We start from the raw sequence: 56,884 nt of genomic DNA on the forward strand, positions 1-56,884 counted from the left end.
TGTCTTTGCGGGCGATCCCGGCGCCATGTGCGCCAGAAGTTCGCGCAGGGTCGGGAGCGCCGCCGGCTCAGGACCGGGGAGCGCCGCGGCGTCGGCGACGACGTCCTCCAGGGTGCGCAGCAGCACCGGCAGGCTGGCCCGCTCGGTCTCGCGCTCCCGGTCGGCGTCAAGGCGTTCGCGCTCGAGGCGCGTGTCGCTGTCGGGGCGCTCGTCCTCGGAGGGATCGGCGCGGTCGTCCAGGTCATCGCGCTCGGCCAGCGCCTCGCCCGCCGCCATCGCCGGCGCGCGCGACAGGCGCAGTTCCAGCGCGATGGCCACCCGCACGGAGAAGAAGCAGCGATCGAACAGCCGGAAATATTCCAGCATGCCCGCAGTATCCTCCGCCCGCTCGGCCTTCTGGCCAAAGGCGAGGCCCAGCCGGTAGGCGCACTCGCTCAATTCCGAGAGCCTAGCGCAACGGGGATCGACGGCGGTCATGAGAACAAAAGTAGAACATCTGGGTGGGAGTGTCAAGGCGAGGCGCGGGATTCGATGATGCGCGTCCGCCTACGTGATGCGCCACTAGCCGGGGTCAGACGCAACGATCGGCAGCGCGCCATAGGCGGGATCCAGTCCGGGCACTCCAACATCGAGCAACCCAGCGGGGACGAAGGCTTTCCATATCCGCCCATCGTCGATCAAGATGTTCTCGGGGTGCCCCAGTTGGATGTAGCGGATAGACTCGCTTCGGGCCACGATACGCTCTGCGAGCGACGTGGTGGCCATGACAGTCTCGTTCCGATGGCCGGCGATGTCGGCGAGAATCCGCTCATACCAGTCGACCGCACCGGTATTGATGTGCAGGTTCGCCCGCGATTGGAGGCTCATCCGGGGTGAATCGAGCGCCTTTAGGGGCCCGACTAGGACGTCCAGCAACTCTGACGCCAAGTACATTCGCTGCATACCAGTGACGACCTCCGTCCAGTTGATGACCCTGGAATTGGCGGCTAGAGCAGCAGGAATAAAGTCCGACAATCGCAGCAAAAAGCGCGCAATGAACATCGCCGCGCTTCGGCCACCAACCGGCAAAAGGGTCGCCAGTACGGTCTGCGACCCAAGGGCGAGGAAACCGTTCCCGGCCGTGGCATGGCTAGCCGCATCGATGCCATGGGTATCGCAGGCGCTCAAAAGCACGATTGGCGGCGGGCGCACTTCGCCGCGAAGGGTCCACACATCGAGAGGTTGGTCCGCGATCATCAACGTCCCAACACCTTTGCCGTCATCAAGGGCGCCGTGACCGTCGAACACGAGGACGCTCCCCGTGAAGCTGTTCAAGGCTTCCTTGAAGGCCTCGACGGTCTGAACGGACACGAACCGGACACGCAGCGTCCCGCGCGCGCCCTCGGTGCCGGCGTCGATCGCCAGCCTCATGAGGCCTTCCAAGGGATCGCCCGGTTTGAAGGCTGAGATGACGAGGACATCCTCCAATGCCTTCGGGTCGATGGTGACCGGCTCATTGCGCGCCAGTTCTCCGACCATCAGGTTCCCGGGCGTCGCATTGATCCGCGAACATTGATGACGAAGCAGGAGCGGCAGGCCGCGGATCGGTAGCCATTCGATCGGGGCGTCGGCGACGATCTTGACCGGTCCCGTCACCTCCTCCTCAAGAAAAGCCATACGTTCCGGACCGACCGCCTCGGCCAGCGCGCCCTGGATGTCGGCGAACAATCGGCGGGCCTTGCGCTGGAACTCCGATTTCTCGGACCGAACGCTGCGCGCATAGCTGGACAGCATCGGGAAGATGCGATTGACGGCGGGCCGCATTCGCATGACCGCGGACGTTGTCTGCGACGCCGCAAGACCCACGGCGTTCATGAATACGTACAGCTCGCCCTGGCGAACCGTAAGCACAGTCTGAGCGGCCCTGGATTCTCGAAACGCTTCCAAGGAAAGCCCCGTTGAAAGAAACCCCGATTGCGTCTGCAGCATCCGCAGAACCTCGGTCGTGGCCCGGTCTGGCGCGTTGCGGCGGTCCCATCGGTGATAGGCGCCGCGGTACAGCGCGGGTTCCACGAGCCATATTTCGGGATGAATCAAAGTCAGGCGATGGAAGGGACGAATGCCGGCCCGTTCGCGCACATCGAAGACCGCTTTGACGATTTCCAGGATCTTCTCGTCATAGTCGGACTCCTTCAGGCCCATGAACCGCTCGCCATCCTCGAAGCTCCGATTGGCCCTCAGGAGCGTCAGCTGGTTCGGTGCCAGGATGTTGTGCCCTAGCATTTTGAGCCCTGACGGTTCCGGCATCCGCGGCGCCCAGGCTGCAAGACATCGTTGAGCAAGCTCAAGCCGGCGGCCGTCAAGCTCGTCGGGGTGGTCGGCGACGATCGATCGGAGATGCTCCCCCAGGGCCTCGAATGAAAAATGCTCTGCCGACATCGCGCCATCGACGGTCGCTGTGGTGACGTGAAGCGGCTTGATGGGCTGGGTGGCCTTCCAGGCCTCGATGCGGGCTGCGGCGTCCGGGTCGGCAGAGAACACGACCACGAAATACCCCATGTCTCGCACGCCGATCTGTTCGAGCGAGCCGACATGGAGCGGCGTCCATGACAACTGCCGGCCGCCCCCCATCCGTTGGGAGATCAGAGGGTCAAGGGGCGCCGTCGGTTCAGTAGTGTCGGCGGGAAGCGTCGCTAACAAGGACATGAAGGGGCCGAGGTTCTCCCATCCTGGAGAGAATCCCTGGAAGGGGGAGGTGTCCGCGAGCGAGCTTTCGGGAAGGATCAAAAAGTACCCGATCTTCAGCGGATCTTCCGTCAGCATCCCCAGGCCTCCAAGGCAAAGCTCGCCAGGGTCATCCGACGGTCCACTTCCCGCCGGTCGCAGCGGAACCGCGCTACTTCGCCCCGAACACGGCCATCACGTCGGCCCGGAACGCCGCCTGGCTGGCGGGGCGGCTGTAGAACATGTGGCCGCCCGGATAGACGGCCAACTTCACCCGGCCGGCGTCGCCGGGAATCGCCATCTGGTCGATGACCAGGCGGGAGACGAAATAGGGGCACGACAGGTCGTCCCAGCCGTGGACGATCAGCACCTTCATCTTGGGGTCGGCGGCGATGGCCTGGCGCAGGTCCGGGCTGGCCTCGGTGGCCTCGACGCCCTTTTCCCAGTCGTTGCCGACCTCGTAGCTCAGCGCATTGAAGCGGCCCTCGACCTTCCAGCCGACCACGCGGGTGTCGAAGTCGACCATGGCGCTGGTGGTGGGCGCGATGATGGCGTCGAGGATGGGGTCGTTGCGGCGGCCGTCCGGCGCCCAGGGGAACGGGTCCTCCTGGGTGACATTGCTGTCGTAGACGGACGCGATCCTGCCCTGGTCGCGATAGAGCTCGCGCAGGAAGGCGCCAATCTCGATCCGCCCGCCGGAACGCTTGACGAAGGCCGGGTTGAGGCCGGTGTAGGCGGTGACCTTGGCGACGATGCGGTCGACCGCGGCCGGGTCGCGGCGGCCCCGGAGCAGATCGGCGGCGAATTCGCCGCGGGCGTAGTCCTCGACCTCCTTCATCTGGGCCGGCGAGAGCGTCTTGCCCTGGCGCTCGTAGTTGGCGGCGGCCATGGAGGGCAGCGTGGTGATCCACGGCATCGGCGAGAACTCCGGCGCCTGGTCCATGGGCGGTTCGAGATAGGGGCTGACGGCCACCATGCCGTTGATGCCGACGCCGAGCCTGGTCTGCAGGAAATAGGTGATGCGCGGCACGCGGTAGCCGCCGTAGCTCTCGCCGGTGATGTATTTGGGCGAGGCCATGCGGCCGTTCTTCAGGAGCCAGTCGTAGACGATGCGGCTCAGGTACTCGATGTCCGGCTTGATCGAATAGAACCGCTTCTTGCTCTCGTCCTTGTCGACGAGGCTGCGGGAGAAGCCGGTGCCGACCGGGTCGATGAACACCATGTCGGTGAAGTCGAGCCAGGTTCCGGGATTGTCCACCAGGGCCGCGGAGTCGGAGGGCGCGTCGCCCTGGGCGCCGAACTGCACGCGCTTGGGCCCGATGGCGCCGAGGTTCAGGTAGACGCTGGCCGCGCCCGGCCCGCCGTTGAAAGCGAAGGTCACCGGGCGGTTGGGATCCCTGGGGCCGTCGAGGGTGTAGGCGGTGAACACCACCTCGGCGACCTTCTTGCCCTTCTCGTCGCGGACCGGCAGCGAGCCGACGGTGGCGGTATAGTTCAGCGTCTTGCCGGCGACGTGGGTCACCTGCTTGACGCTGGCGTCGGCGGGGAACGGCGGCAGGTCGATGTCCGACTTCTTGTCGGCGTCCTTCTTGTCGCCGCCCTTGGCGGCATCGGCCTTTGGCGGATCGTCCGCCGCCGAAGCCTGAGCGGCCGGCAAGCCGAACGACAGCACCACGGCGGCCGCGGCCGCCACTATAAGTTTACGCATGCAGGAATCTCCCGACCTATGCGGGCACAATGGCGAGGATCGCGCCGGTTTCAAATGAATCCGGAGACTTAACTTAAGCGACGTCGTTGCGTGACCGCCGAAACCCGAACAAGGTCGCCCCGGCTAGACGCCGCCGCCTCCGACGACGAAGCATCGACAGGCATCAGATGAGTACGCGTGATGAGGGCCCGCAGGGCGTCGGTCAGGACGTCTCGGTCCGGATCTATCTCCCCGACCCAGGGCTGCAGAGCTACGTCACCTTCTACTATTTCGTCGAGGCCTTCGCCCCGCTCACCGACTTCCTCTATCCGGAGTGGGGCAATGTGCGGCTGCGCATCCGGGGCGAGTGGACGGTGCTCAACGACCCGCGCGACGGGACCGCGCCGCACGAATATGCGCTCTATGGCCCCACCGACCGGCGCGGCATCGTGGTCACCAAGGGCGGCAAGACCGTGGGTTTCGGTCTCACGCCGCTCGGCTGGGACCGGCTGATCGGCACGGACGCCGGGGCGATGGCCAACCGGGTGGCCGACATCGAGGACGAACTGGGCGTCCCGCCGCAGGTCCTGCAGGCGGCCTTCGCCGCCGACGGCGACGACGACGCGCCCGGCGTCGCGCGGCTCGACAAGGTGCTGCTCGACCTTTTGGCGCGCAGGCCGCCCGCGCATCCGCTGGTGCTCGCCGCCGACCGGGTGCTGCGCCGCCGCCCGCCGGACGTGGCGCGGTTCGCCGCCGAGGTCGGCGTGCCGCCGCGCACCCTGCACCGCCTCTGCCTGCGGGCCTTCGGCTTCGCGCCCAAGCGGCTGCTGCGCCGCCAGCGGTTCCTGGAGACGCTGGGCCTGATCCGGGTCAGCGCCGACACCCCGTTCAGCGCCCTGCTCGGCGAGCAGTACTACGACCAGGCGCACTTCAACCGCGACTTCCGCGACTTCATGGGCATGACCGCGCGCCAGTACGCCCAGACGCCGCGGGCCCTGATGCACGCCGCGGCGGTCGCCCAGGCGCAGGTGGGCATCACGCTCTCCTTCAGCCTGCCGGAGCCGCCGCCGGCCTGAGTTGAAGCCCGGCCGCAGCGGAGCCCCGGGGCGGCGATTTGGCCGCAGGCGGTTGGCCATTCCTTACAATTCGCCTTCGCCGATCGCGGTGATGCTGCGCGCACCTTCTGGCTTTTGACGTGGGGGGTCACGTCGCTGGGGCTTCAGGGCCTCGGCGGTTTGGGGGGATGGGCGGCTTGCCGCGGCGCAGACGCGCGCGGCGGGCGGTCACCAGCGCCTGACGGTCCGCGCCAACACGCGGACGGTCAGTGGGGAGGCGGGTCCGGCGGTCCAGGCGGGCCCGTCTCCTCAACCGGCGCGGGACTTCAGGTGGCCGGCCTCCAGCCGCTCTTCGCCAGGAAGGCCTTGGCGTCGCGGATGCCGAAGATCTCGCGCAGCGCCCGGCGCTTGTCGGCGGCGCGATCGTAGTAGGTCTTCACGATCCGGTAGCCGACCCAATAGCCAAGGTCGCTTGGGTGGGCGGCGTCGCCGGGGCCGTTGTAGAGCCAGTCCTTCAAGTCGGTCTTGTCCTCGTCGCGGACGAAGGCGGCGTCGATCTGCGGCTCGCGCCCCCTGGCCCAGCCGCGTTCCTGGCTCTGGCCGATGTCGCCTGAGATCAGCTCGGCGTTGAACTCCGCCGCGCCCTCGATCAGCGAGGCGAACAGGACGGTCATGCCAGGGTCGCCCGGACCCAGCGTCTGAACCTCGGCCGGCTGCTGGATGTGGCCGTACTCGTGGGCGATGTTGTGGACGAAGCGGTCCTCCAGGTTGGGGTTCATGAAGGTCGCCGAGCACATCGCCTCCAGCCCGATCAGCACGCCTGAGGCGTCGGTGATGCCGACCGGGCGGCCGCGGCCTACGACCAGGGTGACCGGCGGGAATTTCGCCTCGGGATAGGCCCGCGCGAGCTTGCTGAAGGCTGTGATCAGGCGGCGCTTCACCCGCGGCAGGACGGCCATGCAGGCGCGCGCCTGCTCGTAGACCTCGGGCGTCTTGGCGATGGTGTCGGCAATCCTCGCGCCGGTGACGTTCCGCGCCTTGGCGAACTCGTGCAGGCCGGCCGTGCCGGGCGCCAGGTAGTCGCGGTCGAGCTGCTCGGCGCTGGGGTGGCCGCCGGCCGCGTCATAGATGCGGTAGAAGCGCGTGACGTCCTCGGCGAGGATCTGCGGCCCCGCGGCCAGTGCGGGGCGGCCCGCGCCCATGGTCAGCAGGATCACGGCGGCGAACCCGGCGATCTTCATGGAAAGCCTCCTAGGCGGTGGCGAAATAGAGATGCCGGTGCTTATGGCAGCCGGGATTGAAGCGCGCCCCGCAGGCCGGGCACCGGCTGTCGCAGGCGAGGTATTCGCGCACGCTCAACTCCCAACCGCAGGCTCCGCAGAGCACCGCGGCCTCATCCCACTGGGCTTCGGGCCAGACCTCGGCCGGATGGTCGGCCAGCTCGTCGTGGCACTCGCGGCAGGCGTAGTAGGTCCCGCAGCAGGCCATCTTGATGGCGATGATGTCGAGGTCGCTATGCCAGTGGGCGCAGCGGGTCCGCGGGTCCAGCGCCTGGCCATGGACGGCGGGGCGCAGGCGAGAGGTCGTGTCGGTCATGGCGCTCGCGGTTATTGCGCAGGGGGCTTGGGCAGGTCGTTGAGGGCCGCGTCGTTCGGCAGGGCCGGGAACGGCGCGTGCGGCTCGGCCTGGTACCAATAGGCCACCGACGACAGGTCGTCATGCAGCGGCAGATAGGTCCCGTCGCCGATGAACCTGCTCGGCGTCACACCCTTCCAGCCGAGGTTCTGGATCGTGACCTTGAGGTCGCGGCGGAAGCGGATCGGATCGAGGATGTGCCAACGGTACTCGCCATAGCGGCGGTCGCCGGGCTTCAGGTAGTCGGCGTCGATCGGCTGGTCCTGCACCGACAGGAAGCCGGAATAGGCCGCCGAATAGGATGTCTCCACGCGGCCGCCCTGGGCGGTCTTGCGCTGGTAGGAGTAGGAGCCCAGGAAGTAGTCCTCCTCGCCGGTGCCGGCGATGGTCGGGAACGCCTTGTCGCCGTCGATATAGAACTTGGCCTCGCCCTCGCCCCACCAGCCGGGGCTGAACGCCTCGTGTCGCAGGTAGGTGCCGACGTACTGGCCCTGCCCTTTCACCCCGTCGAGCAGGGTGTAGTCGCCGGTCGCGGGGTCGGCCTTGCCCATCCGGAACTGGGCGTGGAAGTAGCCGGCCTTGGCCGGAACGGCGGTCTCCGAATAGTCGATGGCGTAGTAGATGGTGAGCGACCGCGTGGCGCTGCGGTTCTCGAGCGTCAGGCGCGCGGCCTTGCGGAACGGCATCTGCCAGAAGCTGTTGAAGCCGCTCCCGGGATTGACCGCCACCGTCGCCGAATTGACCACCGGCTCGAAGCCGCGGCCCCAGCCGGCGGCGAAGAAATCGCCCGCCGGGACCTCGACGGACGGGGTCGCCTCCCCGTCCCAATAGATGCGCAGGATCACCGAGCGGTAGTCCGCCGCACCGCCGAGCGTCATCCAGATGTGGTTGATCACGCCCGGCCCCTTGGCGTCGCCGAGCGTGATGGTCTTGCCGGGCGGCACGACGATGTAGGGATTGACCTTCCAACCGCGCCCCAGGTCCTTGGCGGCGTATTTGGCGCTGCCGTCCTTCAGTTCGGTGCGGCCGCCCATGCCGGGCTGGCCGGTCAGGTTCTCCGGCCCGATCTCGCGCGACTTGGCGTCGGAGAGCAGGAAGAGACTCGTCAGGGCGCCCGCCGGCGCGGTCGGCTGGGCGGTCGCCGGCGCGACCAGCGCTGCGCAGACCAATAGGCCGGCAAATGCTCGGCAAAGACGCCCGACAAGCCGCCGCACCATCGTTCCGCCCCGCTGTTCTCCGGCGCCTTGAGCCGAAGCGGCGAATGCTAGACGACGCGGCTGTTTACGCCAGCGAGGCGCGCGGCCGCCTGTCGAAAATTTAATGCGCGCGCCCGCCGCGCCTGTGGGAGACTCCGGCCGGGATTTCCCGAGACCGGAGATAGAGTTCGATGCGCGCCAATAGCCTTCGCCCCGCGGTGCTGGCCGGCGCCGCCTTGGCCGCAGCCATGATCGCGTTTGGCGGGCCCCGCGCGCAGGCCGCCGATCCGGAGACGATCCACTGGCAGGTGGACGCGGACCGCGGCTACAGCCCCGACGTGGTGCAGTTCACCCTCACCGGCGGCTCCGCCGGCGGGGGCAAGATGATCTCCAGCCCCGCCTCCCTGAACGTGCTCGAAGGCCTGACCGCCGATCAACTGGCCAGCAGCCAAAGGCGCCCGGTGAGCTTCCGGGTCGCCCGCGACGCCGGCCAGTTCCAGTGCGAGGGCTTCGCCGAGGCGCGCCATGCGTCCGGCGAATGCCGCTTCCAGGGCAGCCAGTCGTTCGCCCAGGTGCTGGCCGCGCGCGGCGTGGGGCGGGCCGACACGGCCGAACTCTATCGCCTGACCGTGCACAACGTCGGGGCGAACTACCTCGATGAGCTGCGCAGCCTGCGCTATCCGACGCCGACGGTGGACGAGCTGGCCCGCGCCGGCGAGCACGGCGTCGGCCTGAAATATATGCGCGACATGGCGGCCGCGGGCTTTCCGCCGGACCGGGTGGATCACCTGATCCTGGCGCATGACCACGGCGTCGAGCCGCACTACGTGGCGACGCTGGTCGCGGCGGGCTACCGGCCGCCCTCGACCGAGGACCTGATCCAGCTGCGCGACCACGGCGTTGCGGCCGACTTCATGAAGGGCCTGCGCCAGGCGGGCCTGCAGGGCGTCAGCACGGCGCAGGTCGTCGAGATGCACGACCACGGCGTTTCGACCGCCTGGCTCGCCGGGCTGCGGAAGGCCGGCTACGACAAGCTGTCGGTCAGCGACCTCGTGTTCCTCAGCGAGCGGGGCGTGTCCACCGAGTACATGGCAGGCCTTGGGACCCTCGGCTATCACCGGCTGTCCGTGGCGCAGGTCGCGCAGTTGCGCGACCACGGCGTCTCCCCCGACTGGCTCTCAGGCGTGCGCAGGGCCGGCTACGGCGACCTCTCCATCGACCAGCTCGTCGGCCTGCGTGACCGCGGCGTGAGCGTGGAGTTCCTCGAGGGAGTCCGCCAGGCGGGCTATCGGACGCTCTCTCCCGAGGAGATCCTGCTGCTGCGCGATCACGGGGTCAGCCCGGACTTCGTGCACGAGGTTGTGGCGCTGGGCTATGGCGCCATGTCACCGGCCGACATCGCCCGCATACATGACCGCGGCCTGTCGGCCAACGCCCTGCGCAAGGCCTCCGCCCTCGGCCACAAGCTCACGGTGGACGAGCTCATCCGGCTGCGGGACGCCGGGACGATCTGAAACCCAGGCCTGGGTTAGGCCACCGCGCCGAGACGCGCCAGCGCGGCTTCCAGCTTGGCCTTGGCGGCCTCCGCGTCGGCCAGGCGCTCCCGGTTTTCCTCGACCACCTCCTCCGGCGCGCGGGCGACGAAGTCGGCGTTGGCGAGCTTCTTGGCGGTGCGGTCGATGTCGGCGGCGAGGTTGGCCACCTCCTTGGAGAGCCGCGCGCGTTCGGCGGCCACGTCGATGAATTCCGCCACCGGCAGGGCCAACGTCGCGCCTTCCACGACGTAGGGAATGGCGCCCGCCGGCGCGGCGTCGACCACCTTCACCTCGGCGACCCGCAGCATCTGCATGATCAGCGGGGCGGCGTCCTGCAGGACCTTGCGCTGCGCCTCGGTCGCGCCGACCACCAGCAGCGGCGGGCGGGCCGAGTTGGGCACGTTCAGTTCGGCGCGGACCGAACGGCCCTCGGCGATGGTCTCGACGATCAGGCCGACCTCCGCGTCGGCGCCGGGGTCGATCAGGCTGTCGGGCAGGTCCGGCCACTTCGCCACCATCAGGAAGCCCGAATGATCCCGCAGGGCGCCGAGCCCTTGGGTCTGGCCCCATAGCTCCTCGGTGAGGAACGGCATGACCGGGTGCAGCAGCTTGAGGATCACGTCGAGCACCCAGGCGGCGGTGGCGCGGGTCTCGTCGCGGGCGGCCTCGTCGGCGACCGTCTCCTCCGGCTTGCCGAGCACCGGCTTGGAGAGCTCGACGTACCAGTCGCAGTATTGGCGCCACACGAAGCGATAGAGCGCGTCGGCGGCGGCGTCGAAGCCGCAGGTATCGAGCGCCGCGGTCACCGCCTTGGCGGTCCGCGTGGTCTCCCCGACGATCCAGCGGTTCAGCGGCAGTTTCACCTTCGCCGGGTCGAAGCCCTCGGCCCGCGCCGCACCGTTCATCTGGGTGAAGCGGGTCGCGTTCCACAGCTTGGTGCCGAAGTTGCGGTAGCCCTCGATCCGCTCGCGGGAGAGCTTGATGTCCCTCGCCTGCCCCGACATGGCGGTGAGCGTGAAGCGGAGCGCGTCCGCCCCATAGTCGTCGACCAGCTCCAGGGGGTCCATGACGTTCCCCTTGGACTTGCTCATCTTCTTGCCCTCGGCGTCGCGCACCAGGGCGTTGATGAAGATGCGCTTGAACGGGACCTCGTCCATGAAGTGCAGGCCCTGCATCATCATCCGGGCGACCCAGAAGAAGATGATGTCGAAGCCGGTGATCAGCGTGTGGGTCGGGTAGAACCGCGCCAGGTCGTTCGTCTTTTCCGGCCAGCCCAGCGTCGAGAACGGCCACAGCGCGGACGAGAACCAGGTGTCGAGCACGTCCTCGTCCTGGCGCAGCGGCTCGTCCCGGCCGTAGTGCTCCAAGGCCTGGGCTTTCGCCTCGGCTTCCGTCTCGGCGACGAAGATCTTGCCGCCCGGTCCGAACCAGGCCGGGATGCGGTGGCCCCACCAGAGCTGGCGCGAGATGCACCAGGGCTGGATGTTCCGCATCCACTCGAAATAGGTCTTCTCCCAGGCCTTGGGCACGAAGACGGTGTCGCCCTCTTCGATCGCCTTGATGGCGGGCTTGGCCAGAACCTCGGCGTTCACGTACCACTGGTCGGTCAGATAGGGCTCGACGACGACGCCCGAGCGGTCGCCGTGCGGCACCATATGGCGGGTCTTTTCGATCCCGCGCAGCAGGCCCAGTTCCTCGAACGCCTCCACCACCTTCTTGCGGGCGGCGAAACGGTCCAGGCCGCGGTATTCCGGCGGCGCGTTGTCGTTCACCTTCGCGAAGTCGTCGAAGATGTTGATCATCGGCAGGTTGTTGCGCTTGCCGACCATGAAGTCGTTGAAGTCGTGGGCCGGCGTGATCTTCACCGCGCCGCTGCCCTTCTCCGGGTCGGCGTAGTCGTCGGCGATGATCGGCACCGGGCGGCCCACGATCGGCAGGCGCACGGCGCGGCCGATCATCCCCTGGTAGCGCTCGTCGGTGGGATGCACCGCGACGGCCACGTCGCCGAGCATGGTCTCAGGGCGCGTGGTGGCGACCACGATCTCACTGGAGCCGTCCTCCAGCGGATAGGCGAAGTGCCAGTAGTGGCCGTCGACCTCGCGCTGCTCGACCTCCAGGTCGCTGATCGCGGTCTGGAAGTGCGGGTCCCAGTTCACCAGCCGCTTGTCGCGGTAGATGAGCTTTTCCTTGTAAAGGGTCACAAAGACCTTACGAACCGCCGCCGACAGGCCCTCGTCGAGGGTGAACCGTTCGCGCGACCAGTCGCAGCTCGCGCCCAGGCGCTTCAGCTGGTTGGTGATGGTCCCGCCGGACTTGGCCTTCCACTCCCAGATCTTCTCGACGAAGGCCTCGCGGCCGAGGTCGCGCCGTCCCTGGTTGCCGGCCTCGGCCAGCTGGCGCTCCACCACCATCTGGGTGGCGATGCCGGCATGGTCGGTGCCGGGGAGCCACAGCGCGGCCTTGCCCCGCATGCGCTCGAAGCGGATCAGCACGTCCTGCAGGGTGTTGTTGAGCGCATGCCCGATGTGCAGCGAGCCGGTGACGTTGGGCGGCGGGATGACGATGGAGAACGGCTCGGCGGCCGGGTCGTCGACAGGCGAAAAACCGCCCGACGCCTCCCAGGCGGCATAGAGGCGCGGCTCGACGGATTTCGGATCGAAGGTCTTTTCAAGCATCTCGGAATTCTGGCTGGGCAGGATCAACTACACGTCCGCGAAAGCGGAGAGGAAGAATTTTGAACCACGGAAAACACGGAAAGAGCACGGAAAGAGATTGGGTCCGCGATGACGGGGGTGATCTGATTGCGCGCAAAGCGCGCGACTGGGACGGGGTCGAGCGCCTCAGGTGGCCCGCCTTCCGTGCTCTTTCCGTGTTTTCCGTGGTTCCATCTTGCGGCGGAACGAAAAACACCCGGGTCCCCGCCTGCGCGGGGATGAGCGGAGTTAAGGGGCTAGCGTACTCGGCCGCGGGCGATGCGTTCGACTTCGGCCTCGACGGCCTGCTGGACGATGCCCGGCAGGTTGTCGTCCAGCCACTGCTGCAGCAGCGGGCGCAGCAGTTCGCGCACCACGTCCTCCAGGGTGCGGTCGCCCCTGGGCATGGTGATCGCCGCCGAGAGCGCGCCGAACGACGAGGCGGCGGCCGAGGCTACGCGCTCGCTGACCAGGTTCTCGATCGGCGCGGGCGCGGCGGCGGGCTCCGCGGCGGGCGCGGTGAACACGTCGAGATCGCCGTGGGTCTCCACCTTCTCGGTCAACTCGAGGGCTTCCTCTTCAACGGGCTCGGGTTCGGGCGCCGGTTCGACGGCGACGGGTTCCGGCTCGGCGGCCGCAATGGGTTCAGGTTCCGGCTCGGGGATCGGTTCCGGCGCGGCTTGCGCCACCGGCTCGGCCTCGGCCGGCGCGGCCTCCGCCTCTTCGCCGGCAGGCGCGTCGTCCTCGGAAATGATGCGGCGGATGGAGGCGAGAATTTCCTCCATCGTCGGTTCTTGGGACGTCTGTTCGGACATGGGGGCCGTCGATCAAGAGAAATGAATCCGTCAGCGCCCAGCCTAGACCATTTTCAGCCGAAGGGGAGCCGCTTCAAATCAGCCTACCTCCTCTAGGCTGGATCGACCCTCAGCGCCGATGCCAAATCAAAGGTCTCCTTCCTCCTCGACGGAGGAGGGAAGCGCCATGACGGCTACGCCGTGGAATATCGATTGGGCCTCAGGCCTACTTCTTGGGCGAGGCGGGCGGCGGCGTCACTGTGGGCCCCGGCTGCAGGCCAGGCCCGATAGCCTTTTCCTGCGGCAGGTTCGTGGTCGACGGGATCGGCGGAACCGACAGGGCGCGGTCGACGATGGCCACCGGCTCTTCCCACGGCACATAGCCCAGCGCGAAGCGCAGCTTCCGGAAGTTGCGCTTGGGATCGTACTGGGTGACCGCCGGGATCAGGTCCTTGCCCTCCAGGCGGCCCATGACCTGCAGGACGCTGGCCGCGGCCAGATATTCGTCGTGCTTGGCCTGGGTGGCCGACAGCTGGTTGTTGCTGAGCTCCTGCTCGGCGTTCAGCGTGTCGATGGTGGTGCGCAGGCCCAGCTTCTGTTCCTCGTGCGTGCCTTCGGCGGCCACCTTGGCGGCGCGGACCGACTCCTCGGTGGAATCGATGTTGGCGCGGGCCGCGATCAGCTGGTTCCAGGCCTGGGTGATGTTCTGCAGCACCGTGCGCCGCTGAATCTCGACGGTGATCCGGTCGGTGTTGTTGCGCTCGATCTGCTGGCGGATGCGCGAGCTGGTCAGGCCGCCGGTGAAGATCGGCACGGTGACGTCGGCGGACCCCAGGAAGTCGCGGCTGTAGAGGCCCTGATGGAACGGCGCGGCGGGGCCGGTGAAGCCGTACTGGGCGCGCAGGCCGACGGTGGGCATGCGCTCGGCGCGGGCGGCGGCCACGCGGGCGCGGCTCGCCTGCTCGGTATATTGCTGGGCGCGCAGCTGCGGATTGAACTGCTCGGCGACGGTGAACGCCTCGTCCGCCGTCGTGGGCAGCATGAAGGCCAGCGACGGCTCCGGCGCGAGCTCGCCAGGGTTCTGGCCGACGGCCAGCGCATAGTTGGCCCGGCTGATGGCCAGTTGGGCGATCGTGCTCTGCAACAGGGCCTGGGCGGCGGCCACGCGCGATTCGGACTGGGCGACATCGGTGCGGGTGATCTCGCCCACATCGTAGCGCGCCTTGGACTCCTCAAGCTGCTTCTTGAGCACGTCGACGTTCTGCTGGCGGATCTGCACGCTTTCCTGGTCGCGGCGCACGTCCACATAGGCCTGGATGACCTGAATCATGACCTGCGATTCGACCCGGCGCAGGCTTTCGCGGCCCGACAGGATGTCGGCTTCCGCCGCCGAGACCTGCGAAGCGGTGCGGCCGCCGTTCCAGATCGGCTGCGAGAGGCTCAGGCCAATGAACGCCGAGTTGCTCTCGCTGATGCCGCGGCCGACGGCGTCGGGGATGCCGTCGCCATTGGTGTCGATCAGGCCGCCGCCGGCGGCGTGCGGGGTGCGGGTCTGCAGATAGGTCGCCGAGCCCTGGAAGCTGAGCGTCGGACGGAATCCCGCGCGCGCCTGCACATAGGTCTCGTCCAGCGCCCGCTGCACGGAGCGCTGGGCCAGCAGGTTGGGGTTCGAATCATAGGCGAGCGCGATGGCGTCCGCGAGCGTCTCGGCGCACGCCGGCGCCGCCACGACGCCGGCCAGTCCGGCCGTGCAGATCGCGGCGAGCAATCGTCCGCGAAGGGTCTTCGACATTCCTTATCCCCGACTATGGCGAGAGAGATTTGGTCTTGTTCGGCCGACTACTGCGGCCAACAGCTTGCCCGCGTCACCTTAAGCTTTTTTCACCCCGAAGCGTGCATCCAAACCCCCGTTGGCGCGCCTCGTAATGTGCTGGCTCTGAGGTTCGCCTTTTTTTGGACCGTGCGCGACGGCGGACTTCAGAATCAAAAAGTACAATAACAAACAACAACCTGCCGAGTGTTCTCGCCGATCCTGAAATGCGCCCATAGCCGCCACAAGCGGCTGCGAGCGTCCGTATTCGGACACTAGGCCTATTCGAAGGCGAAACCGTGTTGCGCCGCGAAGCCTGCCATAATCGGGGGAGTCGCGTCGAAAACCTCGCGGCGTCCGACGCCGTCTTCGGCCCGCAGATAGACGCAGGCCTTGCCCACCGGCCCGTCGCGCTCGATGACGCCAAGGCGGCCCCGAAGCGCCAGCGCGGCGGTCCAGCCGGCCGGCGCGCGGCCCACCGCGCCTTCGCAGACGATCACGTCGTAGGCGCTTCCGGGCGGTTGCGACAGATCACCCTCGTCCAGCCGCGTGACGGTCAGTCCCAGCTTCTCCAGCATGGCCGCGGCGTAGGGCGCGGCGATCGCCAGCGCGGTTTCGCCGGGCATCGGGCGCACCGCTTGTAGCAGCTTGGCCACGTCGCGCGGCTTCAAGAGGCTGCGGCCCGGCGCATACTCGGCCTCGATGTCGGCGTAGGCGAGATGCGACTTGCCCGGCGGCAGGAAGCTCTCGCGGTCGAGCGCCCGCATCGCATCGTGCAGGCGGATGTCGGTGACGTCGGCGGGACGCACCTGGCTTTCCACCATGTTCAGCCGGGCGGCGGCGAAATCGGCCATCGAGAGGTCCTTGGCGGCGCAGGGAATAGGTGTGCGGCTTATAGGTCTGCGCCGCGCGTCAAGGCAATCGCGCCCGTTGCCCCACCGCGGCCGTTCTGTTAGCACCGCCCGCTCTAGCGACGGCCTGATGGCGGAGTGGTGACGCACCGGACTGCAAATCCGTGAACCCGGGTTCGATTCCCGGTCAGGCCTCCAATCTTTTCAAGTATCTATGCGCACGACGCCGTGGGCAGTTTGCAAACTGAGGGTTCAGTTTGCAAAAGTCGTTCTATGGCTGTTCTCGTCGAAAGCCGCTCTCCGCGCCCGTTGAAGCCGATTCAGGCCCTCTGGCTGATGCGTTCGGCCGATGCCGCGGCGACGGTTGAACGGTCCGCATAGGTGTCCAACATCGCCAGATCGCGCAAAGAATGGCCGGTGCACAAGGCAACTTCCTGGGCGGTCCAGCCGGCGGCCAACCGTCTCGTGACGAAAGTACCCCGCAGGTCATGGAACGTGACCCCGACGACGCCAGCGGCCTTGCAGGCGTCCCGCCAGGCCGAGCGGAACCCATTCCCCTTGCTGTCCCAAGGCGCGCCGGCCGCTGTGGAGAGGATATGGTCGTCGGCGCTTCGGGAGAGGCCGTCGAGGGTCTCCCGAAGCTCGTTCGAGATCGGCACCGCGACCCGCGCGCCCGTCTTGCTCTGGGTGAGCGAAATGATGTTGGACCCGACCGCTGACCAACGCAGCGCCAGCAGATCGCCCTGCCGCTGCCCGGTCTCGATGGCCAGTACTAGCGCCCGACGAAGCGGTTCGGACGCGACCGCTCGAAAGGCCGCGATCTGCTCATCCGACCACACGGAATTGCGGCGGTCGCCGCTGTGCAGCCGCCCGATCCCCTCGGCACGATTTTGTTCGATCAGGCCCCGCTTCTTCCCCCACGAGAGCAAGACCTTGAGCACCTGGACCGCGTAGTCGGCCCGCCGGGGGCTCTTGGCCATGCTGTCGCGCCACTCGTAGATGTGCTGCGCGATCGCGCGATCCGCCATCGCCCGCAGCGTCAGTGGGCCGAACTGGGCCTGGATCTTGTCCAGCAGACCGCGGTAGTCGTCTTTCGTGCGCGGGCTCACCTTGGCGAGTTCCGGAGACTGCTTGTAGCGCCAGATCAGATTGGCGACGGTCCCCTGGTCAGGCTCCTTGCGCAGGGTCTCGCCAAGCTTGATCGCGAACTCGACCGAGCCCTCGCGCCCGAGCGGGACAGCCCCCTTCCCTCGCCCGTAGTAGCCGTATCGAACGACCTTCCCGCTCGCGAGCCGCTTGGAGGCAAACCAAACGCCCTTCGGGAAGGGTCGAACGCGTCTACCGCTGGCCGAAGTGCCGCGCGATCTCATCTCGGACCCCTTCCTCAGATGCGTCGCCTCCCTCGCTCGGTCGCGTGCGCAGTTCAACGGCGCCGTCTGGCTGCAGCACGATCCCCGTGGTCTCCAGACCGAGTTCCCGGGCTCGGCGGATCACGCGGCCGATTTCCGTCGCGGTTGGGCGGCGCAGGCTCATGACGCCCACACCTGGTCCAGCTCGGCCAGCAACGCCTTCGCGCCCGGCCGCAACTCCGCGCGGGCGCGCAAGAGCCGCAGATGGTGCGAGACATTGACCAGCACGACGCCGACGACGGTCGACTTCACGCCGGCGTCGACCTGCGCTTGGCGGCCGATGTCGGCCAACGGGCCCGCGACCGGCAGGTTGGAGGTCGCGGTGACGATGGCGTCTTCCTCGTCGACCCGATCGACCGACCACCCGCCGCGCTCTGCAAAGCCGAAATAGAGGTCCGTCCGCGGACCGATCTCAGCCGCGGCGTCACGCAGCAGCTCAAATTCGACACGGACGAGCCCGCTGGCGCCGACCTGGGTGTGCCCGCGGGCGGCCAGGGCCAGCATCAGCTCGGTGCGTAGCGCGTCTTGCCCGGTGTAGTAGGCCCAGCCCCGATCGCCGCTGCGCTTGGGATCGAACGGCAAGACCTTGCGGTGCGCCATCGTGTTGAGCGAGAGCGCGTCAAGGTTTGTCAGGGCGAGGAAATCTGCGCGGCGCATCGGACCAAAGAGTTACGTTCGGTATGCTTTACCAGGTAGCCCGAAGACATACAATGCGTAACCGTCTATCGCGTTTCATGGCCAAGAGTGTGGATTGGCGCAAAGCCACTGACCCCGTGCGGTGGGCCAACCGACCCGCCGGCCGATTTCAACCTCCGACCAACCTAGGAGCAATTGACAACCACCAGTTGACATTCAACCCAGCGATATAGCAACGTTCTGTCAGCCTTCGTCACGTCGCTACGATAGGATTGGGTTGGGGGACAGATCGTGAAAGAACCTCGGGAGTTCGCGCGTGCGCATCTGACGGCTTCCTACAAAGTGCCGATAGGCTCCATCCGAAGCCTGCGGGTGTCCGTCCTCGTCGCGACGCTATCGCTCGGGCTTGGCGGATGCGCGACCGCGACCCTGACGTCCGGCACCAATCTGGCCAAGGCCGGCGAAGCCGCCGCCCAGCAGATGCAGCAGAATGCAACCATCTCCGCTGACAGCATGACGGCGCTCCGGCGCGCCGTGGCGTTCAACACCGGGTACAACAAGGGCGCGGGCGCCGACGACGCCAAGGCCTTCCTGGACAACATGACGTCGATCCAGGGCAGGCTCAGCCAGTACAGCAAGCTGCTCGCGAGCTTGTCGGCGAGTTACTCGGCGCTCGGAGACCTCTCCGCCTACGATGCATCGGGAACCTTCAATTCCTCCATGCAAACCCTCGTCGGGGACTCCACGAAATTCGCAGCGGCGGTCGGCTCGCCGATCACGGTGCCGGCCAACGTCACCCAAGGGCTCTCGACGGTCGGCAGCTTGGCGATCGGCGCCATCCAGGCCCAGCGGGTCAAGGACGGCAGCGCGAAGATCGAGCATGTGTTGAAGCAGATCATCGGGGCCCTGGATCAGCCCGCGACGCGCGACAAGCTAGTGCCGGTGCCCGGCAAAATCTCCGATCAGGTCGATCAGGCCGCCATCGTCCTCCTGAAGGAGGGTGTCTATTCCTATGGCCCCATCCTAGATCAGCTGGGCGCGCCGATGGGTCTGAAGTCCACGAGCGGATCCGATGCCGCAATCGCCAAAGACGACAACGCTCGGGCGGGTCTGCTTGCGGTCGCCGGTGAAATGGCCGCCGAACAATCGGCTCAGTTGGCTGCATCCTACGACAAGAGCCTGGCCGCGCTGAAAGCGCTGGTGCCGATGCACGACAGCCTTGAGAAGGGCGCGCCGGTCGACCTCAGTCAGATCGCCAGCGTCACCGGTCAGCTGCAGACAATCGCGGCCTCGTTGCAGACAACGACCTCCACGTCGCCAGCGAAGGGAAAATAAGCGATGTCAGGAGCGCCCGCCCCGCCAACCCAAGACAGTGTCCTGGCAAGCCTCTCGTCCGCGGCCGATGCGGCCCGCCAGTCCTACATGAACGCCCTTACGTCGACCCCAGCAGGAACCGACCTCAGTCAACTCTACGCCAAGGAGATGGCGGCGCTGAACGCATGGTCGTCGGCTGAGGACAAGGCGCTTGCCAACGACCCGGCTGTCGCCGGCGCCCAGGGAAGCCTCGATGCGGCGACGAAGGCTGTTCGAAACGACCTGTCGAACTTCAAAGACGTCGCAACCTCGCTGACTGTGGTCGACAATCTGGTGAAGCTCGCAACGACCCTCAGCGGCTTCTTCGCCTAGCTTTGACACCCGCGCCGCCGCAGCGGAGCCCGCGTCATCAGAGTGCGAAGACGCTGATCTGCGCCGAGAATTGTCGGTCGATGACAGCGTTTCGACACGCACGGACCTCACGCGTCTCATCCAGGAGCGGCTGCTCTCGCCGGCGGCCGGGCTGCGCGCCAATCGCAGTTCTGTGCCCAATCGCTGACTGATAGTCTCCTGAGCAATCTGGCGTCCTGGACGGCTCCGTGGAGACGGACAATGACCGATCTTGAACACTTGCAAGTTCACCTAGGATCTCAGCTGGAGGCGAGCGGAGGCGTGTTCGATCGTCTCGACTACAATCGTCTGCGGTGCCTCGGCGTAGTTTTGAGGAACCGACCCCACGTGCATCCGGACAGCGACTGGGACTTCCCGCCTTCGTCACTCCAGGACTGGGTGAAATCTTACGAGGCAACGCGAGATGTCGTCCGAATGACAACAGAGAGTGGCTTGGCATCTCTGCTTGCAGCTAACGCCGACGCAATTCGGACATCACTTTCCAAAGATATGATCCCAGCAATCGACGCATTGGTTATCGAAGAGACGACTATCGAAGGGATGATCGCAGCAGCAAAGGTCAAGAACTTATTCACCAATGAGGGCATCGGAATCACGCTCTCGATTTCGCCAACCGGCGACCAGCTGGCTGAAGCACTCCGGGTCGAGCTGCATGAATCCATTCGATGGGCTGAAAGGCGAAAGGTCGACCCAGCGACGGGCGCCAAGCGCCTCCAACTCGGAGCCTTGATTGGCAAGGCGGCGGCCGGCGGCGCCTTGGCGACCGCAAACCTCGCGCTGGGCGCTTTAGCGGGTCTCCACGCCATGCCGTCTCTCAACCTCAGTTCGGTGACGATAGTGCTGGGGGTCGTCGGCTCGTCCTACACCGGGCTCGCTGGAGCTTGCGACGCTCTCAGGGCAATAGGTGAGGTGCTTGAGAAGTAAGATTGATTGCAACGCCGGCCCTTCGCTGGGCTCCGCTTGAAGGTTCAATGTAGTGGGTTTAGCCCTGATCCGCACCAAGAAGCGGGGGAGCGCTCTGTCCAAGAACTCCCACATTCTGGTGGGGGGCCGGCGAGGGCGAGGCACTCGTAGTGTCAGGAGCGGTTGGCAGCGACGCTTGAACGGCCGCTATGAGTCAGAAGCGATCCACGACACCAACGCGGTCGCCAACCGCCATCGGACCCTTCCGATGTTCCGGCCTCATCCGACCGCGTCGGCGGTTCACTAGCATGATCCCTCCGGCGACCATCGCAGTGGTGGCCACCGTGAAGATGAAGTGGACCTTGTCGATGCCCTGGGTCGTGTAGGCGCTCGCGACCGAAGGGCCGAAATACTCCGAACCAAGCCCGAAGAGGTCGACGGCCATGTATCGGGACCTGGGGACCTCCATCAGCGCCACGGTGATGCCGACCAACCAACTGCCGAAAAGCTCCGCGTAATAGGCGCTTACGATTTTCCTCGCGTAGGCGATGTCGCCGGAAACGTATTCGCTCAGTGCTTCAATCCTCGATCGGCCGATGTTTCGGAAGAGGAAGAGCTGCGTACTGAGAACGAAGGGAAGGATGTATGTCAGCATTATGCAGAGCAGCCCGGCGTATTTCGCCGTACCCATCAGGCCGAAGCGCCGCAGGGAGGCAGCAAACTGGTCCATCCCCAGAAACTGAAATTCAGCGGGTGCGACCAGGCACGCTGCGATGATCAGCACAGCCTCCGCCATGCGATGTCGAATGAGGATCAACGCCAAGCCGAATGCGGTGGCGGCCATCGACACAAGGACGGCCAGCATCAGGGAATTGAGGTACGGCAAGAAAAGGGCCCGCCACTCCCCGACGTCGCTCCCGGAGCCGGTTATGCGCACGAAAGTGAAGACGAGTGGCAACACGGCGAGGAGGGCAAAGGACCACGCCACCACAATGCATGCCTTGGATCGGACGAAGGCGGTCATGGACATCGGTCAGCCTTCCACCAGGCGGCTGGTCCAGCCTGACCAGCGCGCCATCCAGTGAAACGCCGCAATGAGACTGCTCAAGGCGACGACCATCAGCAGCAGGAGCTGTGCGGCCCTGAAGTCCTGCCCACCTAGCAGGTCTCCCACCACCTTGCCCACAGGCTGCACGCCGTTCGTCAGCAGCCCGAATTCAATGCCGCCAAACAGCGAGAAAGCGAAGATGCAGATCGCAGCCAGGCCGATCGAAGGGCCTAGCATTCGCAGCAGCAGGGGGGCGGTGGCAGGGAGCGTCTCCAGTTCTGCCAGGCTGTCGAGCGCCGCGCGATTCACCGGAGCAGCTGAGAAAGAGTACAGGCAGCCCCAGAAGAACACCGAAAGATAGGTGAACGACCAAAGGAGAACGATGGCGTTCTTGAGAAGGCCCGCGACAGAGAGGAAATCCCAGAACCAATAGAACGCGTAGGCCCGCAACACGGCTGGAATGAAGAAGGCGGCGGTCAGCAGGGCGCAAAGCCGCGCAAGCGGCGCAAGGCTGCGGCGGGTCAGGAAAACGGGCGCCAGGGCTGTGCAGATCAGCGTCGTGACGACGCTCATGAGAAGCGCCCAGCCCGTTGTCTGCAGGATAAGTGTCAATTCCGGCGAAGGCACGACTCGCCCGGATCTCGGGCTCGCGCCGATCGCCAGCCGCGCGATGGGATGAAGCCATCCAGCGAGCGGCGGCAGGAAGGCGAAAACGATCGCCGTTCGTCCGGACCAGAGCACGACCGCAGATGCTCGACGCCCCTTCATATCGTCCGCAGCTCGGCCCATAGAGCCTCGTAGAGCGCGTAGTTTCTCGGACGGGCGTTTTGCCAGTACACACGCCCCTTCATCTGCAGGAACTTGGACCGGACATGATCATCCAGCTGCTGGGCGTCCGGTAACCTGACTTGGTTGGTCCGGCTGCTCGTCAGGTCGAAGAACGACATGGGCCCTCGACGAAGGTCCGTGACGCAGCCTTCGGTCGGCACCATATACCCACGCATTGCGCCCAGGATGCAGCCGTACTCCCCGCTGAGCTGCCAGTTCACAAATCGATGCGCGGCGTCTTCCACCCCGGCGCCGCGATCGCGAACCCCGGCGTGGAGGACGAGGTTGTTCGACCAGCCTTCATAGCCCTCACGCGGCTGCGCATAGGTCACGTCGGCTGCCCCGCGATTGCGCGCCGCGTAGACGATAGGCTCCCAACCCGTCATCACCACGACCTTGCCCGAGGTGATGAGATCGACGCCCTCCTCCCAGCCGCTCCAGAACTTGTAGAACTGGCCGGCTCTTTTCTTCCGCTTCAGGAACTCCATGACGGCCTGCAGTTCGTCCGCTTCGAGGTCGCCGGGATCGCGAATTCGGGATAGGCCCTCGAGGTTGTTCTCCTTCATGAAGATCGCTGTGAATATGACGCTGTTCATCCAGGAGTCCTCCATGGAGGCGCGTCCCCGGAACTTCGGATCGAACACCGCGGCGTAGCTGTCCACGACGCCGGTGACGGACTTGCGGTAGATGATGGAATCCGCGTTCACGACGACCGGAATGCCGATCTGCGCGCCGTTGACCTTGAGATAGGGCACGGATTTCACCCAGTCCCAGATGCCATCCCATTGCGGAATCTTTGAAAGGTCCCAAGGGACGATCGCGCCGGCGCGGTACATTTCCGGCTCCGCCCCACCCTGGACCCCGCCGAGGTCGAACGTCCGAGCCGCGGTGCCGCTGACCATCTTCGCCAGCACGGGACCTAGGTCATTCCCGTTGTCCGTAAACTGGATACGGACGTTCGCCTCGCGCTGCGCCCTCGCCCAATTGCTCGGCCCGATGTCCAAAGTTCCGGTTCCCCAGAAATGTAGATCAACGGGTCGGTCACCGGTCCCTTGGCACGCCGCCAAGGAAAGGGCGGGCATCAACCCCAAGGAAATCAACAACTCCCGACGAGTGCCCCGCGTCATGCGAGATTTCCTCCCTGCGCTAATTCAGCCAGACCAAATCGCGGCCGTTGATGACGAGATCGACTCTCATACTGTTCAAGTTGGCGGTCGAACCGCGTGCAAGGTAGAGACCTCGCGCCGCGGCGAATTTCCCCGACGCGCGGCGGTCAGCGTCCGGCTCGAAAAGAATGAAATCGGCCTCCGGCGTTAGCCGCCTTGACCTGATGACGCCCGGCACCACCTGGATGACTTGGGATTCCTGGACCCGGGCCAGAGCCCGCGTCTTTCGGACCTCAAGGGCGGCAAATGGAATCCGCACCCCCGCTATCGCCGCGTCCGGCGGGTGTCGGCCGACCGCCAGCTTCAGCCAATTGTCGAGGACCAGCTCGGAGGGCGTCCGTCCGGTGATGCGGAAGACGTTCTGGGCACCCACCAGGCTTGCAGCGAGGAACGACAGGCCGCCGTTGTAGAAATCCGACGCGGCGCCGATCGCATGCTCCTGGCCCGCGGCGTCCAGGACGAGAATCCTGTCTGCGACCGAGAAGAGGAAGGCGATGTCGTGGGACACCACAACCGCGACGCTGTCCTTTCGCGCCATGCGCGCCTTCAGCACCGACGCGAGGGCGTTCTTCCGTGAGGTGTCCAGCGACGCTGTCGGTTCGTCCAGGAGCAGGACCTGTGGCGCTGCCGAAAGCGCTCGCGCGAAACCGACAAGCTGTTGCTGGCCACCGCTCAGCGACGAGGCTTGCGTCTCCATCTCCCCGTCGAGATCGAGCGCCTCCAGCAGCGGAGCGGCATTGGAGGTGTCATGCCCGCGCCGTCGGGCTGCATTGACGGCGATCTCCAGGTTGGCGCGCGCCGAAATCGCCTGGAGCAGTCCACCGTCTTGGAAAAGCGTCGCAACCCCCCGTTCTCCCGGCGACAGCCGGTCGACGCAGCGACCTTGGACGCTGAGGGTCCCCGCGCACGCGGGAATATGGCCGGCCATCGCACGCAGAAGCGTTGTCTTGCCTGATCCGTTGGGCCCGATGACGCCAAGCACTTCACCGTATTCTAGCTTAAAGGAGAACGGCCCTACGGTCCGACCGCTGCCGCCGACTCTCATGGAGAGGCTTGACAGCTCGACTGCCGCCGCCGGGGCCGCCTTGGTGACCAGCTCTGCCGGCGGCAGTACCAACCCCAGCCGGCAGAGTTCCTTGTGGATCTGACCCCGTCGATGAAAGCCGATCTCGGCTTCATAACCGAGGACGGCCAGCGCCGAGAGGAGCGAGATCTCCTGGACCAGGTATTCCGATAGAATCTGCACAGCCGGGTGCCGCTGATTGCGAATATCGTAGCCCCGAAGCACCGGCTGAAGATTGCGATAGGTCTGCGCGTGCAGCAGGCCGCGGAGCCCGGCGTTGTGCTCCAAGAGGCCCGCGACGCGCTGGTAGCTTTCAACATAGCTTCGACACTCTGCGAGGCGACTGAAGCTCACCAGCCTCACCGGTCCGGGCCATTGGACATCCTCGATCAAGCCCCGGAATTCGTCGACGGTGCGCGAAGGCAGGCCGAGTGTCTCGTCGTTGATCTTCTCGAGATCATCCAAGGCGACAAAGGTGATCTCGCAGAGGCGGCGCGCCTGCCAGTCCGCGAGCTGCCGTAGTGCCGCCGCGTCATACGCCTCGCCCGCCAAGCTCAGCAGGCAGGCGGCCTTCGCGGGGGGCGTCATCGCTGGCACCCCGAAAGCGCCAGTTGGTCGGCCGCCGATTGGAATCTGGCCGCATCGGAAACCTGACGATCAGCCTCCTGCCAACCCTTCTCGTCCGTCACGAAGACAGCCCCTGCCTTCGAAATGCGGCAGGCCTGTTCTGGGCTCAAGCCTTGGGCGCCGCCGAAATTCGCGCCACGGAGGTTGGCGCCCTGAAGCATGCTGTCTGCAACGCCGGTGTCTAGGAACCGCGCGCCGATGAAGTGCGCGTTGTGAAGGTCGGAACCCCTGAACCTCGTGCCCGTCAGAGTCGCACGGTCGAACGAGGCGCCGCTGAGCGCGGCGTCTTCGAACGAGACTCCGCTCAGGGTGGCCTCGTCGAAGCCGGCCCCGTCGAGGCCTGCATTGTAGAACTTGACGGAGCTCAGGATCGCCTTGCGAAAGCTCGCCCCGTTCGCGGCGACGGCCAGGAGCTCTGTATCCACAAGCTTTGCGCCCACAAAGGACGCGGCGACCAACTGGGTAGCTTCTGGGGTGACGGCGCCCTTCGTCCGCCGCCAACATGTGTCGAGATTGCTCTCCGGCTGCATGCGAGGCGCTGAAAAGACATCCCCTTCAAGCTGAGCAGCGTCGAACCGGGCGCCGCGCAGGTTGGCGCCGACGAAGCTGTCATATTCGAGCAGCGCCCCCGAGAAGTCTGAGTTCGATAAGCCGGAATACTGGAACTGGGAGCCCTTGACGTCGCCGCCCCGGAAGCTCGCCGCGGCAAGAGAGGCGCAGCTGAACCGGAACCGCACGATCTGCCGTCTCGGAAATTGGAACCCGTCGAAGACATTCGAGACCGACGAAGCGCCGCTTTCGTCTTGTGCCGTAGGAAGCCAGCTGTAGTCAGCCGAGACGTTTGCGGGACGCGATTTGGCGCTCTTGTCCCACTCGAGACCACCGATATTGTCCAGCGTGAGCAGTAGTTGGTAGCGCTCGAGCTCGCTGGCCGCCTCCTGTGTTTCACCCGTTGCCTTAGCGCCTCCCCGCATCGCCGGAAGATTCACACCTTCGAAGCCGTCGATCAGCGATGCCCGGACAAATTGCAGAACCCGAACTCGGGCTTCGCCGTCGCCGATAAGGCTGGCCTGAGCATCAGAATCCAGAGACTGCAGGGCTCGCAGGCCGACGACACGCGCCGTGCTGTTGCCGGAAAGCAGATTGGCTTGTATCCCGTTGATACGGGCTGCAAGCGCGTTTATCTGATCGGTCCGTTGCGCCGACCAAAACGACAGTAGGGCAATGCCTGTCGCCGCCACGGTCAGCAGGCCGCCCATTCCCTTCGCCGCAAGAGACCATCCCTTTGGCGTGCGAAGCTCGGCGATGTAGCTCGTCCACCAATCCAGCGCCATTTGCGACCCCCGACCTCTCGTTCAAAAGACGTGGTCAGGTCTGTGCGGCGCTGCCGGTGAGGGCCGCCAGCCCAATGAGGAACTCTGCCCCCATCACTTCTTCCCCCTTGCCCATGGTTAAGATGATGGTTCTCGTTAAGCGCGAATGTCAAATTTCATCGCGCTGGGAGTGAATGGCTCTTTTGCGAGTGCCGGTTAGCCGGTTTCTTAGTCGGTACGTGCGCAGTTCGTCGGCGCATTCCCGGTCGCAGTGAGATCAGGCCACGGAGTCGATCGGCCATGCGACCGCTGATCTGCGTCGAACCCTTGAGCAGGCCCGCGCCGCCCCATGCCTCCTAGTGCGCTTGGGCACACTCGGAGCTTGGCCAGGTCAGCGCCGCGTTCAGCAGATTGCCGAGGCGCACCCCGCCAAGCGCGACCTGCGCAGTCGCGATCTTCTGCGCGTTCGCGACGTAGGCCGGCGTCAGCGCGAAGGGTCCTTGGGATCCTCTCACGATCGGCGTCACATACGCGGCCTTGTCCGCATAGTCGTGGCTCTCCGAGGCCCAGACCCCCGCGTCCTTGATCGAGGTCTTCGCCGCCAACGGCGCGGGAAGTGCATCCGCGGCCGCCACAGAAATGCTGAGTTCCTTCGCCTCGACCTTGCTGTCGCCGGGGGCGCCGTCCCAGAAGCCATGCAGCTCCTTGAAGCCCGGGGCGCCGGTGACCACCACGTCGTTGCCGCCGGCGTCGTTGCCCTTGGCGGGCGTCGTGAAGTTCGGACCGAACTGCACGGCGATATGCAGCGGCTGGTGAACGTCGCCGACCAGATGGATCAGCCAGACCAGGTCGTAGGCCTTGATGTTGGTCGGCGTGGCGGGCGCCGCCAGAGCCTTCGAGAATGTCCCGATCCGCTCGATTGCGTTGATCGGCGGCGGCTTCTGGCCGGCGACCGCGGGCACCGCCTCGTCGGCGAAGTGCCAGTACTTATGCAGCCAGCCGTCCAGGCCAATGTTGTTCGCGACCTGCTTCTGGACGCCGGCTGCGGCCGCGTCATCGCCGTCGTTCTTCATCGGGGCGTTGTTGACCTTGACGCCTTGGGCCTTGATGCGGTCGGGCCAGGTCGCGGCATTGACGAACAGGGCTTGCCCCGCATCGATCCCCGTCGGGTTCTGCAGCCCGCGCGCGTATTCCGGCTCGCTCTTCAAGAGGCTCACCGCCCGGCAGCGCGCGCCCGGGGTCATGTGTTGCCACGCGACCTCGGCGGTCATCATGTGCCCCTGATTGTGCCAGGCCAGCGCCCCCGTCGCGCAGGCCGCAAAGCCCAAGGCGCAGACCAACGTCAGCTTTCGCATCGCACCCCTCCCCTAAGCGAAGGTGAGAAAGATACACGTTCCCCGCGATCTGCCCAGGGCCGGCGAAACCATGTTCGCTCAATAGTGCGAAAGCCATAGTCTGCACTGAGAACTGGCTAGTCGATGACGGCGTTGGCCAGGGACGGACACTGAGGACCGGCCGGTAAACAGACGGCGGTGTTGTCGCCTTCCGTTGCCTTTGTCACTACTGTGGTTGAGACACTCACTTCGCGCATGCAGCTCTAGCGCTTGATCCCGAACTCCCGCGCCGCGCGGTTGCGACCCATGCCAAGGATTGCATCGAGCCGCTTCCGCGTCAGCGCGGGCGCGTTGGCCCGCCGCTTGAGGTCATGATTCCCGCCATATTCGAGTAACTCAGCGTTGACGCGGCCTGCGGCCTGACTTCCGCCCCGCCGGAACAGCCGCTCCATGCACGCAGTTGGGTCGGGATCGGCGTGAATGATGTAGCTAGTCAGGGCGAGGGCGTACACCTCACCCTCCTGAAGCTGGAGCAGGTGTTCGTCGAGGGCCTTGGTGAGCCGCTGGGCTGCAGAGATCAAAGTCGACAAGTCGGTGAGCGTCGGGGGCTCACGCTGAACATAACGGTCCAGGGTGTCGACGATGGACACGCCGCCGTGCTGCGCCTGGAAGAAAGCTGCCGAATTGGCGAGCGCCCGACGCTCGGCAAGGCCCAGGGGCTTCTTGTCTTGGCCGTGGACAAATTGGTTGCGCCAGCTAATCAACAGTCGCATTCCCGCCAAATGTTCAGACCGGACAACGCCACGATAAAAGTCACAGAGGGCCTCTAGTCGCTCAAAGATGTTCGGGCGCGGCCTGCCTGCGCCAGGTTGGCGGCCATTGAGCGCGTCGTCGAGGGCACGATCGGTCAGACCGGGGACTTGGCTGGCGATCTTCATGTATCTATCGAGTCCATCGACCACGGCCACCATGGTCGCGCCCAGTGCGAAGTTGCGGGTCTCCATCCACTCCGTCGGCACCGCCGGCTTGCTCCAGGAAACCACAAGATCGGGCGGTTTGATGGGCGTGGCGGGCTTGAGGGTCTCTAGTCCAACCAGCAGGGTGTTAAGGTGGCGATTGGCGTTGCCGGCTGCCCGCCGGAATGTCAGTAGCGCCGGGGTTAGCTCGAAGCAGATCGAAGGCTCCGGCTTTTCAGGCTTGATCGCCGCAATCACGTGCCACGCCTCAGTGCAGTCCCGCAGAGCTGAACCCGGTGCTGGAATTTCGAGATCATGCACTCGCATCCTGAAGCCCACCGCCAGCGTTTCATCTGAGCTTTAGAGATTCAACAGCCGCTGGTGTGTTCTCACTTCGCCGTTCTGAATCGTTCCTTCCCGGTACCAGCTTTGAGGTATCCAGTCCGCCTCCGTGCGTCCCGATGTAAGGAAGAGCGCTAGACGCTCTCGAAAGCGGATGCGTCGGCCTACGCCCGCGGGCGAGGCAACTGAGAAAGCGCCTTGGGGTTGAGTAGGATCAAACCCATAGTATCGTTGTTCGCCGATCTCAGGCGGAGCCACCCAGGGGGCGGTGTGGAAGCGCCAACTGCGAAGAAGGTTTTCATCTCCTACGCCCATGCGGATGAGGAGTACCGCAAGGCGTTGGAAGGTCACCTCAGCGGCTTGCGGCGCGACCGCCTTATCGAGGTGTGGCACGACCGACTGCTTGGCGCGGGCGATGAAATCGATGGCTCAATTTCCGGCCACCTTGCGAATTCCGACGTGGTGCTGCTGCTGATCAGCTCAGACTTCCTCGCTTCGCCGTATTGCATGGACGTTGAGATGGAGGCCGCACTGCGGCGCGAGAACCAGGGTCTCACACGGATCATCCCGGTCATCGTCCGCCCCTGCGATTGGCACACCTCTCCATTCGGCAAGCTGCTCGCGGCTCCGACAGATGGCAAACCGATCTCCACGTCCGCCGACCGTGATGAGGCGATGCTCGATGTGGCCCGGATGATACGCGCGGCGCTCGCTCGCCCACGGGCGACCGAACCCGCAATCACCGATGCGCCGCAGGTCGTAGGACAGGTTCGCGGCTCCCGCGGGGCGAAGAACGAATCCGTCGAGGCTCTTATCGGGCGTGATGACGAATTGGCCTTCGCGTCGAGTGTCTTGAGCGGTCTGCGCGATGACGGCTCATCAGCCAAGTTCATCCTCATTGGTGGCGAGGCTGGCGCCGGCAAAAGTTCGCTGGCCGCAGCCATCTGCGAAATGGCCAGAGACAACGGCTACCGGGTGTTTGCGACGGCCTGCGAACCCTTCCACGAAGGCATGGCCCTCTTCCCGATTCGAGAGCTGCTGAGACAGGCGTGCAACGGACGGCGGCCAGGTGACGTCGTAGCGGAGCTCTACGGCGCCGGCTCCGTCGAGGCAGGACTCGCCCAGCTTTCAATGGACCCGTCCGCGGACCCTGAGACTCGTCGGGACGCGACAATCGGCACGTTCGCGAACCTGATCTACGGTCTCGGCCAAGACAGGTCGGGGGTGCCCCGCCCCCTTGTCATCAACCTTGACGACCTTGAATGCGTAGACACTGGAACAGCCGACGCGCTCCTTTGCCTACTTGCTCGACGCGCCGAGGGGCGAGTCGCTTTTGTCGGCGCGTACCGGACCGATTTGCTCGGCGACGCCAAGACCAGCTCCAAGGCCTTGGCGAGGCTCCTCGCCGCTGGAAGTCGTGCGCGGGACGGTTTCAAGCACGTCAGGCTCACGAATATTCCGCTCGATCGGTTGCCAGATCTGGTGAGTTCGGTGCTCCAGGGCCCGAATGAATTCACACCCCGGTTTTTCGAGCGGCTTCATCGTGAAACCGAAGGCAACCCCCTCTTCGTCCGAGAAGTACTCCACACGCTAGCGGCGGAGATTTCGGGTGAACCTGCAACCATCGCCATTCGGGACGGAGCTTGGCGCTTGCTTAGGCCGCGGGCGGAGTGGCGAATTCCCGCGTCGATTGAGGCCGCGATCCAGTGTCGATTTGAGATGCTCGATCCCGATCAGCGCACCGAGCTTGAGCGCGCCGCAGTCATCGGCCCACGCTTCTCATTCGAAATGATCCGCCAACTGTCAGACATGCCCGCAGCGCCGCTGCTGTCGACCCTGGAGAAACTCATTAGCTTCGACCTCATCCGCGAGGTGCAAGCCGGAGGCGACGCCTTCGCTTTCAGTCATGGAAAGATCAGGGAGGTTCTCTACGGCAGCATGAGCCGATCACGCCGGCGGCTCATGCATGAGGCCGTCGCGGACTGGATGCTGGCCTGCGAAGTCCTGATTGCCGACAACTGGAACGCCATGATTGCCGACCACCTCTACGCTGCGGGCCGGCACCGCGAGGCTTGTCCATTGCTATTGACCGCTGCACGGGATGCGATGTCAGCCTTCTCACCCATGGAGGCCGTAGGCCTCTTCCGGAAGGCGGAAGAGGCCGGTCGTGTCGGAGGATTTCCCGCAGGCGAGGCTCAGCTGCGAGTAGCTCTCGAGGAAGCTGAGGCGCTGAAGCAGGCGCACGACTACAGCGCGGCCCTTGAGCGGGGCGAATGGCTCATTTCGGCGCCCGGCGGTGACGTCGAGACTCAAGGTTGGGCCTACGATCTCGTTGGCGATGTGCTGATGATCCTTGGGCGGATCGATGATGCGCTGAATGCCTACGAAAAATCCGAGGCGATCGGTCGTACTCTTGACCGCGGGAATCTGCTGCTAGAGGCCGTGGCGGACGTCGCCGAACTCAGCTGCCGTGAGTTTGAACACGCCGCGGGCATCGACGCCGACCGCGCCGCGGCAATGAAGCGCCGATTTGAGAAGTATCTCGACGAAGAGGTCCGGCTTGCGGCGGAGAGTCCTGATCGACCAGCCCGAGCTCGCGCCCTGCGCAATGCGGCGAAGAGGTTGAGGATGCAGGGCGACTTGGAAGGCGCCATCCGCACTTACGAGCAGGCCCTTGCCTATGAACCGCCCGGCTCTTCGCCACATCGGGTCCTGATCTCCTACGCCAAGACCCTGCGGTTGGCGGGTCGGCCGCAACAGGCTGCGCAGGTCATCGACCGTGTGCTCGACTGGGCGCGCCAGGTCGGAGCTGTCCGCTCAGAAGCCATCGCGCGGCAGCACAAGGGCATAGCGCTGTTGCTTGGAGCCGCGTCCTCTTTGGATCGACGGCAACCTGATCAGAGCCTGCTGGCGGCCGCAAAGGTGGAACTGAATGAGGCCCTGAGACTGCACGAAGAGATTGGATACAAGAACGGTCAACGCGAGACCCAGATGGCGATCGGCGAGTGGCACCTGTTGGCCGGCGACTGCGCGACCGCGAAAACGTGCTTCAAGCTTTGCCTGGAGGACAAATCGGAGGACGCAACGCTGCTCAACGCGATCGAAAAGGAATTGCTGGCCTGCGGTGAGCCAGGACGTGCACAACTTGTGCGCCTCTACGGCACCGCCGCGGTGGGTCACACGCCTTGCAACTGATCTTGGTCAGGCATGGAGAGACGGAGTGGAATGCGCTGGGACGCTTCGTCGGAAGCACTGATCTGCCCCTGACGCCAAGGGGCGAACAAGAAGCGACGAACCTTCACCCCCGGCTCGTACAGCTGCTCGCCAAGTCTGACTTCCGTGTCTTCACGAGTCCCCTCTTGCGCGCGCAGCAGACCGCCGCATTGGCGCTACCCCAAGCCAAATGCGCCATCTCCAGTCACCTTCGCGAGTTTGACTATGGAGAGTTCGAAGGCGTCTCTTCGGAAATGGTTAAGCGCGAGCGGCCTGGGTGGGACATCTGGCGCGATGGCTGCCCCAAGGGAGAACGCCTTTCGGACGTCGCGACCCGCGCGGCAATGTTCTTGGCCGAATTGGCGTCGGACGACACAACGGTGGTATTTTCGCACGGCTATCTGCTGCGGGTCCTCACCGCTGTAGCGCTGAAGCTGTCACCCGAATTCGGCCGTCCGCTGCTCCTCGACACCGGGTCGATCTCAGTAGTCGCACAGGTACGCGGGCGCCGCGCGATTACGCTGTGGAACGCCAGAGACTAGTCCATGCGCTCACAGCAAGGCGGAAATCTGATCGTGGTTGCGCTCGCGGGTTTGCCCGGCGCCGGAAAAACAACGCTGGCCCGGACGCTCCAAGCGCGAGCAGGTTTTTGGTTTGTCTCGCGGGACGACATCCGCGCGGCGATGTTCCAGCCCTGCGACTTCACTAGCTGGGAGAAGGACGCCGCGTTCGAAGCAACATTGCAGGCGGTCGCCGCAAACCTCAGAGGTGGTCGCCGTAGCGTTGTCGACGGCGTCGCGTTTTCGCATCAGCGCGACCGCGACCAACTCAGGACCATTACTGAGGCAAACGGCGCGACCTTCCATCTGGTCCACTTGAAGGTGCCGATCTCGATCGCCCAGGAGCGCGTTGAAGCCGATCGATCCACCTCACTCATTGGCGATCGGAATGCCGCGCTCGTCGAGGAGGTCGCGGCGCGCTTCGAGCCGTTTACACCAGACACAATCGAAGTTGACGCCGTGCAATCCCCCGCCTTCGTCGCAGGGGCGGTATTCGCACATCTCAATCTGTAGCAAGACTCTGCCCGTCGTGGTGCGCCTTGAGCGCGGGACGATGGAGCAGACCTCTACGAGTCATGAGCCGAAGTTCGCCCCAGCGGCCTTCTCTTCATGGTGGAATTCTAGGTTCGCCCGGACGTCCTCAAAGGCCCCCGGCAGGTGCTCGCGGTGTGCTCGACAGATCTCTTCGCAACACCGCGGCCTAGATTCACCCCACACCCTTGGCGATCGTTGGCGTGGTCCGAAACCACCTTACGGGGACCCTTGGAAATCTGGCACAAGGAAGTCATGGATCCCGCCGTCGCCCCGGTCCGTAGCCGCCTGATGTCGCGTATCCGCCGCGCGCACACGAAACCGGAACGCGACGTCCGTTCTCTGCTGCATCGCCTGGGCTATCGCTATCGCATCCAGCTGAAGGGCGTACCGAGCCGCCCCGATGTGGCTTTCCCGAGGCGACAAATGGCGATCTTGGTCCACGGGTGCTTTTGGCATCAACATCAAGGATGCCACCGAGCTCGGCTTCCCGCGACGCGGCGTGACTTCTGGAGGGCCAAGTTTGAAAAGAACATCGAGCGCGATGCGCGGCTGCAAGCGGCCGCCGAGGCTCAGGGATGGTCCTTCATCGTGATCTGGGAGTGCGAGACGGAAGACATTGCCACATTGGGTACTCGCCTGGTCCGATTCTTGGGGCCAACGCGCTGGGACTCCGGCAGGGCTTGTTGACCGACGGAGGGTGAAGCTCGGCTTGACTTGCGTCCACGACGCAAGCTGAACTCACTGTCCGACTTGGACACACGACATCGTCGTCAGCGCCAGGTGTACCCGGAGAGGCCATGGCCAGGACCCTGGGGCTCAAGGGTCGTCCCGACCGCACAGACTTTGCGCGGTACGTCGCCGCCCTACCGCCCTCCAACTTCCGTCTAGGCCTGACGCACGTCACCACGGGCTACTTTCTCCGCGACATCCTTGACGCCAAGAAGATCACCGCGATGTCGGACTGTCCCGTCTTGGGCAGACCCTTGGTTTATGCCTTCTATGGCCGTCCGGCGTATCGAACCAAGCATGCTGATACACCCAGCGACCTGCCTTTTCTGTTCCCTGCGGTGCTGATCCTCGACCCAGACAAGGTCCCCAGACCAAGACACGTGTTCGGTTTCGACAGCGGCGCCTTTATCGCCGGGCTCATGGATGACTATCTCGACCCTTACATGCCGCTCTTTGACTTCCATCTCGAGCCCAACGTCCAATCGGCCGCACGCCTAGCGCAAACCTTCTTCCGCACGCCCCGCGACTTCCTGAACAACAATCCGACCACCAGCGTGTCGGTCCCCGCCGGGAACTTTGAAGCCGTCAGTTTCAGCAAGATGGTGTCTGCGAACGGCCGTGGCGCCAACCAACTCGATGATCGGGTCTCGACGCCCGAACTGATCTTCGACGAAATTCCAATCGAGGATTGCGTCAGAGCCGCAATCCTGCCGGATGCCTTGGCGGCCGACCCGGAGATCGGGGGCCGGATCGAGGGCATGGGCGTGCAAGTGAAGGACTACGAGTGGTCCGGCGCGTCGCGGCCTTCGGAATACCACCGGACGATTCGTAAGATCGCCTACGGTGTCTTCGAAGATCTCAAGTGGCTCTGACAAACAATGATCCAGGGGGGCTGGATTTCCCCTTCGAGGGCGAGGTGCTTTCGGTCGCCGTCCCAAGCTGGCTGCGCCCCGCGTTCGCCATCCCGGTCGTGAGTTTCGGTTCCGGGTCGAACACCCGTTATGTCCAAGTCATCGACGCCCACGACCGGATTGTCGGCTTCTCGCCGTTCGACGCGCCGAGCGCTTCTCTGGCGCCTGCGGACACGCCCGCCAATGGTGTTCAACTGGACGGTCCCGCGCTGCACGCGGTCGTGGGCCTCGCTGGCGAGATCCATGTCGGCACGCGCATAGACCTGACTGCGACCGTTTCAGGTTGGGTTCCAGAAATCCCGTGGCCCGTGACGCGCCTGGCCTTCGCTGATTTCGTAGGCGACGAACGAGCGATCGTCGCGGCGGCTGACGCCGCTCTAAAAGACAAAGCGACGCGGTCGAGCAAGCGCGAAGCGTCGATTTGGTTCGCAAACGCCGTTGTGTTCCCGCGAATACAACGCGGCGCATTGCAAGCCGCCACAACGGTTGCCGGCCGGGCCAAGCTGGAAGCCGCACTTGATGAAATGTCCATCGAGGTCTCCACCACGGACATCGTGGCGCACCTTCCGCCGCTCCTCGCGGATCTCTTCGATGGAGCGAACGTCCGAGCGGCCCCTGCCTTGGCCATGGCATCCAAACTCGCGATGCTCGTCTCGCCAGGTGGCCTTTCTCTGACGTCGATCGAACCGACAGAAACGTCCCGAAGGCGGCGGGTCTACTCGCAGCGACGCAGGAAAGAAGCCAACCGCCCGGACAAGAACCCAGCGTCGTCGCCCTCGAAGTCCCGTGGCCCACATCCTGCCTCTTTCGGACCTGCCGCGTCTGCTGGGCTTCGGCAAGCTGCCGCGGAGAAGATGTCGGCGAAGCTGGGGCTGACACTGAAGCGGCGGCGCGGATCGCTGTACGAGGCAGACGATGGTGACCTGCGGGTCGTGATCTCGACGTCGCGACGCTACAATCGCTCCTACCAATCCTATTGGTATTGTTTCTACGATGTGCAGAGGGAATACCTGCTTGGGCAGCCTTCGAACTATTTGCTGCTCGGCGCCATCGACACTGGTCGGGTCTGGGCTGTGCCGGCGACCGAAGTCGAACGGATGGCACCCTTGATGAACCGCACGAAACGCGCCAATGGCCAGACGTATTCGCATATTCTCAGCAAGCTCGTGGGCACTCGCTGCGTGATCACAGCTGGCGGCAAAGAATTCGATATCTCGCCCTATGAGATTTGAACCTTGGTCTGCGCAGGGATCGAGCGCATGGGCGCGGTGATGGTGACACGGCGTTGGGATTAGTGAATAGCGATGCATAGAGATCATATGCCGACGCGTCCGGCCGCCGGTTCGCTCATGGCTCGCATCAAAGCGACGATCCAATCACGGGGTACATCTGAAAGGGTCGCCGCAGCTGAGATTGGCGTCGGACTCTCCACGTTGCAGATCCATCTGGCCGGCGAGCACGTTCGCAGCGACTCCGCACAAAAGTATGAGAATTGGCTGGCGGGGCGGCGCGACACTTCGAACGTGTTCGTGTTGCAGGCCGTTGAACCCGATATTGAACCGGAAGACGCGCTGGAGTCGCTTCCAGATCCACCCGCAAATCCTCGCCTCGTCGTGGATATCTTCTCGGGGTGCGGCGGATTGAGCCTCGGCTTCGAAATGCTGGGCAGCGGCAAGCACTTCCGCACAGTCTTGGCCCTGGATATCGCGGCCGCTCCGATCGCGACCCTCAATCGCAACGCGGCCCTGCTGGGCCATGGCGATCATCCAGTGGGTCGAACGATCGACCTGACTGAGTTCATCAATGAAGCAGAGTTCCTGGCTTTCTATCTCCAGCATTCGGCTCGCGTCTTGGGTGAGGGAAGCCTCAGCGTCGCATTGCACAGCCTGCGGAGCGGAGCCTTTCCTGGTTTCCTAGATGCGATCGCTCATGCCGATCGAACCTTCTTGGATGAGCTCAATGAAGTGCGATCCGGCTCCGAATGGCGGGCCTCCTATGATCGCATCGACCACCAGGCGTTGAGCCAAACATCGGTCGTCGGCTTCCACGAGAAGCTCCGCCTGCCGCGCCCGTCTTCAAAGGTCGCAGGCTTGCCTTCACTCCTCTGGAGCGAGCGATGCGGCGACCTTGGACGCATCGGGACTCGCCAACCAAAGTTGCGGGCGTCCCGAATTGAGGATGCACAATGGGAGTGGGATCAGGAGGTTGCCAGTCTCGTACTCAAACAGGAGGCTGATGGATGCGGTCAGCTGACGGCGTCGGCGCGTCGGGTCTCATCCTTCGTCACCTTCCTCGATAGTCCTGGGATGAAGGCCGTGCGCGAAGTCTGGGTTCGATGGCGAGCAAGACGGATGGCACTGCGCAGCGACCTCTTCTTGGAAGAGGCGTTCGCTGCTGGTCTGAGAAATCTCTATCGGGATACGTCCAAGGTGTCGGTCCTTGTTGGCGGGCCGCCATGTCAGGGATTCAGTCGCATCGGGCGCGGCAAGATACGGAGCCTTCGGGATGCCCGAGTGCATGCGCACGGAAGCGCAGAGGCAGGCGACGCCCGGAATCTCCTTTTCCAGCAGTATGTGATGGTCTTGGGCGCTCTGCGTCCCGACGTATTCCTGTTCGAGAACGTCCAACACTTCCAATCGGTCGTGAAAGCGGACGGCGTCGAGTTCCAGGCCACCGAGGTCTTGGCCGAGGCCATCGCCAACGTATCCGACGGGGAGGTGGCGTACCAAGTCGCCTCGGACGTGTTGGACGCTTCGAAATATGGCGTCCCGCAAAGCCGGCAGCGCTACTTCATGGTGGGCGTTCGTGTGCGGGCGAGTGAGGAGGCGGCCTCTCGGGACGCCGCGGGCTGCTTGACGCTGCGTCGCGACCGCGAAGCGGCCCTGTCGCTGGCGCTCGCTGGATTGCCGGCGCCGGGCGTCGTCGGAGGCGGGATCAAGGCCAGCGCGGTGATGTCGGCGCACACCTTGGTGGATGACTCCGTTCTGGGCGAACACCCCTTCGCAAAGTGGGTTCGCCAGCCCCGACACGGGACGGACAACGTGCCTGCCGCTGTGGACGCTCATGCAGCACGAGCTGCCCGGGCCGACGACGCTGCATTCTTCGGCCTCTTGGGGCCTGGGAGGCGGTGGATGGACTACCGAGCCGACGCGTCGGAAACGGCACATCAGATGCGCCGCTTAGTCCGCTCACTGGCTTCGTTATCGCCGCGCGAATACGAGCAGGTAGCGGCCATAGCGCAGCGGGACGGGGATTCCTTCCTTAGTCTCGCGGCGCTCCGGGACCTCGAGAGTCGCATCGATGGTGCGTTGCCGTTGCGGCTCCTTCTTGAACATGCCGGCGAAAAACTCGGCGCGCGCCACCATCTTCTCAGCCCGAAATATCTGGCGAAGCGGGAAGGAAACCACGGCGATTGGGTCTCCCGCATGGACGGAACCCGTCCAGCGAAGACGATGGTCAGCCACATGGGGAAGGACACATACGCCTACGTCCATCCGTCCGCGCCAAGGACGATCTCGGTTCGAGAGGCCGCGCGCATTCAAAGCTTCCCGGACTGGTTTGCGTTCGGTGATGCGGCGTTGACCGATGCGTTCAAAATGATCGGCAATGCGGTCCCGCCGATGCTCAGCCATGCGATCGCGGCGAAGGTCGCGCACGTTTTGAGCCGCCGCGAAACCGTGAGATCGCGACGAAAAGCCTGACGAAGGTGCTGACCGTCTGGATCCGGCCATGGGCGGCGCTGGTTTCATCGCGCCGGACTCTCCGGTTGGCCGCGGAAGCTTCGAGTTAGGGGATTCGACAAGAATCTCCGCCGCCATGTAGTTTCGGCGTGGTTGAGGAGGTGCGCGAATAGATGTCCGAGGACGACGCGCCACAACTACGCTTCCGTCCGCGTGCGAGGATCATACGCACGATCGGCGACCAGCTGATCAGTGGCCCAGAAGCTGCGGTCATCGAGCTGGTGAAGAACGCCTACGATGCCGACGCTTCCGAGGTCTCGGTCAAATTCTTCCCGCCGCTGACCGTCGGTGCCGGACGGATCGTCATCACCGACGACGGCCACGGCATGACACTCTCCGACATCGAGGAGAAATGGATGGAGCCGGCGACGGCCGCGAAGGTCGTCGGCCGCAGATCACCCAAGAAGGATCGGGTGATGATGGGCTCCAAAGGCATCGGTCGGTTCGCCGCGGCGAAACTTGGCGGAAAGATGGGCCTCTCGTCGGTAAGTGGCGACGTCGCGCCCCGCGATGAGGTCCTTATCCCGGAGATCGATTGGTCGATCTTCTCCAGCGAAGCCTACTTAGACAAGGTCGCGATCGATTTCTTCAAGCAGAAGACCGAGGTCGCGAGCGGGACAGAGATCGAGGTCAGGGAGCTGAACGAACCCTGGCCCGAAGCCAAACTTCGGAAGCTCCATGTTGAGCTGCGCAGACTGATCCCGCCGCTGAAATCGGGGGACGAGGATAGCGGCTTCCGAATCTACCTAGATCTCTCGGAACTCACACGCGAGACGGCTGGATTTGACGGCGCGACCATCGGCCAAGTCGCCGATGCCGACGATGTAGTGACGGACCCGCGCGCGTCCTACCGGGTCCGCCCGTTACCGCTGCTTACCAACTGCGACTACGAGGTGGAAGGCGCTTTCGACGACGAAGGCCGCTTCATTGGCACGATGGAGATCCGACGCGGTGGCCAGGCGCCGGCATCGATCGATGTCGCAGTTCCACCGAAGGAAAAGGCCGAGGAACGGGCGGCGGAGGACTGCGGGCCGGTCGGCGTCCATCTCTACATCTTCGACCGGGAGGTCGAGACGCTCAGATCCAACTTCGCCCGAGCCGGCGCAGGAGCTGTCACTGCGAGCGAAGCGCGTCAGATGCTGGACGATATCGCGGGCATCGCGATCTACCGGGACGGCTTCCGAATCCGGCCCTACGGGGACCCAACCAACGACTGGCTGACCCTGGACAGTCGCCGCGTCCAAACCCCGTCGCTTCGGATCGGCCACAACCAGATCGCTGGGTACATCACGCTCGAAAGTGACAGCGTGACCCGGCTGGTCGAGCGAAGCAGCCGCGAAGGCTTCGAGGAGAACGCAGCCTTCGAACGCTTGAAACGACTGGTCACGACCTTGTTGGCCGAAGTCGTCGAACCGCGCCGCCAAACCTTCCGCGACAAGGCTGGGATATCTCGCCGCCGAACCACGACCTTCGACGAGGTCCGAGAACTCTCGCAACTGAAGAAGCTGCAATCTCTCGTCAATGATCTTCCTGAGGAGAAGCGTGCTGCTGCTGCGATGATGATCGCGCGAGAGTCCGACGAACTCTCGAAGAAGATCGAAGCGCTTCAGGAACGCCAACGCATCTTAGAGGCGAATTCATCGCTCGGCGCGATCATCGGCGAGGTGCTGCACGAGGGCGCGACTCCGGCCCACTACATCCACACGACCAGCCAACGTCTTCAGACGCTCTATCCCTTCGTCCGCCAAGAAGGGGAGCGCGGCGACACCGCGCGCGCGGACTTCCCGAAGAAGCTTCACATCATGGAGACCAACGGCGGAAAGCTCGTCGATCTCTTCAGCAGCCTCCGACCGCTGGCGGGCGGCAAGCGCGGTAAGGCCGTGAGATTCAGACCCGCCGACGTGATCTCCAAGGCGGCCGACCTCTTTAGTGTCCGCGACGCGGTGATCACCATTCACGACGGATTCAACGCACCCGCGGTGCTCGGCTATCCAGGCGACTTGAGCACTGCTGTCGTCAATCTGTTCAACAACTCCATCTATTGGCTCGGCCAAGCCCAGACCGAAGACCCGCGGATCGACGTGTGGTTCGAAGCACATGGGGAAGTCCTGTCGATCTTCGTCGACGACAACGGGCCGGGTATCCGCAAGGAATTCGGAGAGCAGATCTTCGACGTCGGATTCACGCTGAAGGATGGAGGCACCGGGCTTGGCCTGAACATCGCCCTTGAGGCGCTGCATAGGTCAGGTGCGACCTTACTCAGTCATCTGGACCACAGGCCGGGCGCGCGGTTCGAGATCCGTTTCAAACTTTGAGAGCGGGGGCTCTGTGGACACCAAACATATATTGTTCGCCGACGACGACGAGGCCCCGCGCGACCTGTTCCGGGACGCCGTGAACGAGTGGAATGAGGCCAACCAGCCTCGCCAGTTCGTGGCCGACTACGCCTCAACGGTCGAAGATGCGCAGGCCAAATTGAAGCTCACTCGCTTCGACTGCGCATTGTTCGATCTACGTCTACCCAGCATCGGGGGCGGCAAACCACTACCTGCCGGCGGCAATGATTTGGCGCAGGCCGGCCTTCAGGACAGTGGAGTTCCCGTCGCGATCATCACCGCGACGGTCGATGATGTGGATCGCGATCGCCCTGGGCATGGCCTGTTGGAGGCGTTCTACAAGGGGGCTGGAACGCCCTACGCCGATGCCCTGTCCTGGTTCGCGGACCAATGGGACCTCATGGACACGCTGGCGTCGGTGCGAGGCCGCATGCGCGTGTCGGGGGCCGAAACGTTCGTGCGCCGCATCTGGCCCTCCTGGCAGGACTACAAGCGGAAGCTCGGGACGGAGGACCAGCTGACCGCGGTGGTCACCCGCCAATACGCGACCCATATCGCCGAACTCCTCGGCATGGATGGCGACGCCAATCCCGCCTGGCATCCCTTCGAGAATTTCATCAGCCCAGCTCTGCTCGAGCATCGCGCCCACACGGGCGATATCTTCACGTTCGGCGAACAACTCTGGGTCGTTCTCTCGCCGCAATGCGACATGACCGTCGGAAAGATAGATGATGTCCTATTGGCCTACTGCGATAGGGCTGGATTGCAGAACTGGACCGAAAAGGTCGCGGCTCTGAGCGCAGTGCCGCCTGGCCAGGCGCTCTCAAGCAGTCTGGCTAAGTATTTCACCGGCCTGGTGAACCAGACAGAACCGTCGAAGCATTTCCTACCACCGCTCGGTCCGGGCGGACCCTTGTACGTCGACTTCAAGAAATTGATGACCAAACCTCTGGCGGACCTGAACTCAGAGGCCGGCTTGGCCACACGTGTGGGCTCCGTCGCCCCCGCCTTCCTGCCGAACCTGACACAGCGTTTCGGCTCCTACATGAGCCGGCCGGGACAACCGAACATCGATATCTCCCATTTCGCCGATCCTTAGGGTCCGCCACCCTAAGGTCAATCGCCAGGGTCCCCGCTTGGCGCATTGAGTTCGATCAGAAGGGTTATCGCGCCTTTCACTCGCCGGGTCGGCTTGTAGCTGGAGCGCCGTGTTGGTAGGCGAATGCGCGTTGCCCGAGTCGTGGAATTGGTAGACGCGGCTCGATTCAAAACCTAACGCGTCTGAGAATAGGGTCAGAAGCGGCTATCGGTGATAGAGCCGCTCTCAGAAAGGTGCGCTGGCTCAGTGCGCTTTTGTAGGTTCGCACTATCGCGCGGCACAAGCCTGCTCGGAGGATGACGGTCACGTCCGAGTTGCGCCGGGAGCGGACATTTGCGTCAGTCCCGAAAGCGGACTCTCGGAAGGTCTGAGATGAGTGAATTTGGGACTTGCTCGTTTCGACTAGTGAGCGGCGGCTCCATGCATGAGCCGAGGGTTCAGCACGCCTCTGACCAGGGCGTTAGAATGCGTACCGACGTACAATCGGGGAGAGCGATAAGAGATCGTCAGGCTGGTAGCTTTCTGAGTGCGCGGACATTCCTTGAAGGATCGCGCGGAGGCGCGTGCCATCAGGGCCGGCGGTCGACGCCTCAACCGCCGCGCGAAATTTCGTGATCGGAAGCCTCTCGTCCGCCAATGCGTCAATTGCAGCGAAGAAGGGGCGAGCCGCTCCGCGGGCGCCAACTACGACAGCCAGCATTGCGGCGACGGGCCAAGCAACGTCTTCGGGATTCTTATTCCGTGCATCCTCGCGCATGGCTATTTTGATCAACAGGTAGGTATTCACAAACCGCTTCGTGCGCCGCGGGGAGCCGCCAAGCAGCGCCCCGAAAGCGCCGAGGGCCCGCTGCTCTTCAGAGGTCAGGGTGATCGCCGTCAACTCCCCGTCCAAGTCCTCGGGTTCGGCCTGCAGGGGCTCGTCCAGCACGAAGTCCACTTCATCAGATTCCAACTTCGACGTCTCATCGACCCTGGGGTTTTCGACTGGTGCGGCACCCACCGGACCGGCCCCGACGTCAGCGCGGCCAGATGGCCTAAGGGGTAAGGCCACGACCAAGTCCTGCGTAAGGCGGGACACGAAGCGGCCACTCTGCTGCTCGCTCATGGGCGTCACCCAGAACGGAATCTGGAAGATTTTCTCCAGATAATCCTGAGCATCCGGCGCCTTCGCGGCAGAGTCGCCCGGCCCGCTACCCTCGTCGTCCACCGGAGGCGCGCCCGTCGCGATCAAGTCCGGGAAGCGGATACCCAGTGATCGCTTCAGCCATCGCGCATCGACAGCGACAAACACAACAAATAGCGGGAAGAACAGCAGCATGTGGATCGCTTGAAGGACGTCCACCACCTTCTCCGGTGGACACCGATCAAGGTCGTCAATGTAGAGCACAATGCGCCCTATGTTCGGCGTGGGATGCTTTTCGGCGTCGGCATCCAGAAGTTCAGCCCGTTGTGCCGCGCTGAGCGGCGCCCCGGCCTGCTCTGCATCTTGGATAAGAGCTTCGGCCGACTTCAGATAAGCTGCGGCGGCAATTTCCATCGCACCCTTGCTCGCGTCGGTGTCGCCAGCGCTCTGTGCCTGCAGGAGAGCGCTAAGCTGACCGAAATCCTTGTGGATGCTGGCGACAATGCCGAGATGCTTCGCGTAGTCGCCATTGGTTACCTTCTCGCGGATGAAGCGGTTCAGCCGACCGCTGGACGACAGCTCATCCTGTTCACGGAGGATTTCGGCCACGCGATCTGTGGCCTCCGTCGCGCGTCGCTCAGCTTCAGCGACGGCTTGCCCTGCCGCAGTCGCGACAGCTTCCGCGGCCAACGCCTCTTCGTGTTCTTTCTGCGTCGCCAAGAGCACAGCCGCATTGAGGCGATTTCGAAGTCCGTCCAACACAGCAAGCCGGCGCTGAGCCGCGTTGAGCGCACGACGGCCCAACAGCACCAGGCCGCTCAGCGTGCCCGCCAATCCAACCAGCGTCTCATGTAGCGCTTCGGCGGCGTGAGCATGTGACAGCCAGCCCACCCCTAGCATCAGGGTCGCGGGTCCCAGGAGAACCAGGACGATCGCAGCAGCGCCTCGGGCCGTGCCAGCCTGCGCGACAATCGAATCCAGGATCATTCGCCCGCGGACCGCCCGCTGCGCGGCATCTCGGACGAGTTTCGCCGCCGCCTCGCCAGAGGCCTCGAGGTCCGCCGCCCCAACGGCGCCCGCGACGGCGGCGAGCCCGGCGCGATCCTCCCCCGTCAAATTTGCGATAAAGCTGCCTGCCGCAGCGGACCACACTTCCTCCGCGCTCAGCGGCGTGTGCAATGCTTGGCGGAGCTCGGCTCGAGCGAACTCAAGGGCCGACCGTGCTTCGGCTGCAGTCTTCTGCGCCTGGACGAGTTGCCGGTAGGCATCAAGTTTCAACTGTCGGGAAGTGGCCAGCCTGTCGAATAGGGCATCCACGTCGGCGGCCGGCACGTTCCGCTGCTTCAGCCAACGGTCGAGCTCGACGAAGATGAATTCGACCAGGCTCGCCCAAAGGTTGGTCTCGATGTAGTGCCAGGCGTTGAAGCGGATCTGAGGCACGTCGTGATGAAGTGCTGCGTGGCTAGCGTGCGACGGGTCCGCGGCGATCGCGGTCATCGCGTCAATCTTCGCCTTAACCTTCTCCATGAAGAAGGATTTGCCGGAACCCCAGTCGCCAAACACGCCCACCGCGAGCGGCGGATCGATTCCGCGACTGATGGCGAGCCTCGCAAATGCGGTAACCTCCGGATCGATCCTCAGCAGGTCCGGCACGTCATGCCGATCGTTAAAGACCTTCGGGAGCGCATCTGGTTGAACTACGGCAGCCGGCGACATACCCAGCCCCGCCCGCGTTGCAGCGTCGGGCTGGATGTCTGGTGTACGCGCCAACGCATCCTGAAGTCGTTCCCCGTCGATCAGTCGGCGGCGCACTACCTGGGTCGAAATCGGTAGTGCCAAAGATCCATCGGACCAGGTCTGGATTTCCCCCGAGATTAGCTGCAGCGACGGAGCATCAAGCGCGTGAACCGAACCCTGGTTGGAGACTAGGTTTCGGCCAAGAAGGTTCTCGACCAACTTGCGGGGAAGCGGCTGTTTGAAGACATCCACAAACAGAATCGGCCACCAGCGGGTGTTCTCGCGGCCGATGAACTTCTTATCTCCTGCCGCCGCAACGATCGCTGTGGCGACAATGTCTTCGCCCGTCACCACGACTACGGTGTCACCGCGGCGTATCGTCTTGCTGTATGTCGCCCCGCCGGTCGTGTATTTTGCGAGCCCGTGCTGCCAGAACATCAAGCGGCCCGGCTGAATCTCCCGCATCCAATCGCCGTGCGACCGCGCCGGCGTCGCATAGAAGATCCATCCGGCCGGCCGCGTCTTTTCACTCGATCGAATTGGCTTTTTCCGCGCTCGCACCGCGCTCGGCATCGGTACTGCCATTGCGGCATCAACCAACGGGGCGGCCGCACTTCCACCTCCCGCGCCCTCGAAGGCCGCCGCCTTTTCCCCCGCCCCGCCACTAGACAGCGTCACGTCGTACCCGGCTGAAGCGGGCTTCGCGGCCCGCTCAACCTTGCGCACCATCGAGCGAAGCGCTTCGTGCGCATCCGCCTCGCTGGCTCCTGGCCTTCGTGGTGCGGCCATACTTCCCCCCGTGCGTCGCGGGGGAGTGTGTCGCGCTCAGCTGTCGGCTGCAACCAAGACGAGCGTGGGGACTAACCTGTCGACGAGCCGCCCAGGGCGATCTTGATCGGCGCGCAATCCGTTGCCATCGGCAGTCCGACTGTGCAGCCTACTCACCCAGCAGAGCGCTGGGACTCGCCCTTTTTTACCAGCGCCGACCGCTTCAAGTTCCGGTCAGCAATGACCTCTGGGTGGAGCCCGACCGAAGAAAGTCCTCGCGCTACGAAATTCAAACTACGTCAATATTTTCAAGGACCTAGTTGACTTTCTGCAACGATTCCAGTAACTTAAGCTAGACACAAACAGCGCGTGGAAAATCATGCCCAAGACCCACCCTGCGCGTGGGGCTCGGGTCGTGGCCGTCTGCGTGACCGGGCGCCCCTGCGCGCAACTCCGACAAAACCGCCTTCGAGAAGAACTGCTTGCGCTCGTGGCGCGTGAGATCCGTCGGCGACGCTGGCGCGATCTCGACGCCGTTCTGCTCCCGGCCGGCTATTTCCGCTCCGACGAATGGTACGGCCCGCTCGACGCGAGCGAGCGAGCGCGACGGCTCGACGACGAAGACTTCGCCAGCACCTGCCGAACGGCCGCCTCTCGTCTCCACGGCCCCTCCCCGGGCTGCCTCGTGGTGGTCGGCGTCGATAGCCGCAACCCCAACTGGGGCTTCCGCGGCGACCAGTTGCTGGTGGCGTTCGGCCCACTGGGCGTCGCGGGCCTCGCCCGCAAGATCTTCCCGTCGGACGGCGACACACACGGCTGGGGCCGCGCCCCCTATCTGCTGTTTGAGCGCGACGCCGCCGACCCGGGCCGTGTTGTCGCCCTGCCCTACGGCCGCAACGGTTTGCTGAGCGTCTGCTACGACGCCTTCCTGCTCGCCGAACTCAAGCTCGGCCCGACTGGGAAGCGGCGCACGATGCGCTACGTGAGCGACGAGAGTGACCGCTGGCGGCCATTCGGGCGGAAGGCTCGCAACGCCTACCTGAGCGGGTTCGACAGGCTGCTGTTCCGCAGCCAGCCCAACGTGCAATTCGTGGCTATCCACGGCTTCGAGCGGCCGGGCAGAGAACTGCGCTGGCAACGGCACGGCATCGCCGGAGCGAGCGCAGCCCTTGGCGGAGCGCTGACGGTCGGGGCGGCCCATTTCGCCCACGGTCTGCCCGCAGACCCGTTCAACCACTCTTTGGCGTCGTGGCGCGTAGGCGCCCGCCACCTGACTCTGGGCCCGCACCGTCGCGCCGAGACGCTTCGGCCGATGGCGGGCTTCCACGTGAGCTTGGCGGGCGGGGCGATCGCCGCGCTCGTTCGTCTGTTCGCCGTCGATTAACGGCGTCACTGCGGCGCTTCCCCGCCGCGCGAGTTCTGAACCTCAGCCCATGAAAAGGAGATCTGCCATGCCTGGACGCCAGGCGAAGACGCTGTCGGCCCACATTCTGAAGCGCGCGCTCTCGGCCGCCGGCCGCTCGACCACTCCCGAGCGCGACCGCGCGATGGTGCTGCTCTCGGTCAGGGCCGGTCTGCGGGCCTGCGAGATCGCCGGGCTCGAATGGTCGATGGTGCTGGACGCGTGCGGCCGCATTGGCCGGACCATCGAGCTTCGCGATGCCATCGCCAAGCGAGGCTCTGGACGCCGCATCCCGCTTCACCCGGAACTGCGGACCGCGCTGCGCCAACTGCGAGGGGCCGCCCCACGATCCCAGCACGTCATCGCGTCGGCCCGCGGCGGGCGCCTGCGCGCCAACAGCGTCGTCAACTACTTCGTGACGCTTTACGCCCGCGTCGGCGCCGCGGGATGTTCGTCGCATAGCGGTCGACGGACCTTCATTACCCAGGCCGCCCGATCGGCGCATCGCGCAGGAGCTAGCCTGCGCGACGTGCAGCTGCTCGCCGGCCACCGCTCCATCGAAACCACCCAGGGCTACATCGACGGCGACTCCCTCGCCCAACAGCGCCTCGTGCGCTTCCTCTGACGGAGATCCTCAATGCTCAAGCGACTGCCCAACATCGACCCGATCGCCATCGCGCTCGACCGCATCGAGATGACCCCGGACCCGGCCTTCTCAGGGGTCGATCTCGATACCGGCGCCTTCGTGCGGATCACCTTCGAACGGCACGCCGTACAGCCTGCTTCGCCTTGCGGCGACAATCTGCTCGCCGCCGGCCTCGTGCTGGTGCTGACCGTGCAGCAACTCGACGCCGCGGCCTGACCCGCGGCAGGTGCGCCCATCTTCAGAGGCTTTCCCATGACAGATGACGAGAGGACGGCGCGCATCCGCGCGCTCAACGATCGCTTGCGTCGAGATGACGTCGGCGGTCGCCGGATGATCACGGCGGGTGTCGCCGAACTCGGCCCCCTGTTCGTCTACCAAACCATCGAGAAGATCCGTTCGGTCGACAGCTTTGACGACGGCGACGACCCTTACCAGGAGCACGACTTCGGCTCGGTCGACGTTTGCGGCATCCGGTTGTTCTGGAAGATCGACTACTACGACCCCTCGTTCACCCAGGCCGCCGAAGACCCCGCGGACGAGACCGTGTGCGGGCGCCTGCTGACCGTCATGTTGGCCGAAGAATACTAGGCCCTCACAAGCCCTCCCGACCGGCCTGCAGGTCTGCGAGGAATTGCGCGACGTCCAGACCGAGGGCCTGCGCGATCCGCAGAAATTCGATTACGTCGAGCCGCCGATTTCGCCCCTCGTATTTCACGACATAGGTGCGGTCTTTGCCGATCGCCTCGGCGACCTGAGCCTGAGTGAGGCCGGCGTTTTCGCGGGCCGTGCGCAGTCGCTTGGCGAAGCGCTCGTACTCCGCGGAGTGGAACGACTCTGTGCTCGGTCGGGCCGCCCTCGCCATCTGCTTTCGATGGCACGCATCGCCAAAGGTGCGACTTTGGCACTTTTTCGCTTAAGCTTGGCTGACACCCCATGAACCTCCAGCTCAAGGAAAGTCCATGAAGACTCCCATTGTCGCGTTGCTGCTGGTCGCGGGCGCGAGCGGTGCGGTCGGCTGGCGGGCCGCCGGCCCCTGGGCGCCGCCCCATCCGGCGAGCGGCGCGAGTGCTGCGGTGGGCGAACATGTGACCGCGTCAATCCCAACCGATCCCCTCGCGGCGCACGACCGGGCCGTCGAAGCCGTGGCGAGCCAATACCGATCGCTCTGCGCCCAAATGAAGGCCCTAGACGCAAACCACGACCGCCGCAGCCTGGATCACCAGTACCAGCTGGCCCGGCAAATGAACGCCCTCGACCCCGAACTCTTCAAGAGCGCCATGCTGCAGGGTCTGCTCGGTCCGGACGCCAGCGAATGCTCGCAGTCGGCCACCCTGGTGACCGCACTCGTCGGCGGGGGGCAGTGATGGCTGCGCAAACAACCTCACCGATGGCCCTGGCCGGTCTTCTGCTCGCCACGGCGCTCGCCGCCGGCGCAGCGGGCTACCTCGCCCATACGAGTCTGCTCCGCGACGGCATGACCGGCGGCGCGGGAGACGCGCCAGCGACATCGCCGACCGCGCAACCGATTCCAGGGGGCTTCCCTTCGGATTCCGCAAGACCTCTTGCCGATGCCAGCAGCCAGCCGGGCGGCTGCCACATGGACCGCTGCTCGTGGAGCCGTGAGGTCGGACGCAAGGTGCTCGGCCGCAGTGCGCGCGGGACGCTCTACCAGCTGAGCCTGCTGGGCGGCGAGTCCGCGAAGAACCAACCGATCAAATGGGCCGCCTCACCGCACGCCGTGTGGGTCTTCTGTTCGACGTCGCTTCCGACAGTGATGACCGAAGACGGCCATCATCGGCTGGAGACCACGCTTTTGCCGCTGCGGGCCGATGGCGACCTTCCCGGGGTGCTGGAGAGCGATTTCGCGCTTTACGCCCAGACCTGTCACGGCGTCCGCGAGCCGGGGAACGACGCGCCGGCTTTCGCCGCCCGGTTCGGCTATGCGGCCCTGCCCGACGACACCCTGGACAACGCCCCGCTCACGGCGCCTGCGGACATCCTCGGCCGCTGACCGGCCCCCTACCCCACCCCGGATCGGGTGAAAGTCACCAACTACACTTCGTTGCTCATTCTTCGTCGGAATCGGACAATTCCCGCCGGATCCTGGCGATAGCCAAAGCCGCGTGACGCGTCGCGCGATCCCGATCGAGACAGGGCATGTCACTCACTTTTCCCCATCCTTCCAAATAGGGCGGGCCGCCATCGCCCATCGAGGTCACAACCAATACGTACTCGCCCATTTGCGTCAGTTGATCGGTGATCTTGCCCCGTAGCGGAATCCGAACGAGCTGGGCCGGCTTTTCCTGGCGACGGGGCTTACCCGACGGTGCCCGCCGAGGACCCGACTCGCCCTTCCGTTGGCTCGCCGAATATTCCCGCGCCATCCGGTCCAGGCCCGAGAAGCCGCCCCCAGAACCTTTCTGAAAATCCTTCGCGGTGAGACCAAGCTTGGCTGCGCGCAACAGGGCGCGCGCATCGCGGCTCAAGGCCGATCGAGCGCTTGCATCGGGGTACTTGATGAAGCTTCGCAGCAGAACATGGAACAGCGTCTGCTTGGAATGCATCCGACCCTTCTGAATCGCCACAATCAATCGCTCTCGATCGCTCACAGGCCAGCGATCGACCTCGCGAGCAAAAGCGTAAAGTCTCGACAGCGCCTTGTAGTAGTTCTCGTTCGACGCTCTGACGTGCGCGTAGGTGATTTCCTCGCGATAGGTTTCCAACTGCGCGACGATCTTTTGGAACTGCGCTTCACTCACCCGATCGCCGCCATCGGGGCGAAGGCTCACGTCGAGACCGTGGAAGAAACTGCGGCCCGCAATTTCGGCCCGAGACTTGGACTTCCGCCTCAGCGCCTTCTGCTCACCTGGGGTGAGACGCTTTAGAGGCCCAGAGACTTTTCTTGCCATGATCCACCTATCCAATGTGTATGTTCAACTGACATTATAGACCGAAAGGAGAACCATGGGAAACGCCCTCACCAGCCATTCCGATATCGTCCAGCGCAGAGAAGCGTACATCGAGGCCGTCCTGAATCTCGAACCGCGCGTCTTCGTCACACTCGTCCTCGGCCTCGAGATGAGGCCGGAGACGGCACTTGAGCGGTGCAAGGAGTTCCTCAAGCGTGTGGAACGGGTGGGTCATGGGAGTAGATGGGCGAAATGGCCGCCTCATGAGCGGCTACGGGCCTACGGTTTCGTCGAGCATCTAGCGTCGAACCTGCATTGGCACATTCCGATCGCCGGGCCGGACGATTTGCTGGTCGCCGCGCTCAATCAAGGCCGTGCAATCTGGGGCAAGATGCGGCCGTCGGGGCAATTTGACGCCCAGATCATCCGCGACCCGGAGGCCGTCGCCAAGTACGTCACTAAGGCCCTGTGCTCAGTCCAATCGTTCGACCTGGTGCTCGTCTACTGAATGGCGAACTTCGCGAGATCGCAATTTATCGCGAGCTTCGAAACAACGTCTTTCAGACCGTTAGTCGGCGATTGATGAGGAGGCTCACGCGGGACCAATCACGATAGGGCCCGTCCACAAATCATGTCCAAATCGATGACGTGCAGAATCTCATGGCTCTGGCGATCAGCGTTCTATGAAAGATGCGATCGCGCGGTCTCTGACCAAGGAACTCGCAGAATTTGCAGATCGATGGGCGGTAGGGGATTGGGCTCAATTTGGGCGAGCTTGAGCGATCCAAGTCGGTGCGCATTGCCCCTATTCCAGAACTGGTATAGACAATGACGATCACTAGGAAGCAAATTGTCTGGATGGGGGGCAGTCGCGATGATCTGGCCGGCATGCCGGAGTCCGTAAGGAAGGACTTCGGTGGAGCTCTCCATGCGGTCCAGGAAGGTCGGGACCCCGGCGCCAAGGCTCTGAAGGGCGCTGCTAAGGGAGCGGTCCAGCTCTCGGAGGATCACGATGGCGACACCTTCCGAGCGGTCTACACGGTCGAAATGCAGGGTTTCGTCTACGTCCTGCATTGCTTCCAGAAGAAGTCGAAGAGCGGGAGAGCGACGCCGAAGCCGGATCTAGATCTGATTGCGAAGCGCTTGAAAGACGCCAGGGCGCTTCATCGCCAACAGCAAGGGAAGACGCCATGAGCGCCGATGAAACTATCGAGTTCGAAGTCGGCGGCGGGAATGTCTTTGAAGACATCGGCTTCGACGCAGGGACGGCCAAAGAGCTAAGTCACAAGGCCGAGTTGGTCGGATTGATTTATCGATTTCAGAAAGAACGAGCTCTAACCCAGAGCGAGTTGAGCCGGCTCGTGGACATACCGCAGCCGCGCCTTTCGCAGCTCTTCAAGGGCAAGATTGCAGACATTTCCACTGACAAGCTGCTGCACGCCATCGCTAGTCTCGGAGCTCACATCACCATTCGAGTCGAGCACCATCCGGCTCCAGAGGCCGCGGGAAGAGTCGAGCTCGAATTCGCCTAGGGCGTCCGGACCACATCCTGAACCCACGACGGCGCGATCTTGGAACAACAGCCCGCTGTCGCCCTCAGTACAATCTATTCGTCGGCTTCCAGCATCGCTCGCCAACGAACCCCCAAGTTCGACATGCCTCCCGCGCGCGGATCATATCGGCCGAAGTCGTGATACGCCCCGAGCAGCACTTGGATCGCATCGAAGAAGTGGCAAGCGTTCTCGAACTTCGGGTCTCCCGCCAGGGTGATCTCGACGGCGGCTCGCACCAGAGTTTCGACAATCTCGGGATCGCGCACGTTGTTGGCGCGCATTTTCGCGGCGTGTTTCAGCACCTTTCGGAGATTTGGGAGCGCCTCCACGGAACTCGAAAACAGCCGAGTTGGATTGAGACGTTTTCGCATGGGGTCTCGCGCATCAGCTGTTCGAAGTTGTCGAACTGATGCAACAAATTGAGAGTTGGCGTCTGGATCGCGCGTCCCGGAGAAAAAAGGTATTCGGGCCGCCAACCTCCGTGTTTGACGCTTGGATCGTCCGCATTGACCGATCGTTGCGGATCGCTTTTCAGCGGATTTGACAGACGCGCATTCGTCCCGAAGACGACTTGGAGCTCCGGCCAGAATGTTGGCGGATAATGCTCATTCAGTAAGAGCCACTAGCGTCGAACTCTGTGGATCTCGGGACGCCCTCGAACTCAAACTCTTCTTGTTCCGGGGTTCTCAAGATGTTTCGCATAAGACCGCCTCGGCGAGGACGCCCGACCGACGCCTTAACTTGCCGGGAACCGCGGCTGTGGCAGGCTTCAACCCATGGCCGAAGAGCGCAAAACCCAACGCTTCGCGCTGCGTCGCGACCGCACCGACTGGACCGTCTACGAGGTCTGGACGGGCGAGCCCGCCGTTATCGCCATGGTCCCGCAAACGGGCCTGAGCGAGGAAGACGCGCAGCACACCGCCGACCTCTTGAACCGCCGCGCCCGCAATGGCGATCGCTCCATGCGCCAATAGCCGGGCGACGACTCGTATATTTTCTACGATTTTCTTCGGTGATTGGGCGCAGCGGAGGTATTCTGCCGCCATGCCTCGCCGCAATCCCACTCGGACAACCCTCACCCTAAAGGTGGGCCGCTGGCTGGAAGTTCAAGCCACCGGCTGGGCGGTCGCCGTGACGCCGCTCATCCTGTTGCTGGTCGCCGGCGTGATCGCCGCAGCATCGCACCCAGGCTGGAAAATCCGATAATCATCAGCGACCAGGACGCCGGTTCTGGGAGCGCAGCGCCAGTGAGGCTGAAAGCCAGCGTCTGGTCCTCGCTGCGCCAGTGCGTCGGCTCGCTGGGGTCATCGAACTTGCTCGCCTCGTAGAAGCCGACCGCCGGGCGGAAGTTGGACTCAACCCAACTGACATCGTCGGCGAACGAGGGCGAATGGATGCCGAAAAAGTATTGCGTCGCCGCATCGGCCACGAAGGCCGACGCCAGGGTGAAGATCGCCTTGTAGTGCGGCGTCTGACCCGGGTCGCCGATATAGAAGCTGTCGTCGATGATCAGCGCACCGGTGGCCAGCGCCGTCCCCGGCGGGCCGTGCGGCGCCACGCCGCCATTGGCGTAGAACGTGTACGTCAGGTTCGCCGGCAGCGTTCCGCTGCTGTCGCTGAAATCGAAGGTCCCGCCGGTGATCGTCGAGGCTTTCACCAGCGTGAATTGATCAGCCGCGTTGAACTCGGCCAAGTCCGGACCGCCTGAGCCTGGGATCGCGGCTCCAGAATTGAAGAGCGTGTCCGCCAGCGCCGGCGCGCCTGACGCGACGACGGCGAGCGCGGCGAGCGCGCCGAAATAGGTCTTCATGAGAACTCCCCCTACTCGCGCTGAGCGCGCATATTGAAATCTTATTGGGTTCCAGGAGCGCCGCAATTCCCTACCCCCAGAGGGCGAGTGAGCCGCCATGCCGCCGCGGGCGCCCTGAAAGCTCGGCCTTGGGGTCAACGCGCCCGGTCCTGGCGCCCTGCGCCAGGTCTTGCGTGGCCAGCCAGGGCCGCTAGGAGAGCGGCATGGCGCACCCACCCAGCGACGCGGTCATCCGCTTCGAACCCGACGGCTTCTCCTTGACCGGGCCCAGGCTCATGGGCCGCCAATCGGCGGGCAACGGCTTCCTGCGCGCCGCCGTCCAGGGCCGCCTCGACGAGCGGGTTTATGGCTACACGGCCATGGAACACTCCGCCAAGCGGTTCACTGCCATGGTCAAGGAGTTTGACCGGGCGGCGGAGCCCGTCTGGATTCCGGGCGAAAAGATGGATCTGATCGGGGTGCGCCGCGGCGTCATCTATCTCGCCGACCCGACGCTCGCGATCTATGCCCGGCTGCGCCAGCGCATCGGGCCCGCGAAACATTCCCTTTGCGGCGTCACCCACACGCTCGCCACTGCTGGCACGCTCGAGGGAATCTCCGAAATGCTGACCGAGGCGGTCATGCCCTGGGATGCGCTCGTCTGCACCTCGACGGCCGCCCTGCAGGTGGTCCATGGGACCTTGGGAGCTCGGGCCGATTTCCTGCGCTGGCGGTTTGGGCCTCAGGCGAGGCTGTGCTTTCCGCAGCTGCCGGTGATCCCGCTCGGGGTCCACTGCTGCGATTTCACCTTCACCGCCGACGACAAGGCCGCCGCCCGCCGGGCCCTTGGCATCGCCGAGGACGAGGTCGCCGTCCTCTATGTCGGCCGCCTGCTGTTCGCCGGCAAGTCGCACCCCTATCCGGCGTTCACCGCCCTGCAGGCCGCCGCCGAGCGCACCGGCAAGAAGGTGGTCGGGATCCTGTGCGGCCGCGCGCCGAACGACGCCCTTGAACAGGCTTACCTGGAGGGCGCCGCCAGCTATGGTCCCGACGTTCGCGTCCTCCACGTCGACAGCCGCGCGGACGAAACCCGCCGCAACGCCTGGGCGGCGGGCGACATCTTCATCTCACTCTCCGACGGCATCCAGGAAACCTTCGGCCTGACGCCGGTCGAGGCCATGGCGGCGGGTCTCCCGGTCGTGGTCACCGACTGGAACGGCTACAAGGACACGGTGCGCGATGGGGTCGATGGCTTCCGCATCGACACCTGGGCGCCCGAGGCGAATGCCGCCGGCGTCGCCTATGCGCTTCGCCAGGAGATCAAGATCCTCGACTTCGACAACTACACCTGGGCGGTTGCGGCGGCGACCTCGGTCGACATCAAGCAGCTTAGCGATCGCCTGACCGACCTGGTCGCGGAGCCGGACCTGCGCCGGCGCATGGGCGAGGCCGGCTACGCCCGCGCCCGCGAGCTCTATGACTGGCCCCTGGTCTACAAGCAGTACCAGGCGCTGTGGGGAGAACTGAACGGCCGCCGCGTCGCCGCCGCGAGCAACGAGGACGAAACCGCCTGGGTGCGGGCTGCGCCGAAGATTCCGTCCTCGCGCCTCGATCCCTTCGACCAGTTCGGCCACTATCCGACGCACCTCATCGGCGCCAGGACAAGGGTCGCGCTGCGGCCGGGTGTGACCTTCGACGACTATCTGGCGCGCAGCGCCGATCCGCTGTTCCCTCGGGCCGGCGCGCCGGAGTCCCTGTCGCGGCCGATGTGGGAGATTCTTGAGCACGGTCCGTCGACCGTCGACGTCCTATCGGCCGCCGCCACCCTCTCGCTCGGTTGGGGCATCTCGGTGATCGGCGCAATGGCGAAGATGGGCGTCGTGGAATTGAGCGCTGCGGAGGCCGAGGCGCCATGAAGTTCAACATGGGCTGCGGCGCGCGCAGGCTGCCCGGGTTCGTCAACGTCGACGCCGTGGCCGCCTGCTCGCCCGACGTGGTCTTCGATCTTGAGACGACGCCCTGGCCCTGGTCCTCCGATGTGGCCGAAGAGATCCAATTCATCCATTCGCTCGAACATATGGGCGCGGACCCCAAGGTCTTCCTGGCGATCATGGCCGAGACCTGGCGCATCGCCGCCGACGGCTGCCGCGTCCAGATCAACGTGCCCCACCCGCGCCACGACAACTTCATCGGCGACCCGACGCACGTGCGCCCGATCACCCCGCAGATGCTGCAGCTCTTCGACCGCGAATGCTGCGACCGCGCCCAGAAAGCCGGCGCCGCCAACACCCCCTTGGCCCACTATCTCGGCGTCGACTTCCGGCTGGTACAGACCAGCAGCGTGATCGATGAGCCCTACTACTCCGAATTCCAGCGCGGCGACCTGAGCCGCGAAGCCCTCGACCGCCTGATCGCCAGCCAATGGAACGTCGTCCGCGAGTTGAAGATCACACTGAGGGTGGTGAAGGCGGGAGGGTAGCAACGACCGCAACCAAACCGACCCCTCTTGCTTCTAGGCGACCGCCG

At 64.6% G+C, this 56,884-nt stretch carries 51 protein-coding genes and 1 tRNA gene (1 of these 52 cut by a window edge); 27 read left to right on the top strand and 25 right to left on the bottom strand.

The window, feature by feature from the left end; all coding sequences use genetic code 11:
* From VKQ35_RS19075 to VKQ35_RS19085, 3 genes are all read right to left on the bottom strand, one after another.
* Positions 1–438: hypothetical protein (locus VKQ35_RS19075; protein ID WP_324364307.1), on the bottom strand; the 438-nt coding region annotated here is incomplete at its 3' end.
* Between the two features lie 123 nt (positions 439–561).
* Entirely contained in the window at positions 562–2,802 is a 2,241-nt protein-coding gene (locus VKQ35_RS19080; RefSeq protein WP_324364308.1) for a CHAT domain-containing protein, read from the bottom strand.
* A 73-nt stretch (positions 2,803–2,875) separates the two neighbouring features.
* On the bottom strand, positions 2,876–4,411 hold the full coding sequence (locus VKQ35_RS19085; protein WP_324364309.1) for a S10 family peptidase: 1,536 nt from the start codon (positions 4,409–4,411) through the stop codon (positions 2,876–2,878).
* 167 nt (positions 4,412–4,578) lie between these two features.
* On the opposite strand from VKQ35_RS19085, the gene VKQ35_RS19090 reads away from it, so the two are divergent.
* On the top strand, positions 4,579–5,466 hold the full coding sequence (locus VKQ35_RS19090) for a helix-turn-helix domain-containing protein (protein ID WP_324364310.1): 888 nt from the start codon (positions 4,579–4,581) through the stop codon (positions 5,464–5,466).
* Positions 5,467–5,771: 305 nt separating this feature from the next.
* Here the strand turns inward: VKQ35_RS19090 and VKQ35_RS19095 are convergent, their stop codons facing one another.
* Genes VKQ35_RS19095 through VKQ35_RS19105 form a run of 3 tightly spaced genes read right to left on the bottom strand, consistent with a single transcriptional unit; the run spans position 5,772 to position 8,249 of the window.
* Positions 5,772–6,686, bottom strand: coding sequence for a DUF2268 domain-containing putative Zn-dependent protease (locus VKQ35_RS19095; RefSeq protein ID WP_324364311.1), 915 nt, complete (start codon positions 6,684–6,686; stop codon positions 5,772–5,774).
* Between the two features lie 10 nt (positions 6,687–6,696).
* Positions 6,697–7,041, bottom strand: coding sequence for a CHY zinc finger protein (locus VKQ35_RS19100; RefSeq protein WP_324364312.1), 345 nt, complete (start codon positions 7,039–7,041; stop codon positions 6,697–6,699).
* Between the two features lie 11 nt (positions 7,042–7,052).
* Positions 7,053–8,249, bottom strand: coding sequence for a glycoside hydrolase family 172 protein (locus tag VKQ35_RS19105; RefSeq protein WP_324364313.1), 1,197 nt, complete (start codon positions 8,247–8,249; stop codon positions 7,053–7,055).
* 218 nt (positions 8,250–8,467) lie between these two features.
* On the opposite strand from VKQ35_RS19105, the gene VKQ35_RS19110 reads away from it, so the two are divergent.
* Entirely contained in the window at positions 8,468–9,790 is a 1,323-nt protein-coding gene (locus VKQ35_RS19110; protein WP_324364314.1) for a hypothetical protein, read from the top strand.
* A gap of 14 nt (positions 9,791–9,804) precedes the next feature.
* Here VKQ35_RS19110 and VKQ35_RS19115 read toward each other — a convergent pair whose 3' ends face one another.
* The 4 genes from VKQ35_RS19115 to VKQ35_RS19130 form a co-directional block, all read right to left on the bottom strand.
* The gene (locus VKQ35_RS19115; protein WP_324364315.1) at positions 9,805–12,486 is read right to left on the bottom strand and encodes a valine--tRNA ligase; all 2,682 of its coding nucleotides are present in this window, start codon (positions 12,484–12,486) and stop codon (positions 9,805–9,807) included.
* Between the two features lie 275 nt (positions 12,487–12,761).
* Positions 12,762–13,319, bottom strand: a complete 558-nt coding sequence (locus tag VKQ35_RS19120; RefSeq protein WP_324364316.1) for a DUF2497 domain-containing protein — start codon at positions 13,317–13,319, stop codon at positions 12,762–12,764.
* Positions 13,320–13,524: 205 nt separating this feature from the next.
* On the bottom strand, positions 13,525–15,090 hold the full coding sequence (locus tag VKQ35_RS19125) for a TolC family outer membrane protein (protein ID WP_324364317.1): 1,566 nt from the start codon (positions 15,088–15,090) through the stop codon (positions 13,525–13,527).
* Positions 15,091–15,389: 299 nt separating this feature from the next.
* Positions 15,390–15,962: a protein-L-isoaspartate O-methyltransferase gene (locus tag VKQ35_RS19130; protein WP_324364318.1), complete on the bottom strand. Its 573-nt coding sequence runs from the start codon at positions 15,960–15,962 to the stop codon at positions 15,390–15,392.
* 121 nt (positions 15,963–16,083) lie between these two features.
* Here VKQ35_RS19130 and VKQ35_RS19135 point away from each other — a divergent pair.
* A tRNA-Cys gene (locus VKQ35_RS19135) sits at positions 16,084–16,157 on the top strand.
* Between the two features lie 122 nt (positions 16,158–16,279).
* Here VKQ35_RS19135 and VKQ35_RS19140 read toward each other — a convergent pair.
* Together VKQ35_RS19140 and VKQ35_RS19145 are read right to left on the bottom strand one after the other, a co-directional pair.
* Entirely contained in the window at positions 16,280–17,329 is a 1,050-nt protein-coding gene (locus VKQ35_RS19140) for a tyrosine-type recombinase/integrase (protein WP_324364319.1), read from the bottom strand.
* Between the two features lie 159 nt (positions 17,330–17,488).
* The gene (locus VKQ35_RS19145; RefSeq protein WP_324364320.1) at positions 17,489–18,025 is read right to left on the bottom strand and encodes a hypothetical protein; all 537 of its coding nucleotides are present in this window, start codon (positions 18,023–18,025) and stop codon (positions 17,489–17,491) included.
* Between the two features lie 351 nt (positions 18,026–18,376).
* Here VKQ35_RS19145 and VKQ35_RS19150 point away from each other — a divergent pair, with 351 nt between their 5' ends.
* The 3 genes from VKQ35_RS19150 to VKQ35_RS19160 all read left to right on the top strand — a co-directional run bounded on the left by VKQ35_RS19150 (position 18,377) and on the right by VKQ35_RS19160 (position 20,653).
* Complete coding sequence (locus tag VKQ35_RS19150; RefSeq protein WP_324364321.1) at positions 18,377–19,339, top strand: hypothetical protein; 963 nt, start codon at positions 18,377–18,379, stop codon at positions 19,337–19,339.
* A gap of 3 nt (positions 19,340–19,342) precedes the next feature.
* Entirely contained in the window at positions 19,343–19,690 is a 348-nt protein-coding gene (locus tag VKQ35_RS19155) for a hypothetical protein (RefSeq protein ID WP_324364322.1), read from the top strand.
* A gap of 240 nt (positions 19,691–19,930) precedes the next feature.
* Entirely contained in the window at positions 19,931–20,653 is a 723-nt protein-coding gene (locus VKQ35_RS19160; RefSeq protein WP_324364323.1) for a hypothetical protein, read from the top strand.
* A gap of 193 nt (positions 20,654–20,846) precedes the next feature.
* On the opposite strand, the gene VKQ35_RS19165 is transcribed toward VKQ35_RS19160, so the two are convergent.
* The 7 genes from VKQ35_RS19165 to VKQ35_RS19195 all read right to left on the bottom strand — a co-directional run bounded on the left by VKQ35_RS19165 (position 20,847) and on the right by VKQ35_RS19195 (position 29,225).
* Positions 20,847–21,662 carry a hypothetical protein gene (locus VKQ35_RS19165; RefSeq protein WP_324364324.1) on the bottom strand — a complete coding sequence of 272 codons (816 nt, stop codon included), beginning with the start codon at positions 21,660–21,662 and terminating at the stop codon, positions 20,847–20,849.
* A gap of 3 nt (positions 21,663–21,665) precedes the next feature.
* Entirely contained in the window at positions 21,666–22,421 is a 756-nt protein-coding gene (locus VKQ35_RS19170) for a hypothetical protein (RefSeq protein WP_324364325.1), read from the bottom strand.
* Between the two features lie 23 nt (positions 22,422–22,444).
* Positions 22,445–23,635: an ABC transporter substrate-binding protein gene (locus VKQ35_RS19175; RefSeq protein ID WP_324364326.1), complete on the bottom strand. Its 1,191-nt coding sequence runs from the start codon at positions 23,633–23,635 to the stop codon at positions 22,445–22,447.
* 19 nt (positions 23,636–23,654) lie between these two features.
* Positions 23,655–25,325, bottom strand: a complete 1,671-nt coding sequence (locus tag VKQ35_RS19180) for an ABC transporter ATP-binding protein (protein ID WP_324364327.1) — start codon at positions 25,323–25,325, stop codon at positions 23,655–23,657.
* Positions 25,322–26,698: a pentapeptide repeat-containing protein gene (locus tag VKQ35_RS19185; RefSeq protein WP_324364328.1), complete on the bottom strand. Its 1,377-nt coding sequence runs from the start codon at positions 26,696–26,698 to the stop codon at positions 25,322–25,324. The genes VKQ35_RS19180 and VKQ35_RS19185 overlap by 4 nt, the downstream gene beginning before the upstream one ends.
* A gap of 335 nt (positions 26,699–27,033) precedes the next feature.
* Entirely contained in the window at positions 27,034–28,032 is a 999-nt protein-coding gene (locus tag VKQ35_RS19190) for a S1/P1 nuclease (protein ID WP_324364329.1), read from the bottom strand.
* Between the two features lie 242 nt (positions 28,033–28,274).
* Positions 28,275–29,225 (bottom strand): hypothetical protein, encoded by a 951-nt coding sequence (locus VKQ35_RS19195; protein ID WP_324364330.1) that lies wholly within the window; start codon positions 29,223–29,225, stop codon positions 28,275–28,277.
* 315 nt (positions 29,226–29,540) lie between these two features.
* On the opposite strand from VKQ35_RS19195, the gene VKQ35_RS19200 reads away from it, so the two are divergent.
* From VKQ35_RS19200 to VKQ35_RS19240, 9 genes are all read left to right on the top strand, one after another.
* Entirely contained in the window at positions 29,541–32,504 is a 2,964-nt protein-coding gene (locus tag VKQ35_RS19200) for an ATP-binding protein (protein ID WP_324364331.1), read from the top strand.
* Positions 32,495–33,064 carry a histidine phosphatase family protein gene (locus VKQ35_RS19205; RefSeq protein ID WP_324364332.1) on the top strand — a complete coding sequence of 190 codons (570 nt, stop codon included), beginning with the start codon at positions 32,495–32,497 and terminating at the stop codon, positions 33,062–33,064. The genes VKQ35_RS19200 and VKQ35_RS19205 overlap by 10 nt, the downstream gene beginning before the upstream one ends.
* A 3-nt stretch (positions 33,065–33,067) precedes the next feature.
* The gene (locus VKQ35_RS19210; protein ID WP_324364333.1) at positions 33,068–33,595 is read left to right on the top strand and encodes an AAA family ATPase; all 528 of its coding nucleotides are present in this window, start codon (positions 33,068–33,070) and stop codon (positions 33,593–33,595) included.
* A 249-nt stretch (positions 33,596–33,844) separates the two neighbouring features.
* Entirely contained in the window at positions 33,845–34,303 is a 459-nt protein-coding gene (locus VKQ35_RS19215) for a very short patch repair endonuclease (RefSeq protein ID WP_324364334.1), read from the top strand.
* A 110-nt stretch (positions 34,304–34,413) separates the two neighbouring features.
* Positions 34,414–35,217 carry a hypothetical protein gene (locus VKQ35_RS19220; protein ID WP_324364335.1) on the top strand — a complete coding sequence of 268 codons (804 nt, stop codon included), beginning with the start codon at positions 34,414–34,416 and terminating at the stop codon, positions 35,215–35,217.
* Positions 35,208–36,488: a hypothetical protein gene (locus VKQ35_RS19225; RefSeq protein ID WP_324364336.1), complete on the top strand. Its 1,281-nt coding sequence runs from the start codon at positions 35,208–35,210 to the stop codon at positions 36,486–36,488. Before VKQ35_RS19220 ends, VKQ35_RS19225 begins: the two co-directional genes overlap by 10 nt.
* Before the next feature lie 87 nt (positions 36,489–36,575).
* Complete coding sequence (locus VKQ35_RS19230) at positions 36,576–38,957, top strand: DNA cytosine methyltransferase (RefSeq protein WP_324364337.1); 2,382 nt, start codon at positions 36,576–36,578, stop codon at positions 38,955–38,957.
* A gap of 152 nt (positions 38,958–39,109) precedes the next feature.
* On the top strand, positions 39,110–41,311 hold the full coding sequence (locus VKQ35_RS19235) for a sensor histidine kinase (protein WP_324364338.1): 2,202 nt from the start codon (positions 39,110–39,112) through the stop codon (positions 41,309–41,311).
* Positions 41,312–41,342: 31 nt separating this feature from the next.
* Positions 41,343–42,431 (top strand): response regulator, encoded by a 1,089-nt coding sequence (locus VKQ35_RS19240; protein WP_324364339.1) that lies wholly within the window; start codon positions 41,343–41,345, stop codon positions 42,429–42,431.
* Positions 42,432–42,891: 460 nt separating this feature from the next.
* On the opposite strand, the gene VKQ35_RS19245 is transcribed toward VKQ35_RS19240, so the two are convergent.
* Complete coding sequence (locus VKQ35_RS19245; protein ID WP_324364340.1) at positions 42,892–46,080, bottom strand: P-loop NTPase fold protein; 3,189 nt, start codon at positions 46,078–46,080, stop codon at positions 42,892–42,894.
* A gap of 394 nt (positions 46,081–46,474) precedes the next feature.
* Here VKQ35_RS19245 and VKQ35_RS19250 point away from each other — a divergent pair, with 394 nt between their 5' ends.
* The 4 genes from VKQ35_RS19250 to VKQ35_RS19265 all read left to right on the top strand — a co-directional run bounded on the left by VKQ35_RS19250 (position 46,475) and on the right by VKQ35_RS19265 (position 48,695).
* Positions 46,475–47,443, top strand: coding sequence for a hypothetical protein (locus tag VKQ35_RS19250; protein ID WP_324364341.1), 969 nt, complete (start codon positions 46,475–46,477; stop codon positions 47,441–47,443).
* A gap of 67 nt (positions 47,444–47,510) precedes the next feature.
* Complete coding sequence (locus VKQ35_RS19255; RefSeq protein WP_324364342.1) at positions 47,511–48,086, top strand: site-specific integrase; 576 nt, start codon at positions 47,511–47,513, stop codon at positions 48,084–48,086.
* Positions 48,087–48,098: 12 nt separating this feature from the next.
* Positions 48,099–48,323 carry a hypothetical protein gene (locus VKQ35_RS19260; protein ID WP_324364343.1) on the top strand — a complete coding sequence of 75 codons (225 nt, stop codon included), beginning with the start codon at positions 48,099–48,101 and terminating at the stop codon, positions 48,321–48,323.
* A gap of 36 nt (positions 48,324–48,359) precedes the next feature.
* Positions 48,360–48,695, top strand: coding sequence for a DUF3768 domain-containing protein (locus VKQ35_RS19265; RefSeq protein WP_324364344.1), 336 nt, complete (start codon positions 48,360–48,362; stop codon positions 48,693–48,695).
* Between the two features lie 4 nt (positions 48,696–48,699).
* Here the strand turns inward: VKQ35_RS19265 and VKQ35_RS19270 are convergent, their stop codons facing one another.
* On the bottom strand, positions 48,700–48,969 hold the full coding sequence (locus tag VKQ35_RS19270; protein ID WP_324364345.1) for a helix-turn-helix transcriptional regulator: 270 nt from the start codon (positions 48,967–48,969) through the stop codon (positions 48,700–48,702).
* A gap of 97 nt (positions 48,970–49,066) precedes the next feature.
* Between VKQ35_RS19270 and VKQ35_RS19275 the strand changes: the two genes are divergently transcribed.
* On the top strand, positions 49,067–49,471 hold the full coding sequence (locus VKQ35_RS19275; RefSeq protein ID WP_324364346.1) for a hypothetical protein: 405 nt from the start codon (positions 49,067–49,069) through the stop codon (positions 49,469–49,471).
* The gene (locus tag VKQ35_RS19280; protein WP_324364347.1) at positions 49,471–50,118 is read left to right on the top strand and encodes a hypothetical protein; all 648 of its coding nucleotides are present in this window, start codon (positions 49,471–49,473) and stop codon (positions 50,116–50,118) included. The genes VKQ35_RS19275 and VKQ35_RS19280 overlap by 1 nt, the downstream gene beginning before the upstream one ends.
* A gap of 55 nt (positions 50,119–50,173) precedes the next feature.
* Here the strand turns inward: VKQ35_RS19280 and VKQ35_RS19285 are convergent, their stop codons facing one another.
* Positions 50,174–51,016 (bottom strand): hypothetical protein, encoded by an 843-nt coding sequence (locus tag VKQ35_RS19285; RefSeq protein WP_324364348.1) that lies wholly within the window; start codon positions 51,014–51,016, stop codon positions 50,174–50,176.
* A 55-nt stretch (positions 51,017–51,071) separates the two neighbouring features.
* Between VKQ35_RS19285 and VKQ35_RS19290 the strand changes: the two genes are divergently transcribed.
* The 3 genes from VKQ35_RS19290 (at position 51,072) to VKQ35_RS19300 (ending at position 52,548) form a co-directional block, all read left to right on the top strand.
* Entirely contained in the window at positions 51,072–51,524 is a 453-nt protein-coding gene (locus tag VKQ35_RS19290) for a hypothetical protein (protein ID WP_324364349.1), read from the top strand.
* A gap of 320 nt (positions 51,525–51,844) precedes the next feature.
* Positions 51,845–52,210: a type II toxin-antitoxin system RelE/ParE family toxin gene (locus tag VKQ35_RS19295; RefSeq protein ID WP_324364350.1), complete on the top strand. Its 366-nt coding sequence runs from the start codon at positions 51,845–51,847 to the stop codon at positions 52,208–52,210.
* Positions 52,207–52,548, top strand: a complete 342-nt coding sequence (locus tag VKQ35_RS19300; protein WP_324364351.1) for a helix-turn-helix transcriptional regulator — start codon at positions 52,207–52,209, stop codon at positions 52,546–52,548. Before VKQ35_RS19295 ends, VKQ35_RS19300 begins: the two co-directional genes overlap by 4 nt.
* 74 nt (positions 52,549–52,622) lie before the next feature.
* Here VKQ35_RS19300 and VKQ35_RS19305 read toward each other — a convergent pair whose 3' ends face one another.
* Complete coding sequence (locus VKQ35_RS19305; protein WP_324364352.1) at positions 52,623–52,871, bottom strand: hypothetical protein; 249 nt, start codon at positions 52,869–52,871, stop codon at positions 52,623–52,625.
* Positions 52,872–53,345: 474 nt separating this feature from the next.
* Between VKQ35_RS19305 and VKQ35_RS19310 the strand changes: the two genes are divergently transcribed.
* The gene (locus VKQ35_RS19310; protein WP_324364353.1) at positions 53,346–53,543 is read left to right on the top strand and encodes a hypothetical protein; all 198 of its coding nucleotides are present in this window, start codon (positions 53,346–53,348) and stop codon (positions 53,541–53,543) included.
* A gap of 167 nt (positions 53,544–53,710) precedes the next feature.
* Here VKQ35_RS19310 and VKQ35_RS19315 read toward each other — a convergent pair whose 3' ends face one another.
* Positions 53,711–54,379, bottom strand: coding sequence for a PEPxxWA-CTERM sorting domain-containing protein (locus VKQ35_RS19315; RefSeq protein WP_324364354.1), 669 nt, complete (start codon positions 54,377–54,379; stop codon positions 53,711–53,713).
* A gap of 203 nt (positions 54,380–54,582) precedes the next feature.
* Between VKQ35_RS19315 and VKQ35_RS19320 the strand changes: the two genes are divergently transcribed.
* Positions 54,583–56,274 (top strand): glycosyltransferase family 4 protein, encoded by a 1,692-nt coding sequence (locus VKQ35_RS19320; protein ID WP_324364355.1) that lies wholly within the window; start codon positions 54,583–54,585, stop codon positions 56,272–56,274.
* Positions 56,271–56,837, top strand: coding sequence for a hypothetical protein (locus tag VKQ35_RS19325; RefSeq protein WP_324364356.1), 567 nt, complete (start codon positions 56,271–56,273; stop codon positions 56,835–56,837). The genes VKQ35_RS19320 and VKQ35_RS19325 overlap by 4 nt, the downstream gene beginning before the upstream one ends.
* A 33-nt stretch (positions 56,838–56,870) precedes the next feature.
* Here the strand turns inward: VKQ35_RS19325 and VKQ35_RS19330 are convergent, their stop codons facing one another.
* Positions 56,871–56,884: the final stretch of a response regulator gene (locus VKQ35_RS19330; RefSeq protein WP_324364357.1), read on the bottom strand. The gene runs 1,024 nt beyond the window's last position; 14 of the gene's 1,038 nt are visible here — the last part of the coding sequence; its start codon lies off the right edge, out of view; it ends in the stop codon at positions 56,871–56,873.

The organism is Phenylobacterium sp. (assembly GCF_035309685.1).
Classification (GTDB): Bacteria; Pseudomonadota; Alphaproteobacteria; order Caulobacterales; family Caulobacteraceae; genus Phenylobacterium.

What these genes read in the sequence shown, in the direction of transcription:
- VKQ35_RS19140 (WP_324364319.1), bottom strand. Translation starts at nt 17,329, where the DNA reads ATGAGATCGCGCGGCACTTCGGCCAGCGGTAGACGCGTTCGACCCTTC.
- VKQ35_RS19175 (WP_324364326.1), bottom strand. Translation starts at nt 23,635, where the DNA reads ATGACGCGGGGCACTCGTCGGGAGTTGTTGATTTCCTTGGGGTTGATG.
- VKQ35_RS19095 (WP_324364311.1), bottom strand. Translation starts at nt 6,686, where the DNA reads ATGAAGATCGCCGGGTTCGCCGCCGTGATCCTGCTGACCATGGGCGCG.
- VKQ35_RS19090 (WP_324364310.1), top strand. Translation starts at nt 4,579, where the DNA reads ATGAGTACGCGTGATGAGGGCCCGCAGGGCGTCGGTCAGGACGTCTCG.
- VKQ35_RS19245 (WP_324364340.1), bottom strand. Translation starts at nt 46,080, where the DNA reads ATGGCCGCACCACGAAGGCCAGGAGCCAGCGAGGCGGATGCGCACGAA.
- VKQ35_RS19220 (WP_324364335.1), top strand. Translation starts at nt 34,414, where the DNA reads ATGGCCAGGACCCTGGGGCTCAAGGGTCGTCCCGACCGCACAGACTTT.
- VKQ35_RS19315 (WP_324364354.1), bottom strand. Translation starts at nt 54,379, where the DNA reads ATGAAGACCTATTTCGGCGCGCTCGCCGCGCTCGCCGTCGTCGCGTCA.
- VKQ35_RS19115 (WP_324364315.1), bottom strand. Translation starts at nt 12,486, where the DNA reads ATGCTTGAAAAGACCTTCGATCCGAAATCCGTCGAGCCGCGCCTCTAT.
- VKQ35_RS19155 (WP_324364322.1), top strand. Translation starts at nt 19,343, where the DNA reads ATGTCAGGAGCGCCCGCCCCGCCAACCCAAGACAGTGTCCTGGCAAGC.
- VKQ35_RS19270 (WP_324364345.1), bottom strand. Translation starts at nt 48,969, where the DNA reads ATGGCGAGGGCGGCCCGACCGAGCACAGAGTCGTTCCACTCCGCGGAG.
- VKQ35_RS19280 (WP_324364347.1), top strand. Translation starts at nt 49,471, where the DNA reads ATGGCTGCGCAAACAACCTCACCGATGGCCCTGGCCGGTCTTCTGCTC.
- VKQ35_RS19260 (WP_324364343.1), top strand. Translation starts at nt 48,099, where the DNA reads ATGCTCAAGCGACTGCCCAACATCGACCCGATCGCCATCGCGCTCGAC.
- VKQ35_RS19085 (WP_324364309.1), bottom strand. Translation starts at nt 4,411, where the DNA reads ATGCGTAAACTTATAGTGGCGGCCGCGGCCGCCGTGGTGCTGTCGTTC.
- VKQ35_RS19265 (WP_324364344.1), top strand. Translation starts at nt 48,360, where the DNA reads ATGACAGATGACGAGAGGACGGCGCGCATCCGCGCGCTCAACGATCGC.
- VKQ35_RS19210 (WP_324364333.1), top strand. Translation starts at nt 33,068, where the DNA reads ATGCGCTCACAGCAAGGCGGAAATCTGATCGTGGTTGCGCTCGCGGGT.
- VKQ35_RS19230 (WP_324364337.1), top strand. Translation starts at nt 36,576, where the DNA reads ATGCCGACGCGTCCGGCCGCCGGTTCGCTCATGGCTCGCATCAAAGCG.
- VKQ35_RS19290 (WP_324364349.1), top strand. Translation starts at nt 51,072, where the DNA reads ATGGGAAACGCCCTCACCAGCCATTCCGATATCGTCCAGCGCAGAGAA.
- VKQ35_RS19325 (WP_324364356.1), top strand. Translation starts at nt 56,271, where the DNA reads ATGAAGTTCAACATGGGCTGCGGCGCGCGCAGGCTGCCCGGGTTCGTC.
- VKQ35_RS19300 (WP_324364351.1), top strand. Translation starts at nt 52,207, where the DNA reads ATGAGCGCCGATGAAACTATCGAGTTCGAAGTCGGCGGCGGGAATGTC.
- VKQ35_RS19295 (WP_324364350.1), top strand. Translation starts at nt 51,845, where the DNA reads ATGACGATCACTAGGAAGCAAATTGTCTGGATGGGGGGCAGTCGCGAT.
- VKQ35_RS19120 (WP_324364316.1), bottom strand. Translation starts at nt 13,319, where the DNA reads ATGTCCGAACAGACGTCCCAAGAACCGACGATGGAGGAAATTCTCGCC.
- VKQ35_RS19320 (WP_324364355.1), top strand. Translation starts at nt 54,583, where the DNA reads ATGGCGCACCCACCCAGCGACGCGGTCATCCGCTTCGAACCCGACGGC.
- VKQ35_RS19110 (WP_324364314.1), top strand. Translation starts at nt 8,468, where the DNA reads ATGCGCGCCAATAGCCTTCGCCCCGCGGTGCTGGCCGGCGCCGCCTTG.
- VKQ35_RS19130 (WP_324364318.1), bottom strand. Translation starts at nt 15,962, where the DNA reads ATGGCCGATTTCGCCGCCGCCCGGCTGAACATGGTGGAAAGCCAGGTG.
- VKQ35_RS19145 (WP_324364320.1), bottom strand. Translation starts at nt 18,025, where the DNA reads ATGCGCCGCGCAGATTTCCTCGCCCTGACAAACCTTGACGCGCTCTCG.
- VKQ35_RS19185 (WP_324364328.1), bottom strand. Translation starts at nt 26,698, where the DNA reads ATGGCGCTGGATTGGTGGACGAGCTACATCGCCGAGCTTCGCACGCCA.
- VKQ35_RS19310 (WP_324364353.1), top strand. Translation starts at nt 53,346, where the DNA reads ATGGCCGAAGAGCGCAAAACCCAACGCTTCGCGCTGCGTCGCGACCGC.
- VKQ35_RS19125 (WP_324364317.1), bottom strand. Translation starts at nt 15,090, where the DNA reads ATGTCGAAGACCCTTCGCGGACGATTGCTCGCCGCGATCTGCACGGCC.
- VKQ35_RS19180 (WP_324364327.1), bottom strand. Translation starts at nt 25,325, where the DNA reads ATGACGCCCCCCGCGAAGGCCGCCTGCCTGCTGAGCTTGGCGGGCGAG.
- VKQ35_RS19100 (WP_324364312.1), bottom strand. Translation starts at nt 7,041, where the DNA reads ATGACCGACACGACCTCTCGCCTGCGCCCCGCCGTCCATGGCCAGGCG.
- VKQ35_RS19235 (WP_324364338.1), top strand. Translation starts at nt 39,110, where the DNA reads ATGTCCGAGGACGACGCGCCACAACTACGCTTCCGTCCGCGTGCGAGG.
- VKQ35_RS19255 (WP_324364342.1), top strand. Translation starts at nt 47,511, where the DNA reads ATGCCTGGACGCCAGGCGAAGACGCTGTCGGCCCACATTCTGAAGCGC.
- VKQ35_RS19190 (WP_324364329.1), bottom strand. Translation starts at nt 28,032, where the DNA reads ATGCGAAAGCTGACGTTGGTCTGCGCCTTGGGCTTTGCGGCCTGCGCG.
- VKQ35_RS19285 (WP_324364348.1), bottom strand. Translation starts at nt 51,016, where the DNA reads ATGGCAAGAAAAGTCTCTGGGCCTCTAAAGCGTCTCACCCCAGGTGAG.
- VKQ35_RS19275 (WP_324364346.1), top strand. Translation starts at nt 49,067, where the DNA reads ATGAAGACTCCCATTGTCGCGTTGCTGCTGGTCGCGGGCGCGAGCGGT.
- VKQ35_RS19165 (WP_324364324.1), bottom strand. Translation starts at nt 21,662, where the DNA reads ATGTCCATGACCGCCTTCGTCCGATCCAAGGCATGCATTGTGGTGGCG.
- VKQ35_RS19160 (WP_324364323.1), top strand. Translation starts at nt 19,931, where the DNA reads ATGACCGATCTTGAACACTTGCAAGTTCACCTAGGATCTCAGCTGGAG.
- VKQ35_RS19080 (WP_324364308.1), bottom strand. Translation starts at nt 2,802, where the DNA reads ATGCTGACGGAAGATCCGCTGAAGATCGGGTACTTTTTGATCCTTCCC.